The following is a 56238-nucleotide window of genomic DNA, read 5'->3' on the forward strand; positions in this document are numbered from 1 at the left end:
GGTGACGGTGGTCGGCGCCTCGGCCGGCCCCGTGATCACGCGCTTCGAGATCGAGCCGGCGCTCGGCGTGCGCGGCAGCCAGATCGTCGGGCTGATGAAGGATCTGTCGCGCGGCCTCGGCCTCACGTCGATCCGCGTCGTCGAGACGATTCCCGGCAAGACCTGCATGGGCCTCGAGCTGCCGAACGCGAAGCGCCAGATGATCCGCCTGTCGGAAATCCTCGCGTCGCGCGAGTATCAGCATTCGCAATCGCAACTGACGATCGCGATGGGCAAGGACATCACGGGCCGCCCGGTCGTCACGGATCTCGCGAAGGCGCCGCACATGCTCGTCGCCGGCACGACGGGTTCGGGCAAGTCGGTCGCGATCAACGCGATGATCCTGTCGCTGCTGTACAAGGCGACGCCGGAAGACGTACGGCTCATCATGATCGACCCGAAGATGCTGGAGCTGTCCGTCTACGAAGGCATCCCGCACCTGCTCGCGCCGGTCGTCACCGACATGAAGCTCGCGGCGAACGCGCTGAACTGGTGCGTCGGCGAAATGGAGAAGCGCTACCGGCTGATGTCGGCTGTCGGCGTGCGCAACCTCGCGGGTTTCAACCAGAAGATCCGCGATGCGGAAGCGAAGGAAAAGAAGATCGGCAACCCGTTCTCGCTGACGCCCGAGGATCCCGAGCCGCTGTCGAAGCTGCCGCTGATCGTCGTCGTCATCGACGAGCTGGCCGACCTGATGATGGTCGCCGGCAAGAAGATCGAGGAACTGATCGCACGCCTCGCGCAGAAGGCGCGCGCGGCCGGCATCCACCTGATCCTCGCGACGCAGCGTCCGTCCGTCGACGTGATCACGGGCCTGATCAAGGCGAACATCCCGACGCGCGTCGCGTTCCAGGTGTCGTCGAAGATCGACTCGCGCACGATCCTCGACCAGATGGGCGCGGAGTCGCTGCTCGGGATGGGCGACATGCTGTTCCTGCCGCCGGGCACCGGTTATCCGCAGCGCGTGCACGGCGCGTTCGTCGCCGACGAGGAAGTGCACCGGATCGTCGAGTATCTGAAGCAGTTCGGCGAGCCGCAGTACGAGGAAGGCATCCTCGACGGCCCGGCCGCCGACGGCGCGACGCAGGACCTGTTCGGCGAAGCGCCGGACGCGGAAGCCGATCCGCTGTACGACGAAGCCGTCGCGTTCGTCGTGCGCACGCGGCGCGCGTCGATCTCGTCGGTGCAGCGGCAGCTGCGCATCGGCTACAACCGCGCGGCACGCCTCGTCGAGCAGATGGAAGCGGCCGGGCTCGTGTCGGCGATGGGCATCAACGGCAGCCGCGAGGTGCTGGTGCCGGCCGCGGCCGACTGAGCGCGGCGGCCGAACGGCCGCCGTCGACCGATACGAGCGCACCGGGAAACCGGGCGCACCGAAAAAACGGGCGCTGCATCGGCAGCGCCCGTTTCATTTACCGCGTTTACATCGACTGCACCGGCACCAGTTTGAAATCGACCGGCTTGCCGACCGCGACCTTCTGCGGATTCGCGCCGAGCTGCCCCGTTTCGACATCGCGGCTGAACACGTAGAACGTGTCGCTGTCCTGGTTGCCGACGATCAGCCACTTGCCGGTCGGATCGATCAGGAACTCGCGCGGCGTCTTGCCGAGGCTCGACTGGCGGCCGACCTGCTTGAGCCGGCCGTCGGCCTGGTTCACCGCGTAGATCACGAGGTCGTTCGCGTCGCCGCGGTTGCTCGCGTACAGGAAGCGGCCGTCCGGCGACAGGTGGATCGCGCCGCCGCCGACCTTGCCCTTGAAGCCCGGCGCCGTCATCGACACCGTCTGGACCGGCGTCAGCTTGCCGTCGTGATAACCGAGCACCTCGACCGACGCGTTGAGCTCGCTCGTCACGTACGCGAACCGGCCGTCGGCGCCGAACACCATGTGACGCGGGCCCGAGCCGGCCTTCACCGGCGTGTAGCGCGTGTCGGTCGGGCTGATCAGCCCGCGGCTGCCGTCCACCGTGTAGCGGTAGCCGTAGATCTTGTCCGCGCCGAGATCCTGCACGAACAGGTAGCGGCCGTCCGGCGAAAACACCGTCGAATGCACGTGCGCGCCGTCCTGACGGCCCTTCACGGGCCCGGTGCCTTCGTGGTGCACGGCCAGCACGGCCTCGCCGAGCGCACCGTCGTCGCGCAGCGGAAACACCGCGAAGCTGCCGCCCGGATCCTTCGCGACCGAGTAGTTGGCCGTCACGAGATACTTGCCGTCCGGCGACAGCGCGAGATAGCAAGGATCGTTCCCTTCCGACGACACGCGGTCGATGAAGCTCAGCGCGCCCGTCTTCGCGTCGAAGCGGAACGCGCTGACGCCGCCGCGCTGCGACGCCGGCCCGTCGTCGCCGGGCAGTTCGTTGACCGCGTAGACGGTGCGACCGTCGCGGCTCGGCAACAGATACGACGGATTCACGGTCTTCGCCGACGATACGGGCGCGACGCTGCCATTTTTAGTATCGAAGCGGTAAACATAGATCCCGTCGCTGCCGCCGCCCGTATAGGTGCCGACCAGCAGGTTGTAGACGCCGTCGGCCGGTGCGGGCGATTGCTGCGCAAATGCATGGGTCGCGGACAGGGAAAGCACGATCGCGAAACCTTTCATCCAGTGAGCGAGCCTAAGCGGGAACCCTCGTGTCGAAGCGTGTGCGTCACGCTCGCGTAAACGGTTGGGCATTGAATCCTCCTTGCATCGAGTCGCTTCAAGTGTTGAGATAGGACGAAACGCCGGCCGTTCATGCGCTCCGCCGCCCGGCCGAGTATACGGGGCGCGACGCCCGGGCGTGAAGCCCGGCCGCCGCCGTCCGCATTGTGAACTCGATACCCAAGGACCGCCTGCCCATGCCTGCCCTGATCGAAGACTACGCCCTCGTCGGCGACGGCCACACGGCCGCGCTGATCTCGAAAGACGGCTCCGTCGACTGGCTGTGCTGGCCCCGCTTCGATTCGGGCGCCTGCTTCGCGGCACTTCTCGGCACCCCCGAGCACGGCCGCTGGCTGCTTGCGCCTGCCGCCGACGCCGCAGTCACGCACACCACGCGCCGCTATCGCGGCGACACGCTGATTCTCGAAACGGATTACGAAAGCGCCGACGGCGCCGTCACCGTGATCGACTTCATGCCGCCCGGCAACGGCTGGTCCGAACTCGTGCGGATCGTCGTCGGCCGTCACGGCACGATGAAGATGCGCATGGAGCTCGTGTTGCGCTTCGACTACGGTTTCTCGATCCCGTGGGTCACGCAACTGACTCGCGAGGACGGCATGAAGGCGATCGCGGGCCCCGACACCGTCGTGCTACGCACGCCGGTGCCGCTCACCGGCAAGAATCTCCATACGCTCGCGGAATTCACGGTCGGCGCCGACCAGCGCGTGCCGTTCTCGCTCAGCTACGCGGCCTCGCACATGCGGCTGCCGCCCGCGCGCGATCCGCTGTCGATGCTCGCAAGGACCGAGAACTACTGGCTCGAGTGGTCAGGCCGCTGCCAGGTGCAGGGCCGCTACGCGGCGGCCGTGCGCCGCTCGCTGATCACGCTGAAGGCGCTCGCGTACGAGCCGACCGGCGGCATCGTCGCGGCGCCGACCACGTCGCTGCCCGAGAAGATCGGCGGCAACCGCAACTGGGACTACCGCTACTGCTGGCTGCGCGACGCGACGATCACGCTGCTCGCGCTGATGCGCGGCGGCTACTACGACGAGGCGCGCGCGTGGCGCACGTGGCTCGGCCGCGTGATGGCCGGCTCGCCCGAGCAGATCCAGATCATGTACGGGATCGCCGGCGAGCGCCGGCTGCCGGAAATGGAGCTCGACTGGCTGCCCGGCTACCAGGATTCGAAGCCGGTCCGCGTCGGCAACGGCGCCGCGAACCAGCTTCAGCTCGACGTGTTCGGCGAGGTGATGGCCGCGCTGCACCTCGCGCGCGTGGGCGGCCTGCAGGCCGACGACACGGTCTGGTCCGTGCAGTGCGCGCTGCTCGACCATCTCGAGAAGATCTGGCAGGAACCCGACGAAGGGATCTGGGAAACGCGCGGCGGCCGCCTGCATTTCACGTTCTCGAAGGTGATGGCATGGGTCGCGTTCGACCGCGCGATCAAGTCTGCGGAAATGTTCCGGCTGCCCGGCTCGCTCGACCGCTGGCGCGCGCTGCGCGAGCGGATCCATGCCGACGTCTGCGCCAACGCCTGGCACGCGGGCAAACAGGCGTTCGCGCAGAGCTACGGCAGCGACGAGCTCGACGCGAGCGTGCTGCTGATGCCGCTGCTCGGCTTCCTGCCGCCGGAAGACCCGCGCATCGTCGGCACGGTCGAGGCGATCGAGCGCGAACTGCTGCACGACGGGCTCGTGATGCGCTACCGGACGACCGAGTACGACGACGGCCTGCCGCCCGGCGAAGGCACGTTTCTCGCGTGCAGCTTCTGGCTGGTCGACAACTACGCGCTGCTCGGCCGGATCGACGACGCGCACCGGCTGTTCAGCCGGCTGCTCGCGCTGTCGAACGACCTCGGGCTGCTCGCGGAGGAGTACGACCCGGTCGCCGGGAGGCTCGTCGGCAACTTCCCGCAGGCGTTCTCGCACGTGGCGCTCGTGCATACCGCGATGAACCTGATGCACCACGAGGACGCGATGGCGCGGGCCGCCGGCCAGCCCGCGCCGGCCGTGGCGACCGGGCGTTGACGGACGTTGGCGGGGTGTCGGGCGGCGGCGCGGGCGGCTTGGTCAGAGATCGTCAAATCGCAAAATTTTGATGAAAAATCGGGGAAATGTTGCATTGCACCACCCATCGTTGTCCGATATGATCGACGCGATTGTCCGGCCGCACTGCAATATGGCCGGCCGCTGACCCACACGGCACGCCGCGACGCCCCACGCCGCCCTTGCGCTCCGTCCCCCACGCGGGAGTAGTCTGCATGCTTTACCAATTGCACGAATTCCAGCGCGCCATGCTGAGCCCGCTGACGGCCTGGGCCCAGGCCGCGTCCAAATCGTTCGCCAACCCGTCCAGCCCGTTCTCGCTGATGCCCGGCGCGCCGCGCATGGCTGCGGCGTACGAACTGATGTACCGGCTCGGCAAGGATTACGAGAAGCCCGAATTCAACATTCATCAGATCGTCAAGGACGGCCACAACATCCCGATCGTCGAGCAGACGATCGTCGAGAAGCCGTTCTGCCGGCTGCTGCGCTTCAAGCGCTATTCGGACGACGCCGACGCCGTCACGCAACTGAAGGACGAGCCGGTCGTGCTGGTCTGCGCGCCGCTGTCGGGCCACCACTCGACGCTGCTGCGCGACACGGTGCGCACGCTGCTGCAGGACCACAAGGTCTACATCACCGACTGGATCGACGCGCGGATGGTGCCGGTCGAGACGGGTCCGTTCCACCTGCACGACTACATCGCGTACATCCAGGATTTCATCCGTCACATCGGCGCGCGCAACCTGCACGTGATCTCGGTGTGCCAGCCGACGGTGCCGGTGCTCGCGGCGATCTCGCTGATGGCAAGCCGCGGCGAGGATACGCCGCTCACGATGACGATGATGGGCGGCCCGATCGACGCGCGCCGCAGCCCGACGTCGGTGAACTCGCTCGCCACGCAGCACTCGACCGCGTGGTTCGAGAACAACGTGATCCACACGGTGCCCGCGAACTATCCGGGCGAAGGCCGCCAGGTGTATCCGGGCTTCCTGCAGCATACGGGCTTCGTCGCGATGAACCCGGAACGGCACGCGCAATCGCATTGGGATTTCTACCAGAGCCTGCTGCGCGGTGACGAGGACGACGCCGAGGCGCACCGCCGCTTCTACGACGAGTACAACGCGGTGCTCGACATGGCCGCCGAGTATTACCTCGAGACGATCCGCGTCGTGTTCCAGGAATTCCGGCTCGCGGAAGGCACGTGGGACGTCGAAGGCGAACGCGTGCGGCCGAAGGACATCAAGCACACCGCGCTGATGACGATCGAGGGCGAACTCGACGACATCTCGGGCAGCGGCCAGACGCACGTCGCGCACGAGCTGTGCACGGGCATCCCGCAAGACGATCGCCGCACCCTGACCGCCGAGAAATGCGGCCACTACGGGATCTTCTCCGGCCGCCGCTGGCGCACGATCATCTACCCGCAACTGCGCGACTTCATCCGCGAGCATGCGCCGGAGCCGAAACACGGCACGACGAAGGATCATCCGGACGCGCCGGCGGCCACGACGCTCGCGGCCGTGCCGGCCGCCAACGCACCGACCGAGGCGACACGCGCCACGGTCGCGAAGCGCACGCGCGCCAAGGCGCCGGCCAAGGCCGCCGCCCCCGCCAAGGCCGCACCGGCCGCGAAGCGGGCCGCCGAAACCCCGCGCGCAAAAACCGTCCGCACGCGCAAGGCAGCCTGACGCGCTGCGTTCCGACGCAAAAACGCCGCCGTTGCCTGCGCACGGCGGCGTTTTTACATGCGGCGCCGGCACGTCAGCGCCGCAGCAGGTACGCGAGCAGCACCTCGGTGTTCATCCGGACCATCTCCGCGCGCTCGTCGGTATCGGTGAAGTCGCGACCGAGCGTCGCGGCGAGCGTGAAGCGGTTCGACACGATGTAGTAGCCGAGCCCCGACAGCGTCACGTAGAAGCGCAGCGGATCGACGTCGCCGCGGAACAGCCCGGCCTTCTGGCCGCGCATCAGCACGTTGCCGAGCTTCGCGACGATCGGCGACATCATCTCGCGGATCCGCGTCGACTTGTGCAGGTAGCGTGCTTCGTGCAGGTTCTCGTTGTTGATGAGCCTGAGCAGCTCCGGATGGTCGCGGTAGTAGTCCCAAACGAAATGCGCGAGCCGCGTGACGGCTTCGACCGGCGCGACGCCGTCGAGATCGAGCACGCGCTCGGCCTCGGTCAGCGCGGAGAACGCGTGTTCGAGCACGGCCGTGAACAGCTGTTCCTTGCTGCCGAAGTAGTAATAGAGCATGCGCTCGTTGGTTTCGGCCCGGCGCGCAATCTGGTCGACGCGTGCGCCGAACAGCCCTCCACTCGCGAACTCTTCGGCGGCCGCCATCAAGATGCGGCGGCGCGTACCTTCAGGATCTCTTTTGATTTTTGGCTGATTCATGGTGGCGTTTTGCTATGTGAGCCGCTTGATCCGGACCGGCACCCCCACCGCCTCGGCGCCGGCCGCCCTGGAACGGGCGCGCCGCGTGCGGCCGCCCTCCTGCTGAGCCCCTGCAAAAAAGCGGTTCGATTATGCGCACAGACGGCGTCCAGCGCAATGCGGGAAATCGGCGATAATCGAGCTTTGGCAAACCTTTCCGGCCGCGCCCCGCACGGCCGAGAGCCATTCGGCGCTGCTGCGCCCGTTGTCACCGTGACCGATTCCAAAACCCTCGCGGATCGCATCGAAGATCTGCTGCCCCAGACGCAATGCACGAAGTGCGGCTATAACGGCTGCCGTCCGTACGCCGAGGCGATCGCCGCCGGCGACGCAAACTACAACCAGTGCCCGCCCGGCGGCGCCGAAGGCATCGCGCGCCTCGCGGGCCTGCTCGGCAAGCCGGTGATTCCGCTGAATCCCGTCAATGGCAGCGAACATCCGCGCGCGGTCGCCTTCATCGACGAAAGCCTGTGCATCGGTTGCACGCTGTGCATGCAGGCGTGCCCGGTCGACGCGATCGTCGGCGCGCCGAAGCAGATGCACACGATCATCGAAGCGCAGTGCACCGGTTGCGATCTGTGCGTGCCGCCGTGCCCGGTCGACTGCATCGCGATGCTGCCCGTGACGGGCGAGCGCACCGGCTGGGATGCGTGGTCGCAGGAGCAGGCCGACGCCGCGCGCGAACGCCACGACCTGCGGCTCGCACGCCAGCGCCGCGAACGCGAAGCCGCCGAGGCCCGCGCCGCCGCCCGCCGCGCGGCCAGTGCCGCGAAGCCGGCCGCGGGCCCTCACCCGGCGGCCCCGCCGGACGCCCCGGCCGCCGACGACGCCGAAGCGAAGAAACGCGCGATCATCGCCGCCGCGCTCGAACGCGCGCGCAAGAAGAAGGAAGAACTGTCCGGGCAAGGCGCCGGGCCGAAGAACACTGAAGGCGTGAGCGCAGCCGTCCAGGCCCAGATCGACGCGGCCGAGGCGCGCCGCAAACGGCTCGCCGAACAGCAGGCGCGGCGCGACGCCGACGCCGCGGCGGCAAGCGGCAACGATCAGCCGAACGACGCAGGCAATGACGACCCAGGCAGCCCATCCGCGCCGCCCGACCAGAACGCCCCATGAACGCCAGCAAACGACGCGCGATCTACGAAACGCTGCAGAGCCTCAATCCGCATCCCACCACCGAACTCGAATACTCGACGCCGTTCGAGTTGCTGATCGCCGTGATGCTGTCCGCGCAGGCGACCGACGTGTCGGTCAACAAGGCGATGCGGAAGATGTTCCCGGTCGCGAACACCCCGCGACAAATCGTCGCGCTTGGCGAGGAAGGCGTCACCGAGTACATCAAGACGATCGGCCTGTACCGGACCAAGGCGAAGAACGTGGTCGCGACGAGCCGGATCCTGCTCGAGCGCTACGACGGTGAGGTGCCGGCCGATCGCGAAGCGCTCGAAGGCTTGCCGGGCGTCGGCCGCAAGACCGCGAACGTCGTGCTGAACACCGCGTTCGGCCAGCCGACGATCGCGGTCGACACGCACATCTTCCGCGTCGCGAACCGCACGGGGCTCGCGCCGGGTAAGGACGTGCGGGCCGTCGAGACCGCACTCGAGAAGTTCACGCCGAAGGAATTCCTGCAGGACGCGCATCACTGGCTGATCCTGCACGGGCGCTATGTATGCAAGGCCCGCAAGCCCGAATGCTGGCACTGCGCGATCGAGCCGTTGTGCGAATTCCGGCCGAAGACGCCGCCGCCCAACGAGTAAGCGTCAGGCCCGCCGGCGACACGCGATGCGGGCCGGCACCGCAGGCGCCGACGCGGCGCCCGCGTCGCGCCCCTCCCCGACTACGCGTTCGACGTCGCGGTCGCATCGTCGGCGGCCGCGCCGCCTGCGCGCACGAGCGCCAGCACCGCCGCCAGAATCGCGACGCCGCCCGCCCACTGCAGCGGCGACAACGCTTCCCCGAACAGCAGCGCCGCGAGCGCGACCGTCACGACCGGCTCGAGCGTCGACAGCATCGACGTCCGCGCGGCCCCGAGCCGTTCGAGCCCGGAGAAGAACGCGAGCATGGCCGCGACCGTCGACACCAGCGCGATCGCGAGCATCGCCGCCCAGCCGCCGCTCGTCGCGGGCCAGCGCGGTGGCGCGCCGAACGCGGCGGTCCGCACGACGGCGATCACCACGAGCGTGGCGGTCGCCGACAGGCAGATGATCGCCGTCGTCGCGAGCGGATCGACGCCGCGCGTCGCCTTCGTGCCGCCGACGATGTACAGCGAATAGATCACCGCGGCCGCCAGCGCGAGCGCGATCCCGAGCGGCTCGCCATGCCCGCCGCCGACCATCAGCGCGGAACCCGCGACGCACAGCACGAGCGCGACGGCCTTCGCGCGCGTCAGGCGCTCGCCCAGCCACCACGCGGCCAGCAGCGTGACGAACGCCGGATACAGGTACAGCAGCAGCGCGACGAGGCTCGCCTGCGCGTGCTGCAGCGCGCTGAAATAGCAGAACGACTGCCCGACGTAGCCGAGCGCGCCCATCGCGACGAGCGGCACGAGCGCGCGTCCGCGCGGCCAGGCGACGCGACGATGTCGCGCGATCGCGGCCAGCACCGCGCCGCCGATCGCGAAGCGCACGATCAGCAGCCCGAGCACGTCGACACCGGCCGCATACGCGTAGCGGCCGAAAATCGCCATCGCGCCGAACGCGGCCGCGGACAGCGCGACATAAAGCGCGCCCTGCAGGGCGGCGGACGACGGGCGGGCGGTGGCGGTCATGATGAAACGGGCGAGCGAGGCGCCGGGGCGGGAACCGTCGGAGTGTAGCGGCGCGGCGGCCGCCCGCCTAGCCCGCGCTTGCCCGCCGCGCCGCCAGCGCCGTCCGCCGACCCGGCGTACAATGCCCGACGCGGCATGAGGCCGCCCGAATCACGACGTTTCCCCACCATGTTCAATCCAAGTCGCGACGACGTGCGTCGCTTTTTCACCGAGACCTGGCGCAAGCAGCGCGCGGGCGAGATCCTGACGCCGCTGGAAGCGATGGCCGCCGACTGGATCGTCGAGCATCCCGAATACCACGACGAACTCGCCGACGCCGACGGCGCGGCCGCGCGCAACTACACGCCCGAGGAAGGCCGGACGAACCCGTTCCTGCACCTGTCGATGCACCTCGCGATCAGCGAGCAGCTGTCGATCGACCAGCCGCCCGGCATCCGCGCCGCGCACGACAAGCTGGCCGCGAAGCTCGACTCGACCCACGACGCGCAACACGCGATCATGGAATGCCTCGGCGAGACGATCTGGGAAGCGCAGCGCACGAACACGCCGCCCGATACCGACGCGTACCTGCAGCGCATCCTGCGCCGCGCGTCCCGCGACTGAGCGCCGGGACCGGCCCGATCGCGGACAAAAAAATACCCCGCCGAGGCGGGGCATGCTTGCTGCGCGGGCCGCCGAGGCCCGGCACGCTTACTTCTTGAACACGAGGTCGGTTTCCTTCAGCGACTCGATGTAGGCCGCGATGTCCTTCATGTCGCTGACCGACAGGTTCTGCACCTGGGCCTGCATGATCGCGTTGTTGCGGCCGAGCAGCGGGTTCGTCAGCCCCATCTGGTACTGGCGCATCGACCACACGAGGTAATCGGCGTGCTGGCCGGCCAAGCGCGGATATTCGGCGTTGATCGGCTTGTTCAGCTGCGCGCCGTGGCAGGCCGCGCAGTTGTGCGACTCGACCAGTTCCTTGCCCTTCGAGATATCCGCTGCGTGCGCGGTACCGATCGCGAGGCCGGCCGCCAGTGCAACCGCCGCCGTCTTGAATGCGTTGTTCATGAATGCTCCTGTCCCGCCGGGAAGATCGGCGGCGCGCGCTTTACTTGTAGGGATTGTCCTTCGTGTCGGCCTTCTGGGCGGCGTAGTAGGCCGCCAGATCCGCGATGTCCTGGTCCGTCAGCGAACCGGCGATCGCATTCATCGACGGGAAGTGACGATCCTTCTTGCGGTAGGCCTTCAGCGCGTTCTCGAGGTATTGCTGGTTCTGGCCGCCCAGGACAGGCACCCGGTAGACCTCCGGATACGCCGCGCGGTAGTCCTGGATGCCGTGGCAACCGATACACATGGCGGCCTTGCTCGCCCCGTCCTTCGGGTTGCCGACCACACCGGCCGCCTGCGCGCTGCCCGCGAGCGCCACGAGCGCTGCGACAACGACGTGTTTGCCGACGAATTTGTTCATAGCTCTTGTAACCTAGCTTGAGGGGAAACTGGCGCCGAAGCGGCAACGGCCCGCGCCGTTTTGCTTGTCGGTCGCCACGCAGGCCAAAAAAAACGGCCAGATTGTACCGCGTCGGCAGGGAACGCGTCCATACGGCGCCCCCGTTCGCCCCGCCACAGCCCCGCAACGATACGCGGGCGCGGCCCAACCGGACAGCCCTTCTGACTTATACTGGGTTTTTTTCCCGATGAAGAAGAGCGCCGCCATGCGTTTCGAAGGGTCCTCGCACTACGTCGCCACCGACGATCTGAAGCTCGCGGTCAATGCTGCGCTGACGCTGCAACGCCCGCTGCTGATCAAGGGCGAGCCCGGCACCGGCAAGACCATGCTCGCAGAGGAAGTGGCCGCCGCGCTCGACATGCCGCTGCTGCAGTGGCACATCAAGTCGACCACCAAGGCACAGCAGGGCCTGTACGAATACGACGCGGTGTCGCGGCTGCGCGATTCGCAGCTCGGCGACGAGCGCGTGAAGGACATCTCGAACTACATCGTGAAGGGCGTGCTGTGGCAGGCGTTCGACGCCGAGCATCCGAGCGTGCTGCTGATCGACGAGATCGACAAAGCCGACATCGAATTCCCGAACGACCTGCTGCGCGAGCTCGACCGGATGGAATTCCACGTGTACGAGACGCGCGAGACGGTGCGCGCGAAGCACCGCCCGCTCGTGATCATCACGTCGAACAACGAAAAGGAGCTGCCCGACGCGTTCCTGCGCCGCTGCTTCTTCCACTACATCCAGTTTCCCGACCCGTCGACGATGCAGAAGATCGTCGCGGTGCACTTTCCCGACATCCGCGAGGAGCTGCTGCGCGCGGCGCTCGAGAGTTTCTTCGAATTGCGCGGCGTGTCGGGCCTGAAGAAGAAGCCGTCGACGTCCGAGCTGCTCGACTGGCTCAAGCTGCTGCTCGCCGAGAACATCCCGGCCGACGCGCTGCGCGGCGCGGACGCGAAGCAGATCGTGCCGCCGCTCGCGGGCGCGCTGCTGAAGAACGAGCAGGATCTGAGCCTGCTTGAACGGCTCGTCTACATGAACCGGCACAACCGGTAATCCACTCACCCGCGAAGGCCCGGCCATGCTGCTCAATTTCTTCTACGCGCTGCGCGCAGCCAAGCTGCCCGTCTCGGTGAAGGAATACCTGACGCTGCTCGAATCGCTGAAGGCCGGGCTGATCTCGCCGTCGATCGACGCGTTCTACTTCCTCGCGCGGATGACGCTCGTCAAGGACGAGCAGTATTTCGACAAGTTCGACCAGGCGTTCGGCGCGTATTTCCACGGCGTGTCCGCGCTGCCGTCCGAGGCGTTCGACATTCCGCTCGACTGGCTCGAGAAGCGCCTCGAGCGCGAGCTGTCGCCGGAGGAAAAGGCGCAGATCGAGGCGATGGGCGGGCTCGACAAGCTGATGGAGCGTCTGAAGGCGCTGCTCGACGAGCAGAAGGAACGCCACGAAGGCGGCAACAAGTGGATCGGCACGGGCGGCACGTCGCCGTTCGGGCACGGCGGCTACAACCCCGAAGGCGTGCGCATCGGCGGCCCGTCGAACGGCAACCGCACCGCGGTGAAGGTGTGGGAGGCACGCGCCTATCGCGACTACGACGATTCGGTCGAGATCGGCACGCGCAACATCAAGGTCGCGCTGCGGCGGCTGCGCCGCTTCGCGCGCGAAGGCGCGGCGGAAGAGCTCGACCTGCCCGGCACGATCCGCAGCACGGCCGCGAACGCGGGCTGGCTCGACCTGCGGATGGTGCCCGAGCGCCACAACAACGTGAAGGTGCTGATGCTGCTCGACGTCGGCGGCTCGATGGACGACCACATCAAGCGCACCGAAGAGCTGTTCTCGGCCGCGAAGGCCGAATTCAAGCATCTCGAATTCTTCTACTTCCACAACTGCGTGTACGACCACCTGTGGAAGAACAACCGCCGCCGCCACTCGGAGCGCACCGCGACGTGGGACGTGCTGCACAAGTTCACGCCCGACTACAAGCTGATCTTCGTCGGCGACGCGACGATGAGCCCGTACGAAGTGCTGCAGCCCGGCGGCTCGGTCGAATACAACAACCCGGAGGCCGGCGCCGTATGGCTGCGCCGGCTGGCCGACCAGTTCCCCCATCATGCATGGCTGAACCCCGAGCCCGAGCGGCTATGGGAGTACCGGCAGTCGGTCGCGGTGATCCGCGACCTGCTCGGCCATCGCATGTATCCGCTCACGCTCGCGGGCCTCGAAACCGCGATGCGCGCACTCAGCAAGTAACGCCACCCCACTCGCACCAAACAAGGGCCGCGTCCGAGCGGCCTCCCCCGGAGATAGCATGAATCCCTCGCCCACCGCGAGCGCCAGCCGCGCCGGCGGCCGCCGCTTTTTCGCCGATACGTCCGTGTCGGCGCTCGTCGCCGGCTTCGTCGCGATGATGACCGGCTACACGAGTTCGCTCGTGCTGATGTTCCAGGCCGGCCGCGCCGCCCACCTCACCGATGCGCAGATCTCGTCGTGGATCTGGGCGCTGTCGATCGGCATGGCGCTGACGACGATCGGCCTGTCGCTGCGGTTTCGCGCGCCCGTCGTCGTCGCGTGGTCGACGCCCGGCGCCGCGCTGCTGATCGCGTCGCTGCCCGGCGTGCCCTACGCCGAGGCGATCGGCGCGTTCGTCGTGTGCGCGCTGCTGCTGACGGCCGTCGGCATGAGCGGCCTGTTCGACACGCTGATGCGCCGGATTCCGGCCGGCATCGCCGCCGCGCTGCTCGCGGGCATCCTGTTCGAGATCGGCATCGAGATCTTTCGCGCCGCGCAGTTCCAGACCGCGCTCGTGCTCGCGATGTTCTTCACCTACCTGATCGTCAAGCGGCTCGCGCCGCGTTATGCGATCGTGACCACGCTGATCGTCGGCACGGCGGTGGCCGGCGGCCTCGGCCTGCTCGACTTCAGCCGCTTCCACATCGCGCTCGCGCAACCGGTGTTCACGATGCCCGCGCTCTCGATCGCGTCGATCGTCAGCATCGGCATTCCGCTGTTCGTCGTCGCGATGGCGTCGCAGAACGTGCCGGGCATCGCGGTGCTGCGCGCAGACGGCTACCCGACACCGTCGTCGCCGCTGATCGCGACGACCGGCCTCGCGTCGCTGCTGCTCGCGCCGTTCGGCTCGCACGGCGTGAACCTCGCGGCGATCACGGCCGCGATCTGTACGGGCCCCGAAGCGCACGAGGATCACGCGAAGCGCTACACGGCCGCCGTGTGGTGCGGCATGTTCTACCTGGTCGCCGGCATCTTCGGCGCGACGATCGCCGCGCTGTTCGCGGCGCTGCCGAAGGCGCTCGTGGTATCGGTCGCCGCGCTCGCGCTGTTCGGCTCGATCATGAGCGGGCTCGCGAACGCGATGCAGGACGTGAAGCAGCGCGAGGCCGCGCTCGTCACGTTCATGGTCACCGCGTCGGGCCTCACGCTGCTGTCGATCGGCTCGGCGTTCTGGGGGCTCGTCGCGGGGATCGTCACGCAGGTGATCCTGAACGCGCGGCGCCCCGCGTGACGCGGCCCGCGGCCTGTCGCGGCGTGCCTCGGGCACGCCAAAACGTGCTCGACACGAATCGGGCCTAAAATGATGGATCCGGAAGCGGCGCCACGCGCCGCTTCGCTTCGCCGCCGCGCTCGCGCGGCCCGTGAGAACCCGGCGCCCCGCGCCCTTCTTCCGAATCGCCATGACTACCGCACTCGACCAGCTGAAGCAGTACACGACCGTCGTCGCCGACACGGGCGACTTCCAGCAGCTTGCGCAATACAAGCCGCAGGACGCGACCACGAACCCGTCGCTGATCCTGAAGGCCGTCCAGAAGGATGCGTACAAGCCGATCCTCGAGAAAACCGTCCGCGATCACCGCAACGAAAGCACCGATTTCATCATCGACCGCCTGCTGATCGCCTTCGGCACCGAGATCCTGAAGCTGATCCCGGGCCGTGTGTCGACCGAAGTCGACGCGCGCCTGTCGTTCGACACGCAACGCTCGATCGACAAGGGCCGCGAGCTCATCAAGCTGTACGAAGCAGCCGGCATCGGCCGCGACCGCATCCTGATCAAGCTCGCATCGACGTGGGAAGGCATCCGCGCGGCCGAGGTGCTGCAGAAGGACGGGATCAAGTGCAACATGACCCTGCTTTTCTCGCTCGTGCAGGCCGCCGCGTGCGCGGAAGCCGGCGCGCAACTGATCTCGCCGTTCGTCGGCCGCATCTACGACTGGTACAAGAAACAGGCCGGCGCGGAATGGAACGAAGAGAAGGACGGCGGCGCGAACGATCCGGGCGTGCAGTCGGTGCGCCGCATCTACACGTACTACAAGACGTTCGGCTACAAGACCGAAGTGATGGGCGCAAGCTTCCGCACCACGAGCCAGATCACCGAACTCGCCGGCTGCGACCTGCTGACCATCAGTCCCGATTTGCTGCAGAAGCTGCAGGACAGCAACGAGACGGTCGCGCGCAAGCTGTCGCCGGAATCGCTGCAGGACAAGCCGTCCGAGCGCGTCGCGATCGACGAGGCGTCGTTCCGCTTCCAGCTGAACGACGAAGCGATGGCGACCGAGAAGCTCGCGGAAGGCATCCGCGTATTCGCCGCCGACGCGGTGAAGCTCGAGAAGCTGATCGACGCGCTGCGCTGACCCGCCACGCGCGTCAGCGGCTGTCAGCAACACGGGCAACAGCCGTCGGCAAGCACGCCGCACACGGCCGCGAACGGGATGTTCGCGGCCGTTTTTATTTTTCATTCCATCGTCAAGCGCGCGCACTACAATCCACGTCACGGGTGCGGCGGCCGCCTCCCGATGCGCCCTTCCCCAGTCAATCTTGCACGACGCCGAACCCGCGCCGACGCGCTGGCACGGCCCATTACAGGAGACAACGATGCAAGTCCAACCGTACCTGACGTTCTACGGTCGCGCCGACGAAGCCCTTCAGTTCTACGAAAAGGCGCTCGGTGCGAAGACCATGTTCAAGATGCACTTCAAGGATGGGCCGCCGAACCCCGACCACCCGATGTCGCCGGAGATGGCCGACAAGGTGATGCACGCGAGCTTCACGATCGGCGACTCGATGATCATGTGCTCGGACGGCGACTGCAGCCAGCCGGCCGGCGCCGCGCACGCCGGTTATTCGCTGTCGCTGAACCCGGCGACGGTCGACGAAGGGCAGAAGCTGTTCAATGCGCTCGCCGACGGCGGCGAAGTGACGATGCCGTTCGGCAAGACGTTCTGGGCGCTCGGCTTCGGGATGGCGAAGGATCGTTTCGGCGTGCACTGGATGGTCAACGTCGAGGACCTGTCGCAACGCGAGGCACTCGCGAAACACGCGCAGGGCTGATGCAAGAGGAACGCCCGCCACGTTGCGGTGGCGGGCGTTTTCGTTGCCGCGCGACGCATGCGCGGCACACCGCCGCGCATGCCGCCGCCGTCAGCCCTCGACGACGTCGAGATAGTCCTCCGGCCGCGTGCGGTCTTCCGCGTGCGCCATGCCCATCACGCGCACCAGCACGCTCACCGCCACCGCCACCACCAGGTTCACGATCAGCGACCAGACGGCCGCGTAGCCGGGAATCGCGAGGCCGAACAGGTGGATCGTGAAGATCGAGCCGGCCAGCTTCAGCGAAATCGCCATCCACGTGCCGCACACGATGCCTGCCGCCCAGCCGGCCAGCAAACCGCGATGGTCGAGCACGCGCGTGTACAGGCCGAGCACGATCGCAGGCAGCGTCTGGATGATCCAGATCCCGCCGAGCAGCTGCAGCTGGATCGCGTAGGTCAGCGGCAGCCCGAGGATGAACGCGACCGCGCCGACCTTCACGATCAGCGACACGAGCTTCGCGACGTGCGTCTCCTGCTCGTGCGTCATGTTGCGGTTCACGAACTCGCGGTGGATGTTGCGCGTGTACAGGTTCGCGGCCGCGATCGACATGATCGCCGCCGGCACCAGCGCACCGATGCCGATCGCCGCGAACGCGACACCGACGAACCACGACGGGAAGTACTCGAGGAACAGCGCGGGCACCGCGAAGTTCGGACCGAACGCCTTGAAGTACGGCGCGTACTGCGGCATGTCCTTCACGCCCGACGCGAGCGCCATGTAGCCGAGCAGCGCGAGCAGGCCGAGCACGAACGAGTACGCGGGCAGCATCGCCATGTTGCGGCGAATCGAGTTGCCCGACGACGACGACAGGATCGCCGTGACCGAGTGCGGGTACAGGAACAGCGCGAGCGCCGAGCCGATCGCGAGCGTCGCGTACGCGCTGTAGCCGTTCAGGCTCGCCGCATCGGGCGCCTTCAGCAGCAGCTTCGCCGGCGGCACGCTCGCGAAGATGTGCCCGAAGCCGCCGAGCTTCGCCGGGATCACGACGACCGCCGCCGCGATCGTGATGTAGATCAGGATGTCCTTCACGATCGCGATCATGGCCGGGGCACGCAGCCCCGACGTGTACGTGTACGCGGCGAGGATCGCGAACGCGATGATCAGCGGCAGGTCACCGACGAAGCCGGTCGTGTCGAAGCCGAGCGCGCCGATCACCACTTCGATGCCGACGAGCTGCAGCGCGATGTACGGCATCGTCGCGACGATGCCCGTCACCGCGATCGCCAGCGCGAGCATCCGGCTGCCGTAGCGCGCGTTGACGAAGTCGGCGGACGTCACGTAGCCGTGCCGCTTCGCGATGCTCCACAGCTTCGGGAACACGACGAACGCGAACGGATAGATCAGGATCGTATAAGGCAGCGCGAAGAAGCCCATCGCGCCGGCGCCGAACACGAGCGCGGGCACCGCGACGAACGTGTAGGCCGTGTAGAGGTCGCCGCCGAGCAGGAACCACGTGACGATCGTGCCGAAGCGGCGTCCGCCGAGGCCCCATTCGTCGAGATGGGCGAGATCGCCGCGCCGCCAGTTCGCGGCCAGGAAACCGATGATCGTGACGCCGATGAACAGCAGGACGAAGACGAAGGTTGCACCGAGATTCATCGCGCACCTCCCTGCGGGCCGCCCGCCTTCCAAGCGTTCTTGGTCTTGAAGTACACGAACGCGGTGATCACCGCGCTGATGAAGACCCAAAGCAGCTGATACCAGTAGAAAAACGGAAAACCGAACATCTGCGGTTCGATCTTGCTGTACGACGGTACCCAGACCATCGCAATCAGCGGCAGTACCAGCAGCCAGAGCCAGCGCTTCGCGGCCCGGTTGGCGTCGGCATCGTGAGCCATGACGTCTCCTCTTCTTTCCCGGATATCGATCTTGTTGAGCGGGTACGGCGCCGGGAGGAGCGGCGAAACGGGTAGGCTGCGGCTCCCCTGGCTTCGCGCCAGTATAGGAGCCGCGAGCACGCGGTCAAGCAGGGGCGAACCCGAGGTGATCCGCCCCTTGTCGCATGGTTGCACCGGGCTGCCGCCGGTGCGTGAAGCGTCAGATCGCGAACGAGGTGTCGCGTGCGCCGGTCGTTTCTTTCAAAGCTTTCACCCACTTGCGCGCGGGCAGCTTCAGCGTGTCCTCGATCAGCTTCGCGCGGGCGTCGAGCTGCGCGAACGGCACGTCGAGCGCCGGGCCCGAGAACGCGATCGCGATCCGGTTGCCGTCGTGCACTTCGGGCAGCGCGATCACGCGATGATCGAACGCCGCGTTCAGGTGCTTCATGTTGCGCACGAAGCTCGGATGATCGCCGAACAGGTTGATCGTCGCGATGCCCGCCTCCGCGAGACAGCCGCGCACCGCGCGGTAGAACGCGACGCTGTCGAGCACGGGGCCGCGCGCGGTCGCGTCGTACAGGTCGATCTGGATCGCACCCGTCGTGCCGCGGTTGGCCGGGTCGTTGACGAAGTCCCACGCGTCGGCTTCATGCACGACGAGGCGCGCGTCGTCGGGCGGCAGCGCGAACATCGTGCGCGCGGCGACGATCACGGCCGGATTCAGTTCGACGGCCTCGACCTTCGCGTCCGGCAGGAAACGGTGCGAGAACTTGGTCAGCGCGCCGGTGCCGAGCCCGAGCTGGACGATCCGCTCGGGCGTTTCGAGGAACAGCAGCCATGCCATCATCTGCTGCGCGTATTCGAGCTCGATGGCAAGCGGCTTCGAGATCCGCATCGCGCCCTGCACCCATTCGGTACCGAAGTGCAGGAAGCGCACGCCGCCTTCTTCGGAGAACGTAACGGGCGCGAAGCGCGGCTTGCGCGGCGCTTCGAGCACCGGCACGTCGTCGTGTTCGTCGATGTCCGGGCGACGCTTCACACGCGGCGGCTGAAGCTTTTCGGAGCCGTTGTACGAGGACGGCTTGCCTTGCTTGAATGCACGCGCCTCGGCGGACGCGCGCTTGATCAGTCGGGTCATGATTGAATCTCGCTGGGTGATGCTGGTTTTGGCGGACGAGAGGATAGCATTGGTGCGTGATGGCGGCCGCGACGCGCGGTGCACGATCCCGGATGCCGTCGACGCGAGGCTGCCTTCATCGATCGAAGGAGGACACATGACATCGAACGACAGGAAGATCTGGTTTCCGGCGAAACGCTACGGCTGGGGATGGGGTTTGCCGGTCGCGTGGCAGGGCTGGGTCGTGCTGCTGCTGTTCGCGGCCGGCATCATCGCGACTGCATGGCGGGTGCCGCCGCAACGCTCGCCGCTTGCATACGCCGTTTGCATCGCGGTGTGGGTCGCGCTGCTGATTGCGGTGTGCTGGCTCAAAGGCGAGAAGCCCCGGTGGCGATGGGGCGAGGACGATTGACGATCGTGCCGAACCGGCATCGGCCGTCGACGCCGGAATTCCAGCCCCCGCTCGAACGACGGCATTGCCTTCGCCGGGCTCGACGAAGGCAGCACGAGCGTCTCGTACCCGGCCTGGCCGATCACGTCGGCAAAGCGCCCCGCCGTCTTGCCGTTGACGCACACGCGCTTCAGCCGCGGCGCATGCTCGCGCGACGAATCGAAATCGTTCGGTCTTGCTTTCCGGATCGCCGAATCGAGACTGCGCTGGCGATGGCAGGCATCGAGCACGTCCCGGATGCCGATGCCATGCGAAGGCACGCACACGAGCCGCGCGTCGTACGACAGCGCATGCAGCATCGGCTCGCCGAGCACCGCGCCGAGCAGCCGCCAGAACGGGTTGCCATTTTGTTCAGTTTGACATCGGCGTCGGTCAGACAGCATGCTGCTGTCGCACCTGCATGCTCTTTCGACGTGACCTGTACGCAGTAACGTCATCGAAGCCTGCCAACATCCGTTCCGGCCATACCTGCTCCATCACACGGGATTTCGCATTCATGAGTCACATCCACTTCATCGGCGGGGAAAAAGGCGGCGTCGGCAAATCGCTCGCCGCCCGTGTGCTGGCCCAGTATTTCATCGATCGGAGCGTGCCCTTCGTGGGCTTCGATACCGACCGATCGCACGGCGCGCTACTGCGGTTCTATGCCGATTTTGCCGCGCCTGCCGTGCTCGACCAGCACGACAGCCTCGACCCGGTCATGGAATCGGCGCTCGAAGATCCGCAGCGGCGCATACTGGTCGACCTCGCGGCCCAGACGCGGCAGTCGCTCGCAAGATGGCTCGACGATTCGGACGTGCTGGATTTTGCCGCAGAACACGGCCTCACGTTGACGTGGTGGCACGTGATGGACACCGGACGCGATTCGGTCGATCTGCTGCGGCAATGGCTCGACGAATTCGGTGGACGAATCAAGCTGGTGCTGGTACTGAATGAAGTTCGCGGCGATCGCTTCGAGATTCTGGAGGCGTCCGGCGAACGCGAGCGGGCCGAGGCCCTCGGCGCCAGCGTGATTACGCTGCGCCGCCTGCCCGATACGACGATGCAGAAGATCGATCGTCAAAGCGCGAGCTTCTGGGCGGCGGTCAATCATCCCGACCGCGCCGCCACGGGGCTCGGCTTGCTGGAGCGGCAGCGCGTCAAGGTCTGGCTGCATCGTACTTACGAGGAGCTGGGCACGCTCGCCTTGTAGTGCGGGGCCGCTGCGACGGCGCGGCGGGTGCGGCGAGTGGCCGGAATGGCTCATGCGGGGAAACTTGGAGGTTGCGATGGCCGATCACGACAGACTGCATCCACTCCGTCCGTTCCTGAAAAATTGGGTTTGGGAGCACGGCCGGATCGGGACGCGCTATCTCGACTGCGTCGATGGCGAAATCAAGTTCGATGCAGGCAAGAAATCGCATTTCGCTGCCGAGCAATATATCTACGTGCCGCTGGGCAAGAACACTGACGACGACGCATCCGCGGAGGGTCCCGCGATCCACGAGGAAGGACTTGCCCGCTTTTTGCGGGCTGCGCAGCTGGGAACGCCAGGGGAAGCCGGTTCTGTAGCGGAGGTTCAGCGTGCGGTGCAGGACTGCGTGGAAATCGGCCTGTTCAGCGCGTATCAATGGGAGGCTCGACAGGCATTTGCCCGCTACGCGCAGGAACCCATGTTCGAGGACGAGATCCGCGCGGCGGTCGTCGACGACATCCGGCGAACGTACGTCGCCATGCGAGAGCAGCTGGCGCTGTACGATTTCAGTGTGCTCTACGGCTTGCCCACGCCGCTGCTGATCAGCGATACACCCTTCATCGACTGGCGCGTGATCGCCAGTCCGGCACTTCCGTTCGTATCGCTTCCGCTGGGACCTTACTGCCTGCTGGTGGGCGCGCCGTCGGGCAGGAGTAGCCGAATCGGCCCGGTGGTCTGGAAGGCCGCTGCCGCGATGGGCCCGTTGAAGGACCACAACCGCCGGATCGAAGAGCACGCGCGTCTGTGGCTAGTGGCGACCACCGACGACCCACTCGTCGCCGCACAGGGTCGCATCACCGCGGCCAGGGGCGCCAGGCACCTGCCGCCGCCCGCCTGATAGCGCTGCTTCACCGACCCGGCCTCCACCGCGCCTCAGGTGCGAAGTGCACGCCAGAGCACCAGTTTCTGTTCGAACGACAACGTCGCGTTCGCTGGACTCGACGAAGGCAATACGAGCGTTTCATAACCCGCCGCGCCGATTACATCGGCAAACCGCCCCGCCGTCTTGCCGTTGAAGCAGACTTTCTTCAGCAACGGCGCGTGCTCGCGCAACGAAGCAAAGTCGTTCGGCTTCGCATTCCGGATCGCCGAATCGAGACTGCCTTGTCGATGGCAGGCATCGAGCACGTCCCAGACGCCGATGCCGTGCGCAAGCACGCGTTCGAGCCGTGCGTCATACGCGAGTTCGTGCAGCCCGGGTTCGCCGAGCACCGCGCCGAGCAGCCGCCAGAACTGGTTGCGTGGATGCGCGTAGTACTGCGCGGCATCGAGCGACGCCTCGCCCGGAAAGCTCCCGAGGATCATCGTGTGCGTATCCGGCGCGACGACCGGCGGAAAACCCCGCAGCATCACGCGTCCCCACGCGGCCCGACGGAGCGCGGCCCGTCGCCGTGCGCGGCGAGATGGCGCCACAGCGCCGGCAGCATGCACTCGGTGACCATCAGCGGCTTGCCGTGACGCTGAAACACCGAACGCCGCGCCGCGAACGCATGCGGCGCGCGCGCGCCGATGCCGAGCGCATGGCTCGCGAGCGCATACAGCGGATGACCGGCGATCACGCGCCGGCTGACGAGCGCCGAGCGCTCGACCTGCGGATCGCTGTACAGCAGCTCCGCGAGCGGCCGCGTGCGCAGCCGCCGCATCGCCTGCCACACGCCCTTGCTGGCCGCGAGCGGCGCGATGCTGTGCGCGGCGACGTACGGCACGCCGTCGACCGACAGGATCACCTCGCGCACCCACATCGGCGCGCGCGGCGCACTGGCAAGCGCGTCCGGCTCGTCGAACCACGGACCGTCGACGGCCTCGCGCGTCACGCGCACGCTCACGCGGCCGAGCCGCGCGAGATGGGCCGTCAGCGATCCGCCGCGCGTCAGCCAGTCGCGCTGGTCGAGCGAGCAGCCCGGCCGCGGCGTCTCGCGCCAGCCGGCCTGACCGCCGTCGAATCGCATGCGCGGATTCACGCGGCGCGCGACAGCAGCAGCGCGTTGGTCCGCTTCACGAAGCTCGCCGGATCGTCGAGCATGCCGCCTTCGGCCAGCAGCGCCTGATCGAACAGCAGATGGCACCAGTCGCCGAAATCGGCGCTGTCGGCGTTCAGCTGCTTCACGAGCGCGTGATCGGGATTGATCTCGAGGATCGGCTGCATCGCCGGCGCGTTCTGCCCTGCGGCCTTCAGCATCCGCTGCAGGTAGCCGCTCATGTCGTTGTCGTCCGCGACGAGGCACGACGGCGAATCGGTCAGGCGGAACGTGACGCGCACTTCCTTCACCTTGTCGCCGAGCGCTTCCTTCATCTTCTCGACGACCGGCTTGATCGCTTCGCCCGCCTGCTCCTGCGCCTTCTTCTCCTCGTCGTTCAGCTCGCCGAGATCGAGATCGCCGCGGGCCACGCTCGCGAGCGGCTTGCCGTCGAATTCATGCAGGAACGACAGCATCCATTCGTCGACGCGATCGGTCAGCAGCAGCACCTCGACGCCCTTCTTCCGGAACACTTCGAGGTGCGGGCTGTTCTTCGCGGCCTGCCACGTATCGGCGGTCACGTAGTAGATCTTGCTCTGCTCGGGCTTCATGCGCGACACGTAGTCGGCGAGCGACACGTCCTGAGCGTCGGTGTCGCCGTGCGTCGACGCGAAGCGCAGCAGCTTCGCGATGCGCTCGCGGTTCGCGTGATCCTCGCCGAGGCCTTCCTTCAGCACCTGGCCGAACGCGCCCCAGAACGTCTTGTACTTTTCCTTGCCGGTTTCGTCTTCCGCATTGGCGAGCTCCTCGAGCATCGACAGCGCGCGCTTGGTCACGCCTTCGCGGATCGCCTTCACGTCGCGGCTTTCCTGCAGGATCTCGCGCGACACGTTCAGCGGCAGGTCGGCCGAATCGACGACGCCCTTCACGAAACGCAGGTATTGCGGCAGCAGCTGCTCGGCGTCGTCCATGATGAACACGCGCTTCACGTACAGCTTCAGGCCGCCGCGATAGTCGCGGTTCCACAGGTCGAACGGCGCGTGCGACGGCACGAACAGCAGTTGCGTGTATTCGCTGCGGCCCTCGACGCGGTTGTGCGTCCAGGTGAGCGGATCCTGGTGATCGTGCGCGATGTGCTGGTAGAACTGCGTGTACTGCTCGTCGGTGACGTCGCTCTTCGAACGCGTCCACAGCGCGCTCGCCTGGTTGACGGTCTCGTCCTCGTCCTTCAGGACCATCTCGCCCTTTTCCTGATCCCATTCTTCCTTGCGCATCAGGATCGGCAGCGCGATGTGATCGGAGTACTTCTGGATGATCGAGCGCAGGCGGTGCGACGACAGCAGCTCGTCCTCGCCCTCGCGCAGGTGCAGCGTGATCGTCGTGCCGCGCTGCGCGCGCTCGATCGCGTCGATCGTGAAGTCGCCCTCGCCCGCGCTTTCCCAGCGCACGGCTTGGTTCGCCGGCAGGCCGGCGCGGCGCGTCTCGACGGTGATCTTGTCCGCGACGATGAAGCCCGAGTAGAAACCGACGCCGAACTGGCCGATCAGCGCCGCGTCCTTCTGCTGGTCGCCCGACAGCTTCGTGAAGAATTCCTTGGTGCCCGAGCGCGCGATCGTGCCGAGGTTCGCGATCGCCTCGTCGCGGCTCATGCCGATGCCGTTGTCGTCGATCGTGATGGTGCGCGCGGCCTTGTCGTAGCCGATGCGGATGCGCAGGTTCGGATCGTTCTCGTACAGCGCGTTGTCCGCGAGCGCTTCGAAACGCAGCTTGTCGACCGCGTCGGACGCGTTCGACACCAGTTCGCGCAGGAAGATTTCCTTGTTGCTGTAGAGCGAATGGATCATCAGGTGGAGGAGTTGCTTGACCTCTGCCTGAAAGCTCATCGTTTCATGTGCCATGGATGCTGTTTCCTCTTACTTGAACAGGGATGGTGTGGCGCAGGCGCCCGGGGCGCGATGCCCGCGAGTCCGTGGAGGACGACCGCCCGGCGCCAGCGGTTTGCGCGCGTATCTGGGGACGGCGCGCGCGATTTCAAGACACGACGCGCCGCGTCACGACGCGCGCCGCACCGCCGAGTCGATATAGCCGGCCAGCAGCCCCGGCAGCGCCGGATCGCCGCAGTTCGCGACATTGAAGCGCATCCAGGTCGACGGCGACTGCTGCGGCGAGAACAGGCTGCCCGGCGTCAGCAGGAAGCCGGCCTCGTGCGCGACCGCCGCGAGCGCGTCCGAATCGACGCCCGTGTCGGCCCACAGGAACATCCCGGCCGCCGGCATCGTGAACAGCCCGAGCCCGGTGCGCTCGAGCATCCGCGCGGTCTTGTCGCGCACGCCGTCGAGCCGCGCGCGCAGCCGCTCGACGTGGCGCCGGTAATGCCCTTCGGTCAGGATCTTGTACAGCACGCGCTCGTTGAGCTCGGGCGTCGTCATCCCGACCAGCATCTTCTGGTCGGTGACCGCCTTCGCGATCTCCGGCGCGCACGCCACGTAACCGACCCGCAGGTTCGCCGCGAGCGTCTTCGAATAGCTGCCGAGGTAGATCACGCGCTTCAACTGGTCGAGGCTCGCGAGGCGCGTGGCCGGATAACTCGGCGGGCACAGGTCGCCGTACACGTCGTCCTCGACGACGAGGAAATCGTACGCCTCCGCGAGCTTCAGGATCCGGAACGCCTGCGCGGCCGACAGCGACGTGCCGGTCGGGTTCTGCAGCACCGAGTTGATCACGAGCATCTTCGGCCGCCACATCTGCACCAGCGTTTCGAGCGCGTCGAGATCGGGGCCGTCGGGCGTGTACGGCATCCCGACGAGCTGCGCGCCCTGCGCCGCGAAGCGCCCGAACATCTGGAACCACGCGGGATCGCCGACGATCACCGCGTCGCCGGGCCGCATGTAGATCCGCGAAATCAGGTCGATCGCCTGTGTGATCCCCGAGACGAGCACGATCTGCTCGGGTTTCGCGCCGATCTCGACTTCGGCGAGGCGCGTCTGCAGTTGCTGGCGCAGCGGCAGGAAGCCCTGCGCGGTGCCGAAACCGAGCATCTGCGCGCCCGACTGGCGCCCCAGCGCGCGCAGCGCGCCGGTGATCAGCTCGCCGTCGAGCCAGCGGCCCGGCAGGTAGCCGAGGCCCGGCCCCTTCTCCGGGCTGACGGTGTGCAGCATGTTGCGCAGCAGCCAGACGACGTCGATCGTGTTGTGCACGGGCGCGGCCTCGGCCACGCGCGCGACGCCGTCGGCCGGCTGCGGGCCGGCGCCCGTGCGCTCGCGCACGTAGAAGCCCGAGCCGCGCCGCGAGTCGAGGTAGCCCTGTGCGACGAGGCGCTCGTACGCCTCGACGACGGTGAAACGCGACACGCTCTTGTCGAGCGCGAGCTTGCGGATCGACGGCATCCGCATGCCGGGACGGAACACGCGTTCGTCGATGCGCCGCCGCGCCCACTGGACCAACTGGTCGACGAGCGTGAGCGTGGCCGTGTCGTGCGGCGCGGGAATCTGGGCAAGTGGGACGATGGACATGGGCGGCAGCTCCAACTGTACCGAAGGCTATCGCGCCGATTGTACCGTTACTGTGCCGGTAACGCCGATTACAGTTGACCGGAATGGCGCGCGTGCGGCCGTCGTTCCGGCCCCGCCGCACCGGCGCCGCGCCGCCCGGCCCGCGTCGCGGCCGGTGCGCCGGCCAGGCCGGCTACCGCCCGGCGCCTCGCCCGCCTACCATGACACTTTCGCTTCCCGACCGACGTTCATGCCAGCCCGCTCCCTGACACTCGACCATCTCGTGATCGCCGCGCGCACGCTCGACGAAGGCGTTCGCCATGTCGCCGACGCGCTCGGCATCGAACCGGCCGGCGGCGGCCGCCACCCGCTGATGCGGACCCACAATGCGCTGTTCGGCGCGTGGGGCGGGCTCTACCTCGAAGTGATCGCGATCGACCCCGATGCGCCCGCCGCGGACGACGGCGCGAAGCCGCCGCGCGCACGGCTGTTCGGCCTCGACGATCCGGCGATGCACGCACGGCTCGCGCAGGGCCCGTTCCTCGCGCACTGGGTCGCGCGCGTCGACCGCCCGCGCCAGCTTGCCCTGTGGCAGAGCCAGTACCCGGCCCGCATCGCGCCCGTGGTCGCGATGAGCCGCGGCGACCTGCGCTGGGGCCTCACGGTGCCCGACGACGGCAGCTTCCCCGCCTGGCAGGGCTCGGGCGACGGGCTCGCGCCGTCGCTGATCCAGTGGGACAGCCCGCGCCACCCGGCCGAGTCGCTGCCGGGCAACGGCGTCGCGCTGAAGGCGCTCAAGGGCACCCACCCGCGTGCCGACGTCATCCGCGAGCAGCTCGACTGGCTCGGCGCCGCCCAGCTGCTCGATCTCGACGCGGGTGAAGGTCCGCCCGCGCTCGTGGCCGAATTCGATACGCCGCAAGGCGCCCGTACGCTGCGCTGAACGCGCCGCCGCGTTCCCGACGACAACGACCTGCAATACGGAGACACCGCCACATGAATTCGCGCGAAACCCGGGGCATGCTGCTCGGCCTGATCGGCGTGATGATCTTCAGCCTGACGCTGCCGATGACGCGAATCGTCGTGTCCGAACTCAACCCGCTGCTCAACGGGCTCGGCCGCGCGCTCGCCGCCGCCGTGCCGGCCGGCCTGCTGCTGTGGTGGCGCCGCGAGGCGCTGCCGACCCGCGCGCAACTGAAAAGCCTCGCGATCACGTCGGCCGGCGTGATCATCGCGTATCCGGTGTTCTCCGCGTGGGCGATGAAATCGGTGCCGGCGTCGCACGGCGCGGTCGTCAACGGGCTGCAGCCGCTGTTCGTCGCGCTGTACGCGGCGTGGCTGTCGCACGAGCGGCCGTCGAAGGCGTTCTGGGCCAGCGCGGTCGCGGGCAGCGCGCTCGTGATCGCGTTCGCGCTGCGCGACGGCGGCGGCACCCTGCAGGCCGGCGACGCGCTGATGCTCGTCGCGGTCGGCATCGGCGCGCTCGGCTACGCGGAAGGCGCGCGCCTCGCGCGCCAGATCGGCGGCTGGCAGGTGATCTGCTGGGCGCTCGTCGTGTCGGCGCCGTTCCTCGTGCTGCCGGTCGGCTGGCTCGCGTGGATGCAGCATGCCGCGCATCCGGGCCCGCTCGCGCCGCGCACGTGGCTCGCGTTCGGTTACGTGACCCTTTTTTCGCAATTCATCGGCTTTTTCGCCTGGTATGCGGGGCTCGCGATGGGGGGCACCGCACGTGTCGGCCAGGTGCAGCTGCTGCAGATTTTCTTCACGATCGCCTTTTCCGCCCTGCTGTTCGGCGAGACCGTCACGCCGTCGACGTGGCTGTTCGCGGCGGCCGTGATCGCCACCGTGGTGCTCGGGCGCCGCTCGGCGGTGGCCACGGCCCCGCGTCCCGCTCGCGCCGGTTGATGAGGTGCGCCATAATGTTTGTTTTGCCTGATCGGTTTTGCCCACCCGGCCGCGAAGGCTCGATCGCGCTCGCGCCTGCCCACCCGGCGGTGTCGAAACGATTCGCCCGAACGACCTTTCTTGACTGACCACGATATCCGAACGAGGAGACTATGAATCCGAGCGACCTGCATCCGCCGCACTGGCAGCTTTCCGAACGCGCCCGCAAGCTGACGAGCTCTGCGATCCGCGAGATCCTGAAGGTCACGGAACGCCCCGAGGTCATCTCGTTCGCCGGCGGCCTGCCCGCCCCCGCGACGTTCCCGGCCGAGCGCATGCGCGCCGCCGCCGACCGCGTGCTGCGCGACGCGCCGGCCGCCGCGCTCCAGTACAGCGCGACCGAAGGCTACCTGCCGCTGCGCGAATGGATCGCCGAGCGCTACAGCGTGCGCGTGTCGCAGGTGCTGATCACGACCGGCTCGCAGCAGGCGCTCGACCTGCTCGGCAAGGCGCTCGTCGATCCGGGCAGCCCGATCCTGGTCGAAACGCCGACCTACCTCGGCGCGCTGCAGTCGTTCTCGCTGTACGAGCCGCGCTACGTGCAGGTGCCGACCGACGAACAGGGCCTGCTGCCGGAAGGCCTGACACCCGAACTCACGCAAGGCGCGCGCCTGCTGTACGCGCAACCGAACTTCCAGAACCCGACCGGCCGCCGCCTGCCCGTCGAGCGCCGCCGCGCGCTCGCCGCGTTCGCGCAGTCGAGCCCGTTCCCTGTGCTGGAGGACGATCCGTACGGCGCGCTGAACTATCGCGGCGAACCGCTGCCGACGATGCTGTCGATGGCGCCCGACCACGTCGTGCACCTCGGCACGTTCTCGAAGGTGCTCGCACCGGGCCTGCGGATCGGCTACATCATCGCGCCCGAGGAACTCCACTTCAAGCTCGTGCAGGCCAAGCAGGCCACCGACCTGCACACGCCGACGCTCACGCAGCGCATCGCGCACGAAGTGATCAAGGACGGCTTCCTCGACGAGCACATCCCGACGATCCGCGAGCTGTACAGCGCGCAGTGCGACGCGATGCTCGGCGCGCTGGCGCGCCACATGCCGGAAGGCGTCACGTGGAACCGCCCGGAAGGCGGGATGTTCATCTGGGTGAACCTGCCCGCGCAGATCGACAGCATGAAGCTGCTCGCCGCGGCCGTCGACAACCACGTCGCCTTCGTGCCGGGCGCGCCGTTCTTCGCGGACGACGCGCAGCAGAACACGCTGCGCCTGTCGTTCGTGACGGTGCCGCCCGAGAAGATCGAGGAAGGCGTCGCGCGCCTCGGCAAGCTGCTGCGCGAGCGCCTCTGATCCCCTTTTTCCTGTCACGACTCTCTACGAGGAATCGATTACATGGCTAACGTCTACGACAAGCTGAAGTCGCTCGGCATCGAGCTCCCGACCGCCGGCGCACCGGCCGCCGCCTACGTGATGAGCACGCAAAGCGGCAACACGGTGTACCTGTCGGGCCACATCGCGAAGAAGGACGGCAAGGTCTGGGCCGGCAAGCTCGGCGCCGACCTGCAGACGGAAGACGGCAAGGCGGCCGCGCGCGCGATCGCGATCGACCTGCTCGCGACGCTGCACGCGCATACCGGCGACCTGAACAAGGTCACGCGCATCGTGAAGCTGATGAGCCTCGTCAACTCGACGCTCGACTTCACGGAACAGCACGTCGTGACGAACGGCGCGTCGGAGCTGATCGCCGAGGTGTTCGGCGACGCCGGCAAGCACGCCCGCTCGGCCTTCGGCGTCGCGCAGATCCCGCTCGGCGCATGCGTCGAGATCGAGCTGATCGCCGAAGTCGCGTAACGGGCCCGGCACGATGTCCGGCCGCCTCGTCCGCTTCAAGCAGGTCGACGTGTTCTCGTCGGTGCCGTTCAAGGGCAATCCGCTGGCCGTGGTGTTCGACGCCGATTCGCTCGGCGACGACGCCATGCTCGAGATCGCCCGCTGGACGAACCTGTCGGAAACGACGTTCCTCTGCACGCCGACCGATCCGGAAGCCGACTACCGCGTCCGGATCTTCACGACGGGCGGCGAATTGCCGTTCGCCGGCCACCCGACGCTTGGCACCGCGCATGCGTTCCTGGAAAGCGGCGCGCGGCCACGCACGCCGGGCCGGCTGATCCAGCAGTGCGGGGTCGGCCGGGTCGCGCTGCGCGAGCAGGCCGGCGGCTGGGCGTTCGCCGCGCCGCCGGCACGCGTCACGCCGCTCGACCGTTCGGACTACGCGGCGCTGGCCGCCGCGCTGCGCAGCGACGCGCTCGACCTCGATGCCGAGCCGTGCGCGGTCGACAACGGCGCGCCGTGGCTGGTCGTGCGGCTGAAGTCGGCCGACGCGTGCATCGGCCTGTCGCCCGATCCGGTCGCGCTGGAAGCGCTGACCCGCCGCTACGGCGTGGACGGCCTCGCCGCCTACGCGCCGCACGCCGAAGGCGGCCCCGCGACGTTCGAGATCCGCTGCCTGATGACGGGCGGCCAGTTCGGCACCCCCGGCGAGGATCCCGTCACCGGCAGCGCGAACGCCGCGCTGGCCGGGCTGCTGACGCGGCAGAATCGCCGCCCCGGCCCGTCGTACACGGCCCGCCAGGGCACGGCGATCGACCGCGACGGCCGTATCGCCGTCCGCTACGACGAAGACGGCACGACATGGATCGGCGGCGATGTCGTGACGGTCGTCGACGGCACCTTCCGGTCGCCTGCCTGACATTCCGCGATGTGCGATGGCGCCGGCTCGTTCGGCGCCCTACACTTCGCCCAACTATCGCAAAAACGTTCCAGCCAGTAATATCGGGCCTAATCCGTTGTTTCGGACGTCTGTCCATGGTTGCGCATCCCGCGAACGAACAGACGCCGGGATAACCCCAACCCAAGCCAGCCATCCGGACGGATGGCGCACGCGAGCAGGACGCCACCCGCTTCGATGAGCTCCGCCCGGTCCAACCACACGCCGCCGAACCGGCCGCTGCGCACGCCGCGCAAATCGCGCCGGCGGGCGCTATTTGCGATCCCGCTGCTCGGGATGCTGGCGCTCGCGTTGCTGTGGGCCGTGATCATCGCGCGGCTGTCGGTGGAAAAGGACAGCGCGTACAAGGAAGCGGCGGCCTCCGCCGCGATCCTCTCCTCCGCGCTCGAGCAGCATACGGTCAAGGCGATCCACCAGGTCGACCAGATCACCCGCTTCGTCAAGTTCGAATTCGAGAAGTCCCCCGCGCACTTCAACCTCGCGAGCGCCGTCGAAAAAGGCGTCGTGCCGAGCGATACGCTGATCCAGGTGTCGCTGGTCAACGCGAAGGGCATCCTGTTCGCGAACACGGCCGAGCTTCATCCGCAGCCGATCAACCTGTCCGACCGCGAGCACTTCAAGGTCCACCTCGCGCACAACGACGACCGCCTGTTCATCAGCAAACCCGTGCTCGGCCGCGTGTCGAGCCACTGGACGCTGCAGATGACGCGGCGCCTGAACAACCCGGACGGCAGCTTCGCGGGCATCGTCGTCGTGTCGGAAGACCCGAGCTACTTCACCAACGACTTCTACAACAACGCGGCGATCGGCAAGGAAGGCGTGATCGCGGTGGTGTCCGACACGGGTACGGTGCTCGCGCGGCGCACGGGTTCGCTGAACAACGCGCCCGGCGCGTTTTCGGCATCGGGCGTCTACCCGATCGCCGAGCGCGTGACGGGCACGATCATCGACCCGATCGACGGCGTGACGCGCATCGTGTCGTACCGCCACCTCGACGGCTATCCGCTCGCCGTGATGGTCGGGCTGTCGCAGACGGAAGAGTTCGCGGACTACTACCACACGCGCAACGTCTACCTGTTGATGACGAGCTTCATCACGCTCGCGATGCTCGCGTTCTTCGGCGTCGCGACGGGCCTGATCGGCAAGCTGCTCGGCCGCGAGCGCGAGATGACGCAGCTTGCCGAATACGACCTGCTCACCGGCCTCGCGAACCGCTACGCGACGCTGCGCGGACTGCGCAACGACGTGTCGATGCCGGCGAGCCTGTCGCGGCTCGGCCTGCTGTTCATCGATCTCGACAACTTCAAGACCGTCAACGACACGCTCGGCCACAACGCCGGCGACATCGTGCTGCAGATGACCGCGTCGCGCCTGGCCGATGCGGTCGGCGACGAAGGCTCGCTCGCGCGCATCGGCGGCGACGAGTTCGTCGTCGTGATGAAGGGCGACGACGTCGAGCGGCGCGCGGTGCGGCTCGCCGAAGCGATCATCCGGATGTTCGGCGAGCCGTTCGACGTGCGCGGCAGTTCGTTCGTGCTGCATGCGAGCATCGGCATCGCGCTGCACACCGTCGCGAACGAAAGCGAGATCGACCTGCTGAAGAAGGCCGACCTCGCGATGTACAGCGCGAAGGACGCCGGCAAGAACTGCTACCAGTTCTATGCGCCGCACCTGTCGCACCGCGCCGATCACCTGATGCGCTGGGAACAGCAATTGCGCGTCGCGCTCGCCGAGGGGCAGCTGTTCCTCGCGTACCAGCCGAAGATCGACCTCACGCACCGGTACATCACCGGCTTCGAGGCGCTCGCGCGCTGGGATCACCCCGAGCACGGGATCATCTCGGCGAACGAATTCATTTCGATCGCCGAATCGACGGGCCTGATCGTGCCGATCGGCGACTTCGTGATCCGCACCGCGTGCGAGCAGATCGCGCGCTGGCGCGACGAGGGCCACGACACGCTGACGCTCGCGGTCAACATCTCGCCCGTGCAGTTCTGGCGCGGCGACCTGATCGAGACGATCTCGCGCACGCTGCTGGAAACCGGCATCGACGCGAACCGGCTCGAACTCGAAATCACCGAGACCGCGATGATGGAATATCCGGAGCTCGTGTCCGAGAAGATCGTCGCGCTGAAGAAGCTCGGCATCCGCATCGCGCTCGACGATTTCGGCACCGGCTATTCGTCGCTGTCGTACCTGCACCGCTTCTCGGTCGACACGCTGAAGGTCGACCGCTCGTTCGTGCAGGCAATCCCGAACGATCGCAGCGTGTGCGTGATGGTGTCGTCGATCGTGCATCTCGCCCGCTCGCTCGGCCTGACCGTCGTCGTCGAAGGCACGGAAACCGAGGAGCAGATCACCTGGCTGTCCGCGCTCGGCGAGATCGAGGCACAGGGCTTCCTGTTCTCGCGCCCGGTGCCGGCCGACGCGATTCCCGCCCTGATCGCGCGCTTCGGCGTGCGCGGCGACCATCCGAACGTCATCGCCCATCGCGCGACCGGCAGCACGGGCGCCTGAGCGGCGAAACCGCCGCTATCACGGCGCGCGTTGCGCACCGCCGCAATTGTTGCGTTTCCCGATCCGATCGTTTAGTTCATTAACTAGCGTTTTCGCGCATGGCAGTGTCACGATGCGCGGCGGACAATCGGGAGGGCCTACGTGTCGGCGGGCCGCCGGCATGGCCATACGCGAGAGATCCGGCCCTGCGCCAACCACACAACCATGACTACCGTCGAAGTCGAAGCGACCGCTCGTGTCGAAGAGGCACAGGCATCCCTATGGACCTTGTTCAAGGTCGTCGCCGGCATTTCCGCGCTCTCGTGGGGCGGGCTTTCGATGATGGCGCAGCTCGAACGCCACTACGTTGAACGGCTGCAGCGCATCGAACCGCACGTATTCGGCGATCTCGTCGCGCTCGCCTGGCTCGTGCCGGGCCCGGTCGGCTGCAACGTGGCGGTGCAGGTCGGCCAGACGCTGCACGGCCGCGCCGGCGCCTGGGTTGCCGGTATCGCGAGCGTGCTGCCGTTCTCGATCCTGATGACGCTGTTCGCGATCTTTTATCAGACGCCGCTCGTGCGCTCGCTGGCCGCGCCGATGCTGATCAATCACTTCGGGATGGTGCTCGCCGCGCTGATCGGCGTCACGTGGGTCAAGCAGCTGCGCGCGCTCGCGCGCACGCGGCTCGAGCAGGCGATCGCCGCGCTGTCGACGATTCTGCTCGCTTTCGCGCATACTCCCGCCGCTTTCGTCGGGATTCTCTTCGCCGCGTTTGCAGCGGGCTGGCTGACGGGGCCGACCCAGCGCGACGCGGTCGAATTCACGCTGTCGAAGCGCGACCGCAACCTGCTCGTGCTGCTCGGTGTGCTCGTCGCGCTGTTCGCGGTGCCGCTGCCAGGCGATTACCAGGCGCAGCTACTGTGGCCGCGCCTCGCGGGCGCCGGCATGACGCTGTTCGGCGGCGGCTTTTCCGCACTGCCGGTGCTCAAGACGCTGTTCGTGTCGCCGGCGACGGGCATCTCCGATCATGACTTCACGCTGGCGTTCGCGCTGTCGCCGGTGGCACCGGGCCCACTGCTGAACGTCGTGCCGTTTCTCGGCTACCTGACCGACGGCTGGGTCGGCGCGCTGCTCGCGACGGCCGCGCTGTTCATCCCGTCGGGATGCCTCGTCGTGTTTGCGCAGAACCACCTGTCCCGGCTCAAGCGCCACGCGCGCTTCGAGCACGGCATGCGCCTGCTGCGCGCGGCGACCACGGGCTTTCTCGTCGTCGCCGTCGCGAAGATCCTGCATCGCGAGCCGGCCGACCCGGTTTACTGGCTGACGGGCGCCTTCGCGACGCTGTGCTTCGCGCGCTTCAAGGTGCCCGTCTATGCCGTCTACGGCGCGGTCGCCGTGGCGTGCGGCGTGTGGCTGTGGGCCGCCTCGCACTGACAGGCCCCCCGCAGCCCTGCTCCACCGGCCGCCACCGGCGCGCCGCCCCTCCTCAACCGGCCTGCACCGCGACCCGGCGAGCCATCCAGCGGGCCCGCAGCGCGTCATACGCGAGATTGAAGCAGAACGTGTAAGGCAGGAAGAACAGCACGATGCCGAGGTCGAGCAGCAGTGCCTCGACGAGGCTCACGTTCAGCCACCACGCGGCCACCGGCACCACCATCGCGACGAGGCCGAGCTCGAACATGACCGCGTGCGCGATCCGCATGCCGAGCGTGCGCTTCAATCCCGCGCGACGCTCGAAGCGGTCGAACAGCGTGTTGAACGCCATGTTCCACGCCATCGCGATCAGCGACACCATCACCGTCAGCACGCCGACGTGCGACACCGGCATGTCCAGCAGCCATGCACCGATCGGCGCGCACAGCGCGATCGCGACCAGCTCGAACGTCAGCGCGTGCAGCAGCCGTTCCGTCACCGTTTTGTTCACCTGTTTCATGATGCCCTCCTATTCGTTACGTCATGCATGTCGGCCATTTTGATCGGCGATACCGGTTGAATCCAGTTTGTTATCATCGGTTTTGCCGATAATAAGAAGTCTGGAGCACCGCATGCACCACGCCCCCGAAGCCCTGCTCGCATTCGCCGAGGCCGCGCTGCTCGGCTCGTTTACGGCCGCCGCACGCAAGCTCGGCAAACGCCAGTCGACCATTTCGGAAGCCATCGCGAACCTCGAAATCGATCTCGGCGTGCAGTTGTTCGACCGCTCGACGCGCGCGCCGACCCTGACCGACGCAGGCCGTGCGCTGTTGCCGCAGGTGCAGCGCGCGCTCGAGGCCAGCGCGGCGATCGACCGAACGGCCGCGCGGCTCGCGCACGGCGAGGAAGCGCGGCTGACGCTCGTCGTGTCCGACACGTACCAGTCGAAACGCTACGAGGAAACGCTGATGGCGCTCGAGCGGCGCTTTCCGGCGCTCGAGCTCGAATGCCAGATCGCCGAACACGAGGACGTGCTCGACCTGATCCAGCAGGGCCGCGCGCAGCTCGGGCTGATGGCCGCGCGCGCGGCCTACCCGGCCGATATCGGCGCGGCGACGGTGGCGGAGGAATCGGAGATCGGGCTGTTCGTCGGGCGCACGCATGCGCTCGCCGAATACGGCGACGCCGAGGTGCCGCACGCGGCGCTGCGCGACGTGCGCGAGCTGCGCCTCAATACTTATGTGAAAACGGAAGGCCGCGGCACCGACGACCGGATCGTCGTCGGCACGCAGCACTGGCTGGCGCCCAGCTACCTGATGCTGCTGGAGATGGCCGTACTGGGGTTCGGCTGGGCGGAACTGCCGCGCTGGATGGTCGAGCACTTCGCGCGCGATCGCCTGTGCGAGCTGCGCTCACGCGGCTGGCCGCGCCGCGTGCGCGTGGATGCGGTCTGGTCGCGCAACCGGCCGCTCGGCCCGGCCGGCGCGTGGTTGCTCGATGCGATGCTGGCCGCGTAGCGGCGCGGGCGGCCCGGCCGGCAGCCCGCGGCGAGCGATCAGAACCCGCGCGACAGCACGGCCGCGCCGATCGTGACGACGCCGAGCACGAGATTGACGACGACGAGCAGGCGCACGGCATTCACCGCGCGCGCGCCGTCCGGCCAGTTCTGCGCCTGCACCGCGCGGCGGATGCGCGGGAACAGCGCGAAGCGGATATGGCCGAAGATCAGCATCATCACGACGCCGAGCCCGGCCATCGCGTGCAGCGACCACGTCGCGTGCGCGCCGCCGAATTCCACGAGCAGGAAGCCGCCGGACAGCAGGATCACGATCACGGAACCGGCCACCCAGTTGAAGAAACGGCCGAACACGCCTTCGATCAGCGGCAACCGGAGCTGCGGCGACAGGTCGGACAGCGCCGGGCGCAGGCAGAAGTGCGCGAAAACCATCCCGCCCACCCACACGGCAACGGCCAGCAGGTGAAGAAACAGCGCGACGGCAACAGCGTGGGACATGGCGACAATCCTGTGATGAGTGGGGACCAGCGAACGGCCGCGTCGCGCGCGGCATCAAGCGACGTTCGACCGGCCAATTGCGTCCCGGTTCAGACCCCCGGCGCGATTTCACATTATTTTGCAAGTTCCGCGTGACAGCGCCACACGTGGCTTACCCGAATCGCCGCATCCAAACAAAAGGCCGCCCACCCGCCGAAGCGGATGGGCGGCCTGTCGATCGCGGCCGAACCGGGCCCGGCGTCAGCCGAGCAGCGGGCGCAGTTCGTTGACGACCTTGAGCTTCGTCTCCGGCGCGCGGCCCTTGCGTGCGCGCTTGCCGATGTGCGGCGCGAGCCCGGCGTACGACAGCGTCTCGTCCTGCGCCTTGCCGCCGCGGCCGGTACCGATCAGCACGACGCCGGCCGGATCGATCGCCAGCGCCTGCACGAGCGTTTCCTTGTCGTCGAGCGCCATCAGGATCACGCCGCGCCCGCCGCCGGACAGCGTCTTCATCTCGTCCATCCCGAATACGAGCAAGCGGCCGCCGCTCGACAGGCATGCGACCTGCGTCGCGTTCGGCAGGACCGGCATCGGTGCAAGCGGCACCGCACCGGCGTCGATCGTCATGAACGCCTTGCCGGCCTTCACGCGGCTCACCATGTCGCCGACCTTCGCGAGGAAGCCGAAGCCGTTGCTCGACGCGAGCAGCAATTGCTGGTCGGCCGACGCCGCGTAGTAGTGCATCAGGTGCGAGCCCGATTCGAGCTCGATCAGCGACGTGACGGGCACGCCGTCACCGCGCCCGCCCGGCAGCACCGACACGTCGACCGAGTACACGCGGCCGCTGCTGCCCCACGCGATCAGCCGGTCCGGCGTGCGGCACTGGAACGCCGCGTACAGGCTGTCGCCCGCCTTGAACGAGAACGCGGCCGGGTCGAGCCCGTGGCCCTTCAGCGCGCGCACCCAGCCCTTCTGCGACACGACGACCGTCACCGGCTCGTCGACCACCTTCGCCTCGAACGTCGCGCGCTTTTCCTGCTGGATCAGCGTGCGGCGATCGTCGCCGTACTGTTTCGCGTCGGCCTCGATCTCCTTGATCATCAGCCGCTTCATCGCGCTTTCGTTCGCGAGCAGTTCCTCGAGCTTCGCCTTCTCGTCGCGCAGCGCGTCGAGTTCCTTCTCGATCTTGATCTTCTCGAGCCGCGCGAGCTGACGCAGCCGGATTTCGAGGATGTCTTCCGCCTGCCGCTCGCTGAGGCCGAACGCGCTCATCAGCGCGGCCTTCGGCTCGTCCGACTCGCGGATGATGCGGATCACCTCGTCGATGTTCAGGAAGACGATCATCCGCCCTTCGAGGATGTGGATGCGGTCGTCGACCTTCGCGAGACGATGGCGGCAACGGCGCGTCATCGTCAGCTGGCGGAACTTCACCCACTCGTCGAGGATCGTCAGCAGGCCCTTCTGGCCGGGCCGGCCGTCGGCGCCGATCATCACGAGGTTCAGCGTCGCGTTCGACTCGAGGCTCGTGTACGCGAGCAGCGTGTTCACGAATTCCGTCTGGTCGATCGTGCGCGACTTCGGCTCGAACACGAGCCGCACCGCCGCTTCCTTGCCCGACTCGTCGCGCACCGCGTCGAGCAGGTCGAGCATCGCCTTCTTCGTGTTGAGCTGCTCGGGCGTCAGCGTCTTCTTGCCGAGCTTGAGCTTCGGGTTGGTCAGCTCCTCGATTTCCTCGAGCACCTTCTGGCCCGACGTGCTCGGCGGCAGCTCGGTCACGACGAGCTGCCACTGGCCGCGCGCGAGATCCTCGATCTTCCATTTCGCGCGCACCTTCAGGCTGCCGCGGCCGGTTTCATAGGCCGCCGCGATTTCGGCGTCGCTCGAGATGATCTGGCCGCCGCCCGGGAAATCCGGGCCGGGAATCAGGTTCATCAGCTCCGCGTGCGTGAGCTTCGGATTGCGGATCAATGCGACCGCAGCGGCCGCGACTTCGCGCAGGTTGTGCGACGGGATTTCGGTCGCGAGGCCGACCGCGATGCCCGACGCGCCGTTCAGCAGCACGAACGGCATGCGGCTCGGCAGCGTCTTCGGTTCCTCGAACGAGCCGTCGTAGTTCGGCATGAAGTCGACCGTGCCCTGGTCGATCTCGTCGAGCAGCAGCTTCGCGATCGGCGTGAGGCGCGCTTCCGTGTAACGCATCGCCGCCGCGCCGTCACCGTCGCGCGAGCCGAAGTTGCCCTGCCCGTCGATCAGCGGGTAGCGCAGCGAGAAATCCTGCGCGAGACGCACGAGCGCGTCGTACGCCGACTGGTCGCCGTGCGGGTGGTATTTACCGAGCACGTCGCCGACCACGCGCGCCGACTTCACCGGCTTCGCATCGGGCCCAAGACCCATTTCGTTCATCGCGAACAGGATCCGGCGCTGCACCGGCTTCTGGCCGTCGCACACGTCGGGCAGCGCGCGGCTCTTCACGACGCTGACCGCGTAGCTGAGATACGCCTGCTCCGCGTAGTTGCCGAGCGTCAGCGCTTCGGCGTCCGGTGCATCGGACCCGGCGAAGAGATCGGAAGTATTGTCGTCCATCAGAATTCCGTATTCGTAAGTGGCGTGAGGCCGGGCCGGGCGTCATGCCCGGCCGCGCGGATGCGTGGCTTAGATGTCCGCTTCGACGTCGTTGCCCTTTTCCTCGAGCCAGCCGCGCCGCGCGGCTGCCTCGCCCTTGCCCATCAGCATCGTCATGCGCGCGACGGTTGCCTCGTAGTCGAGCTCGCCGAGCTTCACGGGCATCAGGCGGCGCGTATCGGGGTTCATCGTCGTGTCCCACAGCTGCTCGGCGCTCATTTCGCCGAGACCCTTGAAGCGGCTGATGCTCCACTGCGTCTCGCGCACGCCGTCCTTGCGCAGCTTGTCGAGCGTCGCCTCGAGTTCGCCGTCGTCGAGCGCGTAGAGCTTCTGCGCGGGCTTCTTGCCGCGCGCGGGCGCATCGACGCGGAACAGCGGCGGACGGGCGACATACACGTGGCCGCGCTCGATCAGCTGCGGGAAATGCTTGAAGAACAGCGTGAGCAGCAGCACCTGGATGTGCGAGCCGTCGACGTCCGCGTCCGACAGGATGCAGATCTTGCCGTAACGCAGGTTCGACAGGTCGACGGTGTCGTCGGGGCTGTGCGGATCGACACCGATCGCCACCGAGATGTCGTGCACCTCGTTGTTCGCGAACAGGCGGTCTCGCTCGGTTTCCCACGTGTTCAGCACCTTGCCGCGCAACGGCAGGATCGCCTGGTATTCCTTGTCGCGGCCCATCTTCGCGGAGCCGCCCGCCGAGTCGCCCTCGACGAGGAACAGTTCGTTGCGCGCGATGTCCTCGGTTTCGCAGTCGGTCAGCTTGCCGGGCAGCACCGCGACGCCCGAGCTCTTGCGCTTCTCGACCTTCTGGCCCGCCCGCGTGCGCGCCTGCGCCTGCTTGATCACGAGCTCGGCGAGCTTCTTGCCGTGCTCGACGTGCTGGTTCAGCCACAGTTCGAGCGCCGGGCGCGAGAACGACGACACGAGCTTCACCGCGTCGCGGCTGTTCAGGCGCTCCTTGATCTGCCCCTGGAACTGCGGATCGAGCACCTTCGCGGACAGCACGAACGACACGCGCGCGAACACGTCTTCCGCGAGCAGCTTCACGCCCTTCGGCTGCAGGTTGTGCAGCTCGACGAAGCTCTTCACGGCCTGGTACAGGCCGTCGCGCAGGCCGGATTCGTGCGTGCCGCCGGCCGGCGTCGGGATCAGGTTCACGTACGACTCGCGCACGAGCGACCCTTCCTCGCTCCAGGCGACGACCCACGATGCGCCCTCGCCTTCGGCGAACGAATCGTCGCCCGAACGCGAATCGGCGAACCGCTCGCCTTCGAACAGCGGGATCAGCAGCTCGCTGCCGTTCATTTCGTCGAGCAGGTAACCGCGCAGGCCGTCTTCATACTTCCACGCCTGGCGCTCGCCGGTCTTCTCGTTGACGAGCACGACCTCGACGCCCGGCAGCAGCACGGCCTTCGAGCGCAGCAGGCGCTGCAGCTCGCCGAGCGGCAGGTTCGGCGAATCGAAGTACTTCGGATTCGGCCACACCTGCACGCGCGTGCCGGACTTCTTCTCGCCGCGGCCCGCGGCCTGCGTCGCGAGCGGCTTGACGACGTCGCCTTCGGCAAAGCCGAGCTCGGCGATCTTGCCGTCGCGCCACACCGTCACGTCGAGGCGCGTCGCGAGCGCGTTCGTCACCGACACGCCGACGCCGTGCAGGCCGCCCGAGAACGTATAGGCGCCGCCGGCGGCCTTGTCGAACTTGCCGCCTGCGTGCAGACGCGTGAACACGATCTCGACGACCGGGACGCCCTCTTCGGGGTGCATGCCGAACGGGATGCCGCGGCCGTCGTCCTCGACCGAGACCGACTGGTCGGCGTGCAGCGTGACCGTGATCTGCTTGCCGTAGCCGCCGAGCGCCTCGTCGGACGCGTTGTCGATGACTTCCTGGATGATGTGCAGCGGATTCTCGGTACGGGTGTACATGCCGGGCCGCTGCTTGACCGGCTCGAGACCCTTGAGCACCTTGATCGATGCTTCACTATAGGCCGCGCTGGGTTTCTTCGTTGACATAGGCGCTGAATTTCGTCATTCATCGGGACGTTGTCCACACCTCGTGTGGATAACATCGTGGACAAAACGTTGAGTTCCGTAAAAAAGCGAATCGAAACAACGGTGTGCTTGGACTGCTCCGAAAGCGGGCGCGCGGCGTGCGCTGCGCGGCCCTGAACGCGCGGTATTTTACTGGTTCCGCGTGGCGCGCCAATCGCGGGATCGGCGCGCGCCGCACGCGTCACGCCGGCTTGCGCTTCGCCTCGAGCGTTTCCCACCGTTCGAGCGCGGTGAGCAGTTCGTCGTCGATCGCCGCGAAGCGCTCGGTCAGGCGCGTGCCTTCCTGCGGATCCTTCGCGAAAATCGAACCGTCCTCGAGCCGCGCATTGATCGTCTTCTGCTCCGCTTCGAGCGCGGCGATCTTCTCCGGCAGCGAATCGAGCTCGCGCTGCTCGTTGAACGACAGCTTCACCGTGCGCTGCGCATTGCGGCCCGGGGCGCTCTTCGCCGCGTCTTCCTTCACCGGCACCGCTTCCTTGACCGCGCGCTTCGCGGCTTCCTGTTGCGCGAGCTGCTCCGAACGCTCGCTCTGGATCTGCCAGTCGCTGAAGCCGCCGACGTATTCGCGCCACTTGCCGTCGCCCTCGGCCGCGATCACCGACGTCACGACGTTGTCGAGGAACGCGCGATCGTGGCTGACGAGCAGCACCGTGCCGTCGTAGTCGGCCAGCAGCTCCTCGAGCAGCTCGAGCGTCGGGATGTCGAGGTCGTTGGTCGGTTCGTCGAGCACCAGCACGTTGGCCGGGCGTGCGAACAGGCGCGCGAGCAGCAGCCGGTTGCGCTCGCCGCCCGACAGCGACTTCACCGGCGAACGCGCGCGCTCCGGCGCGAACAGGAAATCGCCGAGATAACTCATCACGTGCTTGCGCACGCCGCCGATCTCGACCCACTCGCTGCCGGGGCTGATCGTATCGGCGAGGCTCTTGTCCTGGTCGAGCTGCGCGCGCATCTGGTCGAAATACGCGACCTGCAGGTTCGTGCCGGTGCGCACGGTGCCCTCGTCGGGCTTCAGCTCGCCGAGGATCAGCTTGAGCAGCGTGGTCTTGCCCGCGCCGTTCGGGCCGACGAAGCCGATCTTGTCGCCGCGCATGACCGTCGCCGAGAAGCGGTCGACGACCGTGCGGCCGCCGTAGCGCTTCGTCACGTCGGTCAGCTCCGCGACGATCTTGCCGGACTTCTCGCCCTGCGCGACGTCGAGCCGCACGTTGCCCTGCGCATTGCGGCGCTCCGCGCGCTCGTTGCGCATCTGCACGAGCCGCGCGATGCGGCCGACGCTGCGCGTGCGGCGCGCCTCGACGCCCTTGCGGATCCACACTTCTTCCTGCGCGAGCAGCTTGTCGAACTTCTCGTTTTCCACGCGTTCGACTTCGAGCTGCTGCGCCTTGCGCGTCTGGTACGCGGAGAAATTGCCCGGGTACGACAGCAGCCGGCCGCGATCGAGCTCGACGATGCGCGTCGCGACGCGATCGAGGAACGCGCGATCGTGGGTGATGAACAGCAGGCCCGCGCGCTGCGAGACGAGCAGCTCTTCCAGCCAGCGGATGCCGTCGAAGTCGAGGTGGTTGGTCGGCTCGTCGAGCAGCAGCACGTCGGGCTGCAGCACCAGCGCGCGCGCCAGCGCGACGCGCTTCTGCATCCCGCCCGACAGCGCGTCGACGCTCGCGTCGCCGTCCTGCAGGCCGATCTGCGCGAGCGTCATCGCCACGCGCGTGCGCCAGTTCCATGCGTCGTGCGCGTCGAGCGACGACTGCAGCGCGTTCATCCGCGCGAGCAGCGCGTCGTGCTCGGCGCCTTCCGGCGTATCGGCGAGACGATGCGCGATCGAATCGTATTCTTCGAGCAGTTCGCGCGTGTGCGCGAGCCCCGACGCGACCGCGTCGAACACCGTCGCGCCCGGTTCGAACTCGGGCTCCTGCGGCACGTAGACGGTCACGAGCTCCTGCTGGCGCGTGATCAGGCCGTCGTCGGGCTTCGCGAGGCCGGCGACGATCTTCAGCAGCGACGACTTGCCCGCGCCGTTGCGGCCGATCAGGCCGACGCGTTCGCCGGCTTCCAGCGAGAAATCCGCGTGATCGAGCAACGCGACGTGACCGAACGCGAGCTGCGCGCCGGTAATGGAATAGAGCGACATGGGGAGACGGCGAAGAGAGGAATCGGAAGCGCCCATTGTACCGGGCGCGGAGGCCGGCACCGGCATGGCTGGATGGACGAGCATTGCAACCGGTACGCGAAACGCGCCGGCGCGGTGCGACGCGTGGCTGGCGGCCTCGATCCGGGGCTGACTACCGCCGTGCGGATTGCGTGCCCGCACGCGCTGGCGAAGGCCGGCCCGATGCCCGTGGCCGGCCGATCGCGATCCCGCGCGCGGCACCCCGGGCGCCCGCGCGCGAGGGGCGATTACTTCACGTTGACGGTGATCGTCGAGCTCATTTCGGGACCGTACGAACGGTGCGCGCCATCGCCAAGTTGCAGCGTCAGCGTGTGCTGGCCGGGTGCCAGCTTCACATCGGTTTCGGTCTGGCCCTTGCCGAAATGCAGCGAATGGTCGCTCGCCGGGATCACGTCGCCCTTCGGCACCGGCTTGCCGTCGATCAGCAGGTGATGGTGGCCGGTATCCGGCGTCATGTCGCCGGCAGGCTTGAGCTCCATGCCGTCGAGACCGAACTTCACGTGCACCGGGCTCGACACCGTCGCGCCGTCCTGCGGCTCGACGAAGAACACGCGCGCTTCGGCACGCGCGAGCGTCGACACGGCCAGCGCCGCGACACACACCGCACCCGCGATCCACTTTCTGTTGAGCATCGTTTTCCTCCTTCAGATTGACAGGCCCACGAAGCATACACTGCATGCCCGCGCCACGCGATGATGCCCGTTGTTCGCGATGCGTACGTTTAACACGACGTTGCCTAGGTGTTCGGCGAAATTCCGGTACTATTGCGCCTTTCGTCCGCTCGACAGGATGCGGACGGCATTACCGAGTTTCCATTTTCCCGAGCACCACATGAGCGAAGTAACCGAATACCAGAGCTGGGTCTGCCTGATTTGCGGGTGGGTCTACAACGAAGCCGAAGGACTGCCCGACGAGGGCATCGCGGCCGGCACCCGTTTCGCCGACATTCCCGCCGACTGGCGCTGCCCGCTGTGCGACGTGGGCAAGGAAGATTTCGTCGTCGTCGATTTCTGATGGTTCGTTCCGATCGCGGGTGATTCCGCGATACGCGCGTCGGCACGCATTCCGCCCCGCCGACGCGCCGCGCGTTTGCTATACTCTGCGCGCTGTCCACACCGCCGTCCGGCTCGCGTTTTTCGCGTGATCGACTGGATATGGCTCTCCCCGTAGTTCAATGGATAGAACAAGCGCCTCCTAAGCGCTAGATACAGGTTCGATTCCTGTCGGGGGGACCAACCTGGCTCCCATCTTCTCCCAAGTTTGCCCAATAAGTCGCGCACAGCCTTGTGTCGGCTGGACTTTTGCTGCCATCATTGCCCAAGGTTGCCCAGTACAAGCCAAGCACCTTGGGGGTATCGGTGGGGATATACCCCGAAGTGCTCGGCGCCGATACCCCCAACGCAAAATGCCGAAGCGAACTGATCCTCTTACTGACCTCCGGGTGCGCCGTGCAAAGCCTGCTGAGCAGCCTTATCGCCTGGCCGATGGCAAGGGACTTTACCTGCAGGTGATGCCGAATGGCTCGCGGTATTGGCGTATGAAATATCGGTTCGACGGGAAAGAGAAGCTTGCGTCGTTCGGCGTCTACCCAGAAGTGTCATTGGCCGAGGCACGACAAGCCTGTCTTGCTGCACGGAAGCTCTTGGCTGCAGGCACCGATCCGACCGAGCAGAAGCGCGAGATCAAGCGCGCCCGGGCCATCGAGGCCTCGTCATCGTTTGAGGCAGTGGCGCGCGAGTGGTTTGCGACCCAGAGAGATGGCTGGACCGAAGTATATGCAGCCAAGGTGATCAGTTCGCTTGAAGTCGATGTCTTTCCTAGAATCGGCCATCGCCCGCTCCGAGACATCGAAGCTCCCGACATGCTCGAGATCCTGAGAGCCGTCGAATCGCGCGGCGTGCGAGAGACAGCAAAGCGCATACTCCAGCGCTCACGAGCGGTGTTCCAGTACGGAATCATGACCGGGCGATGCCCTCGCAATCCTGCAGCGGACATCGACGCCGAGACGGTTCTCAAGAAAGGTACCGGCGTCAAACACATGGCACGGGTCAAGCCCGTCGAAATCCCGCAGCTCATGAGAGACATCGCCGCGTACCAAGGCGATCTCGTCACGCGGCTGGCGCTCCGCTTCATGGCTCTGACGTTCACTCGGACAACCGAGATGATCAACGCGGAGTGGGACGAGTTCGACGAGCGCGCCGCCGAATGGCGGATTCCACCCGAGCGAATGAAGATGCGCGATCCGCACATCGTCCCGCTGTCGCGTCAGGCGCTCGACACATTGGCCGCGTTGCGTGAACTCAACGGCAGCCACCGACACGTCTTCTATAGCGTCCAAGGCCGAAGCCACATCTCGAACAACACTATGCTCTATGCGCTCTACCGCATGGGCTACAAATCGCGAATGACCGGGCACGGGTTCCGCGGCCTCGCCGCGACCGTTCTTCGAGAGCTCGGTTATAGCCGCGATGTAGTCGATCGACAGTTGGCCCATGCAGAACGCAATCAGGTCACTGCTGCGTACGTGCACGCCGAATTCCTGCCCGAACGCCGAAAGATGATGCAACATTGGGCTGATCATCTCGATGCCCTTGAGGCTGGCGCTGCTGTCATCCCGATCAACGTTAATCGATAGGCACATAGCTCTCTGCTCATTCAAGTGGCCTTGAAGGCCGCGGAGCAGTTCTGCTTAACGCGCCCGCCTAGCTCTATCAAATGGGCTCCCTTTTCGCTTCGGCCTGGCGTCGACTCGCATCCCAATGCTGCTGCAGAGCCTCCTTTTCCGGCTTGGACAACGGCGCTCCATTGGCGGCGCCTCGAAACAAGTCATCCGACGGAACCCGATTACCCGGCTGTTCCGCATGTTTTTGCACTTCGTCTAACCGGTCTTCCCATTCTCGTTGTTCCATCTCATTCTCACAGAAAGTGTGTCTTCGCATGTCGGGCATGCGTCTTGATCGTACTATCCTAGCGCCTTGGGTAGCTAGAGCGCCGATCAAGCCTCTCCCACTACATGTTCGCACGATATCCCATTGGATCGACCGAGTAGGCATGAACCTATTCATTCAGCCAAACCATGCACCGGGAAGGCGATCTGGTCGACTTTGGCTGCATCCCTAAGCAAAAATTTCGCAATGCTTCCAGTGATACCCCGGCGAGATACTCGACTATCAAAGAGCATTGAGAAGTGCCTTGAGCTTGGCGAGTTCCGATATCGTTTCCTCGATTGCTTTGTCTTTCTGGAGCTCCTTGCGCTGACGAATGACCGCGAATGACTGCTCGTCGCCAACTCGGCGTTTGACGCCGTTCTTCTTGCGCATCTCTTCTGCTCGCTCGATCATTTCTGCCCGTTTGTCTGGGCGCACATCATTGAACTGTACAAAGGTCACAACCTTGAACTTTTCACCTGTCTTGCGAACATTCACCCCTGCTGGGTAATACCAAGCTGGCGAAGAATCCGTGTCAACGAGTGTAGACCATTGATTAAGCGAGAAGCCTGTTCGTACACGCTTGGTATCAACGAGCAGATCGTTAAAACGGTTTCGCAACGAAGCTACAAAGGGAGCAAACTGCGCTTGCCTGACGCAATCATCCCAAACTGGGGTGCGGCGCCAGTACAACTGAAAAAGTCGCAACGTTGCCTTGCCCTCAAGGGTTACGTTGTCTTTCATTAGTTGGGCGAGTGTCTGCGCACGCGCCCCCTTCGAACCGTTCTTCACCCACGGCTCCATGATATTGAATACTTCGGGATGTCGGCTCGCGACCTCAGTCACAAGGCGGCCATAGACACTCGTAGCCCCAGACTCTTCCGCCTCTTCTTCGATCACACTACGAAATTGCGAGAGTGCTTCCCGAACGTGTGGCGCAGTAGCCTCACGCTTCTCCGCTTCTCGCAGGTGGTCTGATAGCCAGTCGTACCCCACGGTTATCCAAGCCGGGTCTGCCGACTTCGCCTCCTTTGAATCAAGCAGGATGTGCACCCCCATGAATTCCGGAAAGAGCTTTATGAGCTCACGGCGGTAATCGTTGAGTTGCCGGTATGCCTGACTCGCACCAAACTTGTTTTCTATCGCGATATAACGCTTTCGACTTGCATCGACAACTAGCACATCAAGCGAACGGTTCCCTAGCGTGACCTCGGTCGTAACCACGGCAGATGAGAAACCCTCTGTCTGGATGTTGGAGGGCGAGATAAAGCGCCGCTCAGCCGCAGAGAGAACAACGTCGTCACTCCCCCACCATGCTCGCGTCAGGAGCGACTGGATCGTAATATCTCCTAGACCATGCCCCTCTGAGGGATCAAGTAGCCACGCGATAAAGCGCGACACGTTCACCTCTTTCGGGTAACAGATTCTGAGTGGCTGCCAAGATGCTGTAGATGTGACCAAGCGCTGCACATCCGAGTCTGCAAAGAAAAAATCGACCAGATCCTCAGTTTTTTTAACCATTTTGCAAGTACCCCGTTTCACAATTTTTGTGTATGTTGTGCGTGATTTCGACCGGTGCCCGCATACATATCACCGGCACGCCTGTCCCGCGTCAAATTGCGTTTAATGTACGCTGATCGAGGTCGGCCAAACACCACCAGTTTCCCGCGAAGTTTGGACGAAATTCTTCTGGTGCCGCACTACTACCGGCGCCGAACAAGGTCTGCACGAACGTTCACTTTGCAGCGACGTCTAGTTGAAGCCATGACAGGCATAGTCGGTCGACCACCAGTCTTCAAATCGCCATTCGACTTCCGAACCAATTCGCCCGTAGCCACCCAACGCCACTTGCGAGTGGGACGTTTCGACTGGAACCACGAAGTCAAAAGATTCACGCCCAATGCACCCACCATCGCAGGGTAGATCAAGAGCCATAAGTTGGCGGCTCTGTTGCTTTGGTCCAGTGAATGTTGGCCGAGCATATGCTTCGCATCCAACAACTTTGCGAGATCGTTCAGGTTTGAGAACGTGGACGCAGTCATTACAGCACTGAACACCATAAAGCACCCGAGGAATGGCGTCATAAATTCATGCGGCTTGCACCCCCTATTGCATACCAGCACTACGACGACTGGAATCAATGAAATGATCCCAAATGCATTTCCCAGAACTACCATATCCATATAGACAATCCTCCTTGATACGTCATATCGGTCACGAACTCTCAAACTTGAGTAACGAGGCTTCGAATGCTCCATAACTAGACTTATTCGTCCCGATACCGTAGGGGGTCGGAGAGATAACGATGAATCTCAGTGTTCTTCCACACCGTGCACCGCGACGACAATTGAATCGGTTGCGGCGCCCTTCCGGAAAGACAGAGCTTTCGCCATGTCTCCCGACACACGCCCACGAACGGAGCGATTTGCCTCCAGCGCGAGTGGCCGACCTCTGGCAGCGTGTCGACGTGCTTATGCATGCTTCACCTCCGCATCGACCAATACCTCGCGCCCATAGACTCGCTCCACCCACGTCCCGCGGCCGTCCCCGTGGCCGAGCCACGTTGATACACCGGCGGCTGCTTCTCGGCGAGATATGCCGGCAGCCTTTTGCCGCTCCAGGTGCTCGGTCGCATACGCGTATCGGAGGCTATGCGGTGCGCGCTCATCGGTCATGCCGACCTTGCGCACGACGTAGTGGTAACGTTCCATAGCTCGCTTCAGATCCGGCTTGCGGACCAGCTTCCCACCGTATTCGCCGGAAAGCTCGATCGCCCGTCCCACCAGTTCCGCGGCGCACCGCCGATCCAACGGCGGACTCCGACGCGTCTTGCCTCCCTTCGTCCCGTGGATGATGGTCACGAAGCCGTCCCCGATCGGGCTGGTAAGCGCGCGCCGCCATTCAGCCAGTGACTTGATGCTTTGAACTGCCTCCCTGGCACGCAGTCCGAATTCCAGCTGCAGCTCAAGCACAATCGCAATGCCTGGATCGATCGCAGCAACAGCAGCACGATACGGTTCCAGCTCGTCACGCATCATCGGCCGCTTCGTTCCCGCCCGGCTTGCTCCCGACAGACCGAGCGCCGCATTGCTCATCTTGTCGGCAAACGGCCGGCGACCGATCCCTTCGAGCGCCGTTCGGATGTGCGTCACGTTGTTGATGGCCGTCCGCTTCGAACGTCCTCGCGCCCTCATGTCATTCGACCAGGCGATCAGATGCTTCTCTTTGAGCTGACCGGTCGTGTGAACCTGGAAGCCCGTGTCCCACAGAAACCGAGCGAAACGGGCGAGCGACTTCTCCCGACCGTTGGAGGTCGAGTTTGCCTGTTTGCCACGCGCCCCGCGCGCAGCACGGCACAGGTCGGCCGTGAGAGATTTGTGCGACATGCGTACCCCGAATCCATGACGTGAGGCTCGACCCCCAGTTGTCTCCCTGTCCGCTGGACGGGGCCGCGAAAATGCAGCCGGGAGACAACAAACGGGGGCACGAGCCTCGGCCTGGTGAGATTGGGAGCGTTCTACGCCAGCAAGCCGGCGCAGCCCGGCACGCATGAACCCGATGAGATTCGACGCGTGGCGGGAAGACGCTTCCCCCGTTTGATCCGTGTTTTGGCTGTGCGACCGATCGGGGGGCGCCAATGCCCCGACCGCGCGAGTTGATGCGTACCGAGCGAGTCGGTACGAGATTTCAGACGCCGAGGCCGAGCGCGCCGTCGATCGTCACGAGGACGATTGAGACGAACGCGACAAGGCACGGCGTTAGCGCTGGGGAGCGCACGTCACGGATTGATTGCCGCGGGAGCGGCATACGGGGATTGCACATCGCGCCTTTCGCAGGAAGCAAAAGGCGATAGAAGGCTTCACCTAACGGCGAAGCAGTCACAAGCCCATCAGGAAACGATGGACGGATTTTGGGCGTGGGCCTACTCAGTTCATTCGGCGATCAAGTCACCGTGCCCGCAGAACGGGCTTACATATGGCTGTTCAACAGCTAGGTCTTGCAGTCGATGCCCTTTAACCCGGGCTAGGAGTGAAGGAAGATTAGCGAGGCAAATTCGGCTTGGCAACAGTTTTTCAGCGGCCCGAGCCTGGTGCTCCAGCGTTGCGGTCGCGTCTCCAGAGTGACGCACGCAAGATTTCCGGATGCGCATCGCTTTGCCTGCCGATTCGCAAAGTGACGCCACCATCAGCAACCAAGCAGAGCGTTGCATTCTCGCGACAATATGGACCATCCGCACAAATGGCCTCGCGGATACGCCTACTGGGTTTTCCTGCCGACTGCTGCTATGTTTCCGATACCCATCTACGGGGAGACCACCATGAAAATGACTCTTAGCGTTGCGATCGTCAGCGCCGTGCTGACTTCCGGGGCGGCATACGCCAACTGTATCGGCAGCCCAGGTTTCCAGACGTGTACGGATCAAAGCGGGAACACATACAGCGTCAACCGCTTGGGCAACATGACGACGGTGAACGGTTACAACTCTCAGACCGGCAGTTCTTGGAGTGAAACAGCCAACACCCTCGGCAACACCACGACGATCAACGGTACCGCCGCGAATGGTCAAAGCTGGAACGAAACCATCCAAAATTTCGGAAACGGCAACCGGTCGATGTCCGGCGTCGATTCCAACGGGAATTCGTTCAGCCACTACTGCACTGCTTACGGCTGCAACTGAGCGGCAATGTGTGACATCGTTTGCAGACGTTGCGGGGCAACTACTGCAGGGTATCGGTCCCACCACCGAACGGAATACCTGCGCGCAAGCAGTACGCACGAGCGAATGGATCTCCTTGCTCTGCAGAGGCCGCCGCGATCTTGTTGAAAATGCTGGCGAAGATTCCAGGGCCGGCATGCTCGGCGAAATCGCGCAGCATGCCGGACTCATTTGCACGGTAGATGGCCGCACAGATGAGCCTGTTTTCGTCCCCAGTCAGGCTAATCGTGATGTCGACGTAACGGAGTGTAGCGTTCGGCTGCTTCGTATCGTTCGGCATGGCCTACCCCATCGTGAAACCGTACGAGTTGCCGCCGCCGTAGCTGTAACCACCACCGTAGCCCGCCGGACCGAACGTCACCGGGTCGTAAAAGCCGCTCGTCGAAAACGGTGACGATGTCGAGAAGTTGCCCGTATAGCTTGGCTGGTTGAAGTAATTGCCAAGTGCATTCGAGATACCTTGAGACACCATGCTGCCAACTGCGCCCGCGCCCTGCGCCTGACTCTGGAACGGAACTGCCTGCGCGCCATTGCCGTTGTTCATGTATTGGATGATCGAGTTCATCATTCCCTCTGCCGGGCCATAAACATTCGAGTTCAAGAACGAACCATAGGTATTGCCAAGATTGCCTGGCATGCCCGCAATCATCTGCGCTGTCTGGTAAGGAAGTTGCCCCGACATCAGGGCATATCCGGGAGCAGCCGCGGCTTGCTGTCCCGCCAGTTCGCCAAACCTTCCCGCGGTTCCGGCAGCACCCGAGTAAGCTTGCAAACCTTGCGTCGCGCGCTGCAGCAGATTGTTCTGCCAGTCGATGTTGAAGTTCGACAGCGCCTGGTTCTGTACACCGGCGCCCGCGGCTGACGAGCCGAGTCCATACATCGAGTTCGTCGCGCCCGTCTGTTGCGTGAGCTGGTTCAGCGTGCGGTCGTAGAGCGCATTCTGTGGGTCCAGCCCCATGTTGTAGACGTTCTGACCGGCCTGTAGCAGGCCCGCCTGTGTGGCGAAGTTGCTGTTGGCTTGCTGATTCAGCAGGCTGCCGAGTCCGGCATATGTCCCGCCTGCGGCATTCGCGGCATTCTGGTACCCGCCGCCGTACTGATCATTCGCGGCCAGGCCGGCGTTCAATGACTGCAGCCCGTACTGCTGAAGGGGGTTGTTGCCGTACTGATTGGCAATGATGTGAAGCAGGTTCTGCCAGTTCTGGTCGGAGTCCGGAAGCCCCGTGGGAACGTAGTAGCTTCCACTGCCCCCAGACGTGCTGGGAGACAACAATCCGGAAACTAGTGAGCCACCAATGCCCGACGCCAGACCTCCTACCGCTGCTGCAAACGGCATGATTCACTCCATGATCGCGGCTGACGCACTCATCCGATTGCTTCCCGCGTTGCACACGCACATGCACTCGCGCTGTTGTGCAGAAATGCGCGAGAGATAGTCCACCGGAGATTCGATTACGATGACACGCCCCCGCAGCTTGACCGTATGCGGACGCTCCTCGAACGGCAGGGTGTACAACGTGCTCACGCCGAGACCGACGAGGGAACACCACTCTCGGATCGAGTATCCGGCCTTGGCGAGAGAAGCAGGAATATCGCTGGCTGACATGTCTGCACCTACGTGGAAGACGCCGGGGCGGCGCACTCTACGTAGGAATGTCATTCAGTTTCCCGCTTTACGTCCACGACAACTCGTCGTGCCGGCCGCGGATTCTGGATGTTTTTTTGATGCGCGGATTGGAGAGAGGGTCTGCAAAATTTCGTCACCCCCGTCCATGGGGGCCTGGGTGGTCCCAGAGTTAGGTTTGCACGCGGGGCCGGGGCAGCGCGGGAGGTATGGGCTCGCCCCGAGCCACTTCGCGTTCAGGCGTTGAGCCTATCCCGCACTCGCATCACGACTTGGCGCGACGTGCCGAGGGCCTTGGCAATCCCGTACACCGTTTCGCCAGCGGCCAGCCGTTGGCTCACCTCTTCCTGTTGCGCATCGGACAGCACCGAGGGACGACCAAGGCGCGTGCCGGCTGCCTTCGTGCGTGCCAACCCGGCCTGGGTCCGCTCGATCAGCAGATCACGTTCGAACTGCGCGACGGCGGTCAGGACACCCATCGTCATCCGGCCGGCGGCGGACGTGAGATCGACACCGCCCAACGCGAGACAGTGCACTCGGATGCCAACGTCAACAAGCTTCTGCACGGTGCTCTGCACGTCCATCGCGTTACGTCCCAAGCGGTCGAGCTTCGTCACGACGAGGATGTCGCCCTCCTCCATGCGCTCGAGCAGCTTCTGGAACCCCGGCCGCTCCGCCGCAGGCGTGCTGCCGCTGATTGCTTCTTCAATCACACGTCGCTTGTCGACATTGAAGCCGGCGGCCTGGATTTCCTGCAGTTGGTTGGCAGTGTGCTGGTCGACTGTCGAGACGCGGGCATACACGAAGGTGCGGGACATGGCGGACTCCGGGCGAATGAGTACGAAAACGTATATCCAGTTTAGTACGCGTCCGGAATATCGAAAAGGTATTTTTCGTACCGCGATAAAGCATGCCATTCGATTGAGTACGAATACGAACGTTTGCGTACGTCCGCCAGATCGACCCGCCGTTGGTCCAATGCCCGGGCTGGCGCTATTTCCCCCGCTGTACGAGCGACGCCATGATCGCGTGGAGTTCTGTTGCATCGAGTTCGCGTCGTTCGACGTGATCGACCGGAAGCGGCTTGTCGGTCCGGGCATACAGCTGGATCTCGCCTCTCCTCAGACCCTTGGATGGGGTCTGCTTCGAATACGAGATCGTGCTGGCGACGTAGACATACTTCTCTTCGGTCAGCGCTTTCAGGTATTTCGAGATAGTCCCTCGAGGCACGCCAAATCTCAGGCTCAAGTGAGCCTGGCTTAGCATCCCCTCTTCATCAAGCAGTTCGCAGATGCGCCGGCCGATGAGGTTCGGGTTTGAGAGGTTTCTCAGCGAGATCACGCCCGTCCCTCACGCGACCAGTCGCCACGCCCAGGGGCCGCGAGTATTTTTCGCCCACGCTGAACACCTGCCTGCGCCACCTCTTCCCGGGTTCCCCGCCGAGCCTTTCCGCGCGCGTGCGTATACGCGCGTGTATACGCGTGCGCGCGTGATGCGCGTGCGTGTGGAGTCTCGAATCTCGTTTTCTTGCTCGGAAGTCGCGTATGGCTCATTTCGGCCTCCCTGCCTGGATCAGGCGCCATAGCTCACGCCGTTGTGCTTCTGCCGCGTAGTCACCGAACTTCGCTCGAACCGTCTCAACGATCGCCTTGGCCGGCTCGTAGTTGCCCCGCTTGCCTTCGTGAACGGCGCGCATGAAGCCACCCCATGATTTCAGGCGTTCGTCTGCGGTTGCCATGTGCTCTCTCGATGCGATCGTTGAGGTCACGAGGATCGCCATGCGCCACGCCAGACAGCCGTGGGCAAGTCGAGATGCCGGCCGCCGCCTGTCCGATCGTCCCGAAACTGCATGCTTTCGGAGTCGAACCAGAGGCGTACGGTGCCCTCCCACGTGTGGTGCCGTTGCTTAGCGCAGATCAAGACCGTGTCTGCCTGGAGTTCAGCTTCATTGCGCTGTTCGTCGGAGATCGTCTCCTTGCGCAGCAGCGCCTCTTTGGTCTTGTTCCGATGCACGATCAGCACGTTGTCGACAAGATCGGTGATCTCGCCAGCGCCCTTCATATCGAACTTGTCCGGCACAACGGATTCCTTCTCGCCCTTGCGCGCGTGGTGCACGAGGTGGATGTGCACGCCGGTGTCTCGAGCCAGCGCACACAGCGCGTCGACGAACGTCTTCTGGCCGGCATAGTCGTCCGGGGCGATACCGCACTTCAGCAGGCTGTCGATAACGACGTGGTGCACACCGAGCTCCTTACGGCAGTACCGAGCGACTGCGAGCATGCGTGTGCACTCGACCGTACCGACGTGGGCGTACAGCCATAGCCGATCGTCAGTCCAGCGGCCGAAGGCACGGATGAACTCGGGCGCCGGCTTCTCGGTGGCCGCGGCCTGGCGCGCAAGGCGCTCCATCGTCGCGATCGGGCGCATTTCCATCGACGCGATGCACGCGCGATCGCCGGCTGACATGGCGTGCAGCATCACCTCGCCGAGGACGGCGGACTTGCCGTGCCCATTCACGCCACCCCAAAGCGTCACCTCGCCCTCGCGGAAGCGGAGCGAATCCCCAACGCTGGCCCAGGGCGACTCTGTACCGGGAGCGACTTCTTTCGGGCTATGCAGATGCTCGACCAGGTCCTCGATGAATTCGCTGGCACGGCGCACGTCCGCACGGCCGTCATCGTCGTCTCTG

At 65.8% G+C, this 56238-nt stretch carries 53 protein-coding genes, 1 tRNA gene and 1 pseudogene (2 of these 55 cut by a window edge); 26 read left to right on the plus strand and 29 right to left on the minus strand.

From position 1 onward, the window contains the following. Nucleotides 1-1354: the final stretch of a DNA translocase FtsK gene (locus VXM69_RS14330; protein ID WP_367189774.1), read on the plus strand. Its footprint begins 3080 nt before the window's first position; 1354 of the gene's 4434 nt are visible here — the last part of the coding sequence; its start codon lies off the left edge, out of view; its stop codon occupies nucleotides 1352-1354. 106 nt (nucleotides 1355-1460) lie between these two features. Here VXM69_RS14330 and VXM69_RS14335 read toward each other — a convergent pair whose 3' ends face one another. Next, nucleotides 1461-2711, minus strand: coding sequence for a lactonase family protein (locus VXM69_RS14335; RefSeq protein WP_124609477.1), 1251 nt, complete (start codon nucleotides 2709-2711; stop codon nucleotides 1461-1463). A gap of 164 nt (nucleotides 2712-2875) precedes the next feature. Between VXM69_RS14335 and VXM69_RS14340 the strand changes: the two genes are divergently transcribed. Both VXM69_RS14340 and VXM69_RS14345 read left to right on the plus strand, forming a co-directional pair. Then, nucleotides 2876-4705, plus strand: a complete 1830-nt coding sequence (locus tag VXM69_RS14340; RefSeq protein WP_034190742.1) for a glycoside hydrolase family 15 protein — start codon at nucleotides 2876-2878, stop codon at nucleotides 4703-4705. A 233-nt stretch (nucleotides 4706-4938) separates the two neighbouring features. Beyond that, the gene (locus VXM69_RS14345; RefSeq protein ID WP_367189775.1) at nucleotides 4939-6411 is read left to right on the plus strand and encodes a polyhydroxyalkanoate depolymerase; all 1473 of its coding nucleotides are present in this window, start codon (nucleotides 4939-4941) and stop codon (nucleotides 6409-6411) included. A gap of 73 nt (nucleotides 6412-6484) precedes the next feature. Here VXM69_RS14345 and VXM69_RS14350 read toward each other — a convergent pair whose 3' ends face one another. After that, entirely contained in the window at nucleotides 6485-7117 is a 633-nt protein-coding gene (locus tag VXM69_RS14350; RefSeq protein WP_049031880.1) for a TetR family transcriptional regulator, read from the minus strand. A 156-nt stretch (nucleotides 7118-7273) separates the two neighbouring features. Between VXM69_RS14350 and rsxB the strand changes: the two genes are divergently transcribed. Both rsxB and nth read left to right on the plus strand, forming a co-directional pair. Continuing rightward, a complete protein-coding gene (gene rsxB, locus VXM69_RS14355) occupies nucleotides 7274-8269 on the plus strand; it encodes an electron transport complex subunit RsxB (RefSeq protein ID WP_059558149.1) in 996 nt (331 codons plus the stop codon). Beyond that, nucleotides 8266-8910: an endonuclease III gene (nth, locus tag VXM69_RS14360; RefSeq protein ID WP_034190738.1), complete on the plus strand. Its 645-nt coding sequence runs from the start codon at nucleotides 8266-8268 to the stop codon at nucleotides 8908-8910. Before rsxB ends, nth begins: the two co-directional genes overlap by 4 nt. A gap of 80 nt (nucleotides 8911-8990) precedes the next feature. On the opposite strand, the gene VXM69_RS14365 is transcribed toward nth, so the two are convergent. Beyond that, nucleotides 8991-9920 (minus strand): DMT family transporter, encoded by a 930-nt coding sequence (locus VXM69_RS14365; protein WP_034190737.1) that lies wholly within the window; start codon nucleotides 9918-9920, stop codon nucleotides 8991-8993. Between the two features lie 168 nt (nucleotides 9921-10088). Here VXM69_RS14365 and VXM69_RS14370 point away from each other — a divergent pair, with 168 nt between their 5' ends. Further along, nucleotides 10089-10523, plus strand: coding sequence for a DUF1841 family protein (locus VXM69_RS14370; protein ID WP_034190736.1), 435 nt, complete (start codon nucleotides 10089-10091; stop codon nucleotides 10521-10523). 87 nt (nucleotides 10524-10610) lie between these two features. Here the strand turns inward: VXM69_RS14370 and VXM69_RS14375 are convergent, their stop codons facing one another. Together VXM69_RS14375 and VXM69_RS14380 are read right to left on the minus strand one after the other, a co-directional pair. Further along, a complete protein-coding gene (locus VXM69_RS14375; RefSeq protein ID WP_034190735.1) occupies nucleotides 10611-10970 on the minus strand; it encodes a cytochrome c in 360 nt (119 codons plus the stop codon). A 40-nt stretch (nucleotides 10971-11010) separates the two neighbouring features. Beyond that, complete coding sequence (locus VXM69_RS14380) at nucleotides 11011-11370, minus strand: cytochrome c (protein ID WP_011885616.1); 360 nt, start codon at nucleotides 11368-11370, stop codon at nucleotides 11011-11013. 244 nt (nucleotides 11371-11614) lie between these two features. On the opposite strand from VXM69_RS14380, the gene VXM69_RS14385 reads away from it, so the two are divergent. The 5 genes from VXM69_RS14385 (at nucleotide 11615) to VXM69_RS14405 (ending at nucleotide 16748) form a co-directional block, all read left to right on the plus strand. Then, nucleotides 11615-12457, plus strand: a complete 843-nt coding sequence (locus tag VXM69_RS14385) for a MoxR family ATPase (RefSeq protein WP_021158556.1) — start codon at nucleotides 11615-11617, stop codon at nucleotides 12455-12457. A gap of 25 nt (nucleotides 12458-12482) precedes the next feature. Continuing rightward, nucleotides 12483-13658 carry a VWA domain-containing protein gene (locus VXM69_RS14390; RefSeq protein WP_034190734.1) on the plus strand — a complete coding sequence of 392 codons (1176 nt, stop codon included), beginning with the start codon at nucleotides 12483-12485 and terminating at the stop codon, nucleotides 13656-13658. Between the two features lie 58 nt (nucleotides 13659-13716). Then, nucleotides 13717-14928, plus strand: a complete 1212-nt coding sequence (locus VXM69_RS14395; protein ID WP_034190733.1) for a benzoate/H(+) symporter BenE family transporter — start codon at nucleotides 13717-13719, stop codon at nucleotides 14926-14928. A gap of 169 nt (nucleotides 14929-15097) precedes the next feature. Beyond that, nucleotides 15098-16051 carry a transaldolase gene (tal, locus tag VXM69_RS14400; protein WP_049031029.1) on the plus strand — a complete coding sequence of 318 codons (954 nt, stop codon included), beginning with the start codon at nucleotides 15098-15100 and terminating at the stop codon, nucleotides 16049-16051. A 241-nt stretch (nucleotides 16052-16292) separates the two neighbouring features. Continuing rightward, nucleotides 16293-16748: a VOC family protein gene (locus VXM69_RS14405; protein WP_034190731.1), complete on the plus strand. Its 456-nt coding sequence runs from the start codon at nucleotides 16293-16295 to the stop codon at nucleotides 16746-16748. Nucleotides 16749-16838: 90 nt separating this feature from the next. Here the strand turns inward: VXM69_RS14405 and mctP are convergent, their stop codons facing one another. The 3 genes from mctP to VXM69_RS14420 form a co-directional block, all read right to left on the minus strand. Continuing rightward, the gene (gene mctP / locus VXM69_RS14410) at nucleotides 16839-18389 is read right to left on the minus strand and encodes a monocarboxylate uptake permease MctP (protein ID WP_034190730.1); all 1551 of its coding nucleotides are present in this window, start codon (nucleotides 18387-18389) and stop codon (nucleotides 16839-16841) included. Next, a complete protein-coding gene (locus tag VXM69_RS14415) occupies nucleotides 18386-18628 on the minus strand; it encodes a DUF3311 domain-containing protein (RefSeq protein ID WP_034190729.1) in 243 nt (80 codons plus the stop codon). Before VXM69_RS14415 ends, mctP begins: the two co-directional genes overlap by 4 nt. A 199-nt stretch (nucleotides 18629-18827) precedes the next feature. Beyond that, the gene (locus VXM69_RS14420; protein ID WP_049031028.1) at nucleotides 18828-19745 is read right to left on the minus strand and encodes a spermidine synthase; all 918 of its coding nucleotides are present in this window, start codon (nucleotides 19743-19745) and stop codon (nucleotides 18828-18830) included. 136 nt (nucleotides 19746-19881) lie between these two features. Here VXM69_RS14420 and VXM69_RS14425 point away from each other — a divergent pair, with 136 nt between their 5' ends. Further along, nucleotides 19882-20136 carry a hypothetical protein gene (locus tag VXM69_RS14425; RefSeq protein ID WP_082744701.1) on the plus strand — a complete coding sequence of 85 codons (255 nt, stop codon included), beginning with the start codon at nucleotides 19882-19884 and terminating at the stop codon, nucleotides 20134-20136. Nucleotides 20137-20183: 47 nt separating this feature from the next. On the opposite strand, the pseudogene VXM69_RS14430 reads toward VXM69_RS14425, so the two are convergent. Continuing rightward, nucleotides 20184-20516 (minus strand): annotated as a pseudogene (locus VXM69_RS14430) (DNA-deoxyinosine glycosylase); the annotation flags it as partial. A 155-nt stretch (nucleotides 20517-20671) separates the two neighbouring features. Here VXM69_RS14430 and VXM69_RS14435 point away from each other — a divergent pair. Both VXM69_RS14435 and VXM69_RS14440 read left to right on the plus strand, forming a co-directional pair. Beyond that, nucleotides 20672-21367 (plus strand): mobilization protein, encoded by a 696-nt coding sequence (locus tag VXM69_RS14435; protein WP_049031027.1) that lies wholly within the window; start codon nucleotides 20672-20674, stop codon nucleotides 21365-21367. A 76-nt stretch (nucleotides 21368-21443) separates the two neighbouring features. Further along, complete coding sequence (locus tag VXM69_RS14440) at nucleotides 21444-22247, plus strand: hypothetical protein (RefSeq protein ID WP_034190831.1); 804 nt, start codon at nucleotides 21444-21446, stop codon at nucleotides 22245-22247. Between the two features lie 35 nt (nucleotides 22248-22282). Here VXM69_RS14440 and VXM69_RS14445 read toward each other — a convergent pair whose 3' ends face one another. The 4 genes from VXM69_RS14445 to VXM69_RS14460 all read right to left on the minus strand — a co-directional run bounded on the left by VXM69_RS14445 (nucleotide 22283) and on the right by VXM69_RS14460 (nucleotide 26879). Then, a complete protein-coding gene (locus VXM69_RS14445) occupies nucleotides 22283-22759 on the minus strand; it encodes a DNA-deoxyinosine glycosylase (RefSeq protein ID WP_034190726.1) in 477 nt (158 codons plus the stop codon). Next, the gene (locus VXM69_RS14450; protein WP_069705631.1) at nucleotides 22759-23358 is read right to left on the minus strand and encodes a chorismate lyase; all 600 of its coding nucleotides are present in this window, start codon (nucleotides 23356-23358) and stop codon (nucleotides 22759-22761) included. Before VXM69_RS14450 ends, VXM69_RS14445 begins: the two co-directional genes overlap by 1 nt. Before the next feature lie 8 nt (nucleotides 23359-23366). Beyond that, nucleotides 23367-25265, minus strand: a complete 1899-nt coding sequence (htpG, locus tag VXM69_RS14455) for a molecular chaperone HtpG (RefSeq protein ID WP_069705577.1) — start codon at nucleotides 25263-25265, stop codon at nucleotides 23367-23369. 153 nt (nucleotides 25266-25418) lie between these two features. Beyond that, nucleotides 25419-26879 carry a PLP-dependent aminotransferase family protein gene (locus tag VXM69_RS14460; RefSeq protein ID WP_034190724.1) on the minus strand — a complete coding sequence of 487 codons (1461 nt, stop codon included), beginning with the start codon at nucleotides 26877-26879 and terminating at the stop codon, nucleotides 25419-25421. Between the two features lie 229 nt (nucleotides 26880-27108). On the opposite strand from VXM69_RS14460, the gene VXM69_RS14465 reads away from it, so the two are divergent. From VXM69_RS14465 to VXM69_RS14495, 7 genes are all read left to right on the plus strand, one after another. Next, nucleotides 27109-27801 carry a VOC family protein gene (locus VXM69_RS14465; protein WP_049031290.1) on the plus strand — a complete coding sequence of 231 codons (693 nt, stop codon included), beginning with the start codon at nucleotides 27109-27111 and terminating at the stop codon, nucleotides 27799-27801. A 53-nt stretch (nucleotides 27802-27854) separates the two neighbouring features. Further along, nucleotides 27855-28763, plus strand: a complete 909-nt coding sequence (locus tag VXM69_RS14470) for a DMT family transporter (protein ID WP_034190722.1) — start codon at nucleotides 27855-27857, stop codon at nucleotides 28761-28763. 152 nt (nucleotides 28764-28915) lie between these two features. Beyond that, nucleotides 28916-30097 carry a PLP-dependent aminotransferase family protein gene (locus VXM69_RS14475; protein ID WP_049031287.1) on the plus strand — a complete coding sequence of 394 codons (1182 nt, stop codon included), beginning with the start codon at nucleotides 28916-28918 and terminating at the stop codon, nucleotides 30095-30097. 42 nt (nucleotides 30098-30139) lie between these two features. Next, a complete protein-coding gene (locus tag VXM69_RS14480; protein ID WP_367189777.1) occupies nucleotides 30140-30598 on the plus strand; it encodes a RidA family protein in 459 nt (152 codons plus the stop codon). A 13-nt stretch (nucleotides 30599-30611) separates the two neighbouring features. Further along, complete coding sequence (locus VXM69_RS14485; protein WP_049029078.1) at nucleotides 30612-31496, plus strand: PhzF family phenazine biosynthesis protein; 885 nt, start codon at nucleotides 30612-30614, stop codon at nucleotides 31494-31496. Nucleotides 31497-31712: 216 nt separating this feature from the next. Further along, nucleotides 31713-34052, plus strand: a complete 2340-nt coding sequence (locus VXM69_RS14490; RefSeq protein ID WP_034190718.1) for an EAL domain-containing protein — start codon at nucleotides 31713-31715, stop codon at nucleotides 34050-34052. Between the two features lie 204 nt (nucleotides 34053-34256). Beyond that, nucleotides 34257-35465: a chromate transporter gene (locus VXM69_RS14495; RefSeq protein ID WP_034190717.1), complete on the plus strand. Its 1209-nt coding sequence runs from the start codon at nucleotides 34257-34259 to the stop codon at nucleotides 35463-35465. Nucleotides 35466-35517: 52 nt separating this feature from the next. On the opposite strand, the gene VXM69_RS14500 is transcribed toward VXM69_RS14495, so the two are convergent. Next, nucleotides 35518-35964, minus strand: coding sequence for a multidrug/biocide efflux PACE transporter (locus tag VXM69_RS14500; RefSeq protein ID WP_034190716.1), 447 nt, complete (start codon nucleotides 35962-35964; stop codon nucleotides 35518-35520). 112 nt (nucleotides 35965-36076) lie between these two features. Between VXM69_RS14500 and VXM69_RS14505 the strand changes: the two genes are divergently transcribed. After that, nucleotides 36077-36961 carry a LysR family transcriptional regulator gene (locus VXM69_RS14505; RefSeq protein WP_034190715.1) on the plus strand — a complete coding sequence of 295 codons (885 nt, stop codon included), beginning with the start codon at nucleotides 36077-36079 and terminating at the stop codon, nucleotides 36959-36961. A 38-nt stretch (nucleotides 36962-36999) separates the two neighbouring features. Here the strand turns inward: VXM69_RS14505 and VXM69_RS14510 are convergent, their stop codons facing one another. The 5 genes from VXM69_RS14510 to VXM69_RS14530 all read right to left on the minus strand — a co-directional run bounded on the left by VXM69_RS14510 (nucleotide 37000) and on the right by VXM69_RS14530 (nucleotide 44913). Then, nucleotides 37000-37458, minus strand: a complete 459-nt coding sequence (locus VXM69_RS14510; protein ID WP_034190714.1) for a CopD family protein — start codon at nucleotides 37456-37458, stop codon at nucleotides 37000-37002. A 240-nt stretch (nucleotides 37459-37698) separates the two neighbouring features. Next, nucleotides 37699-40020, minus strand: a complete 2322-nt coding sequence (gene parC / locus VXM69_RS14515) for a DNA topoisomerase IV subunit A (protein WP_034190713.1) — start codon at nucleotides 40018-40020, stop codon at nucleotides 37699-37701. 69 nt (nucleotides 40021-40089) lie between these two features. Beyond that, complete coding sequence (locus VXM69_RS14520; protein ID WP_034190712.1) at nucleotides 40090-42072, minus strand: DNA topoisomerase IV subunit B; 1983 nt, start codon at nucleotides 42070-42072, stop codon at nucleotides 40090-40092. Between the two features lie 220 nt (nucleotides 42073-42292). Next, complete coding sequence (locus VXM69_RS14525; RefSeq protein ID WP_069705582.1) at nucleotides 42293-44242, minus strand: ATP-binding cassette domain-containing protein; 1950 nt, start codon at nucleotides 44240-44242, stop codon at nucleotides 42293-42295. Nucleotides 44243-44508: 266 nt separating this feature from the next. Beyond that, nucleotides 44509-44913 (minus strand): DUF4399 domain-containing protein, encoded by a 405-nt coding sequence (locus VXM69_RS14530; RefSeq protein ID WP_034190710.1) that lies wholly within the window; start codon nucleotides 44911-44913, stop codon nucleotides 44509-44511. Between the two features lie 199 nt (nucleotides 44914-45112). Here VXM69_RS14530 and VXM69_RS14535 point away from each other — a divergent pair, with 199 nt between their 5' ends. From VXM69_RS14535 to VXM69_RS14545, 3 genes are all read left to right on the plus strand, one after another. After that, nucleotides 45113-45295 (plus strand): rubredoxin, encoded by a 183-nt coding sequence (locus VXM69_RS14535; protein ID WP_034190709.1) that lies wholly within the window; start codon nucleotides 45113-45115, stop codon nucleotides 45293-45295. 146 nt (nucleotides 45296-45441) lie between these two features. Next, a tRNA-Arg gene (locus VXM69_RS14540) sits at nucleotides 45442-45516 on the plus strand. A gap of 170 nt (nucleotides 45517-45686) precedes the next feature. Continuing rightward, nucleotides 45687-46916 (plus strand): tyrosine-type recombinase/integrase, encoded by a 1230-nt coding sequence (locus tag VXM69_RS14545; RefSeq protein ID WP_367189778.1) that lies wholly within the window; start codon nucleotides 45687-45689, stop codon nucleotides 46914-46916. 76 nt (nucleotides 46917-46992) lie between these two features. Here the strand turns inward: VXM69_RS14545 and VXM69_RS14550 are convergent, their stop codons facing one another. The 3 genes from VXM69_RS14550 to VXM69_RS14560 form a co-directional block, all read right to left on the minus strand. Then, nucleotides 46993-47190 carry a hypothetical protein gene (locus VXM69_RS14550; RefSeq protein WP_367189779.1) on the minus strand — a complete coding sequence of 66 codons (198 nt, stop codon included), beginning with the start codon at nucleotides 47188-47190 and terminating at the stop codon, nucleotides 46993-46995. Nucleotides 47191-47451: 261 nt separating this feature from the next. Next, a complete protein-coding gene (locus VXM69_RS14555) occupies nucleotides 47452-48729 on the minus strand; it encodes a PD-(D/E)XK nuclease family protein (protein ID WP_367189780.1) in 1278 nt (425 codons plus the stop codon). Between the two features lie 950 nt (nucleotides 48730-49679). Beyond that, on the minus strand, nucleotides 49680-50594 hold the full coding sequence (locus VXM69_RS14560) for an integrase domain-containing protein (protein WP_367189781.1): 915 nt from the start codon (nucleotides 50592-50594) through the stop codon (nucleotides 49680-49682). A 932-nt stretch (nucleotides 50595-51526) separates the two neighbouring features. On the opposite strand from VXM69_RS14560, the gene VXM69_RS14565 reads away from it, so the two are divergent. After that, nucleotides 51527-51886 (plus strand): hypothetical protein, encoded by a 360-nt coding sequence (locus tag VXM69_RS14565; protein WP_367189782.1) that lies wholly within the window; start codon nucleotides 51527-51529, stop codon nucleotides 51884-51886. Nucleotides 51887-51926: 40 nt separating this feature from the next. Here VXM69_RS14565 and VXM69_RS14570 read toward each other — a convergent pair whose 3' ends face one another. From VXM69_RS14570 to VXM69_RS14600, 7 genes are all read right to left on the minus strand, one after another. Next, the gene (locus tag VXM69_RS14570) at nucleotides 51927-52205 is read right to left on the minus strand and encodes a hypothetical protein (RefSeq protein WP_343727819.1); all 279 of its coding nucleotides are present in this window, start codon (nucleotides 52203-52205) and stop codon (nucleotides 51927-51929) included. A gap of 3 nt (nucleotides 52206-52208) precedes the next feature. Then, on the minus strand, nucleotides 52209-53261 hold the full coding sequence (locus tag VXM69_RS14575) for a hypothetical protein (protein ID WP_367189783.1): 1053 nt from the start codon (nucleotides 53259-53261) through the stop codon (nucleotides 52209-52211). A gap of 3 nt (nucleotides 53262-53264) precedes the next feature. Next, on the minus strand, nucleotides 53265-53531 hold the full coding sequence (locus tag VXM69_RS14580) for a hypothetical protein (RefSeq protein WP_367189784.1): 267 nt from the start codon (nucleotides 53529-53531) through the stop codon (nucleotides 53265-53267). A 254-nt stretch (nucleotides 53532-53785) separates the two neighbouring features. Further along, a complete protein-coding gene (locus VXM69_RS14585) occupies nucleotides 53786-54367 on the minus strand; it encodes a recombinase family protein (protein WP_367189785.1) in 582 nt (193 codons plus the stop codon). A gap of 175 nt (nucleotides 54368-54542) precedes the next feature. Further along, a complete protein-coding gene (locus VXM69_RS14590) occupies nucleotides 54543-54890 on the minus strand; it encodes a winged helix-turn-helix domain-containing protein (protein WP_343727823.1) in 348 nt (115 codons plus the stop codon). 208 nt (nucleotides 54891-55098) lie between these two features. Further along, nucleotides 55099-55329 carry a hypothetical protein gene (locus tag VXM69_RS14595; RefSeq protein WP_367189786.1) on the minus strand — a complete coding sequence of 77 codons (231 nt, stop codon included), beginning with the start codon at nucleotides 55327-55329 and terminating at the stop codon, nucleotides 55099-55101. After that, nucleotides 55314-56238 carry the 3' portion of a DnaB-like helicase C-terminal domain-containing protein gene (locus tag VXM69_RS14600; RefSeq protein ID WP_367189787.1) on the minus strand. The gene runs 44 nt beyond the window's last position, so the window shows 925 of its 969 coding nt (coding positions 45-969); its start codon lies beyond the right edge, outside the window; it ends in the stop codon at nucleotides 55314-55316. The genes VXM69_RS14595 and VXM69_RS14600 overlap by 16 nt, the downstream gene beginning before the upstream one ends.

Source organism: Burkholderia sp. Ed8 (assembly GCF_040761425.1).
GTDB lineage: Bacteria > Pseudomonadota > Gammaproteobacteria > Burkholderiales > Burkholderiaceae > Burkholderia > Burkholderia seminalis.

Coding starts and splice junctions, on each gene's coding strand:
- VXM69_RS14370 (WP_034190736.1), top strand. CDS start 10,089: ATGTTCAATCCAAGTCGCGACGACGTGCGTCGCTTTTTCACCGAGACC.
- VXM69_RS14340 (WP_034190742.1), top strand. CDS start 2,876: ATGCCTGCCCTGATCGAAGACTACGCCCTCGTCGGCGACGGCCACACG.
- VXM69_RS14390 (WP_034190734.1), top strand. CDS start 12,483: ATGCTGCTCAATTTCTTCTACGCGCTGCGCGCAGCCAAGCTGCCCGTC.
- rsxB (WP_059558149.1), top strand. CDS start 7,274: ATGCGGGAAATCGGCGATAATCGAGCTTTGGCAAACCTTTCCGGCCGC.
- VXM69_RS14490 (WP_034190718.1), top strand. CDS start 31,713: ATGAGCTCCGCCCGGTCCAACCACACGCCGCCGAACCGGCCGCTGCGC.
- parC (WP_034190713.1), bottom strand. CDS start 40,020: ATGGACGACAATACTTCCGATCTCTTCGCCGGGTCCGATGCACCGGAC.
- VXM69_RS14415 (WP_034190729.1), bottom strand. CDS start 18,628: ATGGCTCACGATGCCGACGCCAACCGGGCCGCGAAGCGCTGGCTCTGG.
- VXM69_RS14420 (WP_049031028.1), bottom strand. CDS start 19,745: ATGACCCGACTGATCAAGCGCGCGTCCGCCGAGGCGCGTGCATTCAAG.
- VXM69_RS14580 (WP_367189784.1), bottom strand. CDS start 53,531: ATGTCAGCCAGCGATATTCCTGCTTCTCTCGCCAAGGCCGGATACTCG.
- VXM69_RS14460 (WP_034190724.1), bottom strand. CDS start 26,879: ATGTCCATCGTCCCACTTGCCCAGATTCCCGCGCCGCACGACACGGCC.
- VXM69_RS14480 (WP_367189777.1), top strand. CDS start 30,140: ATGGCTAACGTCTACGACAAGCTGAAGTCGCTCGGCATCGAGCTCCCG.
- VXM69_RS14570 (WP_343727819.1), bottom strand. CDS start 52,205: ATGCCGAACGATACGAAGCAGCCGAACGCTACACTCCGTTACGTCGAC.
- VXM69_RS14555 (WP_367189780.1), bottom strand. CDS start 48,729: ATGGTTAAAAAAACTGAGGATCTGGTCGATTTTTTCTTTGCAGACTCG.
- VXM69_RS14595 (WP_367189786.1), bottom strand. CDS start 55,329: ATGGCGATCCTCGTGACCTCAACGATCGCATCGAGAGAGCACATGGCA.
- VXM69_RS14450 (WP_069705631.1), bottom strand. CDS start 23,358: ATGCGATTCGACGGCGGTCAGGCCGGCTGGCGCGAGACGCCGCGGCCG.
- VXM69_RS14495 (WP_034190717.1), top strand. CDS start 34,257: ATGACTACCGTCGAAGTCGAAGCGACCGCTCGTGTCGAAGAGGCACAG.
- VXM69_RS14575 (WP_367189783.1), bottom strand. CDS start 53,261: ATGCCGTTTGCAGCAGCGGTAGGAGGTCTGGCGTCGGGCATTGGTGGC.
- VXM69_RS14345 (WP_367189775.1), top strand. CDS start 4,939: ATGCTTTACCAATTGCACGAATTCCAGCGCGCCATGCTGAGCCCGCTG.
- VXM69_RS14385 (WP_021158556.1), top strand. CDS start 11,615: ATGCGTTTCGAAGGGTCCTCGCACTACGTCGCCACCGACGATCTGAAG.
- VXM69_RS14465 (WP_049031290.1), top strand. CDS start 27,109: ATGCCAGCCCGCTCCCTGACACTCGACCATCTCGTGATCGCCGCGCGC.
- nth (WP_034190738.1), top strand. CDS start 8,266: ATGAACGCCAGCAAACGACGCGCGATCTACGAAACGCTGCAGAGCCTC.
- VXM69_RS14525 (WP_069705582.1), bottom strand. CDS start 44,242: ATGTCGCTCTATTCCATTACCGGCGCGCAGCTCGCGTTCGGTCACGTC.
- VXM69_RS14335 (WP_124609477.1), bottom strand. CDS start 2,711: ATGCCCAACCGTTTACGCGAGCGTGACGCACACGCTTCGACACGAGGG.
- VXM69_RS14380 (WP_011885616.1), bottom strand. CDS start 11,370: ATGAACAAATTCGTCGGCAAACACGTCGTTGTCGCAGCGCTCGTGGCG.
- VXM69_RS14365 (WP_034190737.1), bottom strand. CDS start 9,920: ATGACCGCCACCGCCCGCCCGTCGTCCGCCGCCCTGCAGGGCGCGCTT.
- VXM69_RS14520 (WP_034190712.1), bottom strand. CDS start 42,072: ATGTCAACGAAGAAACCCAGCGCGGCCTATAGTGAAGCATCGATCAAG.
- VXM69_RS14445 (WP_034190726.1), bottom strand. CDS start 22,759: ATGCTGCGGGGTTTTCCGCCGGTCGTCGCGCCGGATACGCACACGATG.
- VXM69_RS14425 (WP_082744701.1), top strand. CDS start 19,882: ATGACATCGAACGACAGGAAGATCTGGTTTCCGGCGAAACGCTACGGC.
- VXM69_RS14560 (WP_367189781.1), bottom strand. CDS start 50,594: ATGTCGCACAAATCTCTCACGGCCGACCTGTGCCGTGCTGCGCGCGGG.
- VXM69_RS14375 (WP_034190735.1), bottom strand. CDS start 10,970: ATGAACAACGCATTCAAGACGGCGGCGGTTGCACTGGCGGCCGGCCTC.
- VXM69_RS14395 (WP_034190733.1), top strand. CDS start 13,717: ATGAATCCCTCGCCCACCGCGAGCGCCAGCCGCGCCGGCGGCCGCCGC.
- VXM69_RS14535 (WP_034190709.1), top strand. CDS start 45,113: ATGAGCGAAGTAACCGAATACCAGAGCTGGGTCTGCCTGATTTGCGGG.
- VXM69_RS14550 (WP_367189779.1), bottom strand. CDS start 47,190: ATGGAACAACGAGAATGGGAAGACCGGTTAGACGAAGTGCAAAAACAT.
- mctP (WP_034190730.1), bottom strand. CDS start 18,389: ATGAATCTCGGTGCAACCTTCGTCTTCGTCCTGCTGTTCATCGGCGTC.
- VXM69_RS14545 (WP_367189778.1), top strand. CDS start 45,687: ATGCCGAAGCGAACTGATCCTCTTACTGACCTCCGGGTGCGCCGTGCA.
- tal (WP_049031029.1), top strand. CDS start 15,098: ATGACTACCGCACTCGACCAGCTGAAGCAGTACACGACCGTCGTCGCC.
- htpG (WP_069705577.1), bottom strand. CDS start 25,265: ATGGCACATGAAACGATGAGCTTTCAGGCAGAGGTCAAGCAACTCCTC.
- VXM69_RS14350 (WP_049031880.1), bottom strand. CDS start 7,117: ATGAATCAGCCAAAAATCAAAAGAGATCCTGAAGGTACGCGCCGCCGC.
- VXM69_RS14405 (WP_034190731.1), top strand. CDS start 16,293: ATGCAAGTCCAACCGTACCTGACGTTCTACGGTCGCGCCGACGAAGCC.
- VXM69_RS14485 (WP_049029078.1), top strand. CDS start 30,612: ATGTCCGGCCGCCTCGTCCGCTTCAAGCAGGTCGACGTGTTCTCGTCG.
- VXM69_RS14510 (WP_034190714.1), bottom strand. CDS start 37,458: ATGTCCCACGCTGTTGCCGTCGCGCTGTTTCTTCACCTGCTGGCCGTT.
- VXM69_RS14435 (WP_049031027.1), top strand. CDS start 20,672: ATGAGTCACATCCACTTCATCGGCGGGGAAAAAGGCGGCGTCGGCAAA.
- VXM69_RS14585 (WP_367189785.1), bottom strand. CDS start 54,367: ATGTCCCGCACCTTCGTGTATGCCCGCGTCTCGACAGTCGACCAGCAC.
- VXM69_RS14470 (WP_034190722.1), top strand. CDS start 27,855: ATGAATTCGCGCGAAACCCGGGGCATGCTGCTCGGCCTGATCGGCGTG.
- VXM69_RS14500 (WP_034190716.1), bottom strand. CDS start 35,964: ATGAAACAGGTGAACAAAACGGTGACGGAACGGCTGCTGCACGCGCTG.
- VXM69_RS14475 (WP_049031287.1), top strand. CDS start 28,916: ATGAATCCGAGCGACCTGCATCCGCCGCACTGGCAGCTTTCCGAACGC.
- VXM69_RS14505 (WP_034190715.1), top strand. CDS start 36,077: ATGCACCACGCCCCCGAAGCCCTGCTCGCATTCGCCGAGGCCGCGCTG.
- VXM69_RS14530 (WP_034190710.1), bottom strand. CDS start 44,913: ATGCTCAACAGAAAGTGGATCGCGGGTGCGGTGTGTGTCGCGGCGCTG.
- VXM69_RS14440 (WP_034190831.1), top strand. CDS start 21,444: ATGGCCGATCACGACAGACTGCATCCACTCCGTCCGTTCCTGAAAAAT.
- VXM69_RS14565 (WP_367189782.1), top strand. CDS start 51,527: ATGAAAATGACTCTTAGCGTTGCGATCGTCAGCGCCGTGCTGACTTCC.